We start from the raw sequence: 56,712 nt of genomic DNA, 5'->3' as shown, positions 1-56,712 counted from the left end.
CCGGGCAGGTTGATCACCATGTCGGGGCGACGTGCCCCCGAGTCGGCCTGCATCGAGTGCTGCAGCTCGAAGTCGACACGCTTGAGCAGGCCGGCGGTCTCGACCAGCGTGCGCAGCTGGGTCTCGCCCCAGGTGCCGCGCACTGCGTTGTTCTTGAGCACCGAGGCGAGGGTGTCGGCCGCGCGCCGCGACTCCTCCACCGACGTCTGGGTGTGGCGGATCTGGGCGGCCAGCTCGGTGTGCTGCTCCACGCGCGCCCTCTCGAGGTCGTCGACCTTGCGCTGCATCGCGCGCAGGTGCTCGACCACGGGCGTGAGGGTCTTCAGCACCTGGCTGTGGCCGCCCTCGGACTCCGCGCGCTGACGGGCGGCGTCCTCGCGCTCGCGCTGGGCCTGCCGCTGCGCCTCGACGAGCCCGCGGTACTGCTCGCGGGCCTCACCGAGACTGTGGCGGAGCTCCTCGACCTGGGCGGCCGCCGCGGCGAGCTCTCCGCGCTCCTGGGCGACGAGCAACTCGGTGCGGCTCTCGGCCAGCGCGATGCGGTGCTCGAGGGCCGCCACCTCCTGCTCGTGGCGGTGACGGAGGTCGACGACCTCCTGCTGGTGGCGGGCGAGGACCAACTCACGCGGCTCGAGGTCGGCCTCGGGGTCGATGCGGACCGGCTCGGGCCGGCTGTGCCGCAGCAGCCACCCGAGGACGACGCCGAGCAGGAGCGCGAGCACGGAAGCGACGAGAGCGGCCATGGCACCAGTCAAACAGGGGGGTCCGACGCAAGGGGGTCGCCCACGCCGCAGCCGCCCGCGTCCGTTACCCGACCGTGTCCGGTCGGCGCGGCTGAGTGCTGGTCAGCGCACCGCGAGGCGACGCGCGAGCTCGTCCACCCGATCGGCCAGCGGACGACGCACGGCTCCCGCCAGGTCGGCGGTCAGGAGGTGTCGGGTCGCGCCGAGCGTGGCGGCGTCCACGTGCGTGATCGGGAAGAAAGCCTCGACGGCCGTGGCCTGGACCCAGCCGCGGTGCGCCTCGACGAGATCGGAGAAGCGCTGCACGTAGGCCTCGGCGTAGGGCGCGGTGAGGGCGAGCTGGTCGGGGCGCCACATGCCGGCGCCCGCGGCCGCGAGCTCGTAGTTGGGCACCCGCACCTCGCCGAGCGCACGCGCCCAGGCGAACTCCTTGGCCTCGGTGGTCGGCAGCGAGGCCACCGCACGAGCGTGTGCCACGGTCGCGGTGCCGCTGGGGGCGTCAGCCAGGGCGGCGTCCAGGGCGGCGCGGTCGGTGCCACCGATCTCAGCGAGGCGCCGGCGCGCCTTCCAGCGCAGGTCGACGTCGGCCTCGATGCCGTCGGGGAGACCCCCACCGGCGGCCCAGCGCTCCAACTCCTCGACCTCGGTCGCGGTCAGCACCACGGCGCGGAAGGCCGCCAGGCGGACCTCCGATCCGGCCGGTGCGTGGTCGGCGGCGGCACGCAGTGCGGCATGGAAGCGCTCGGTGGTGCCGTCGGGGCAGAGGGGGAGTGCCACCTCGATCGCCCAAGGCAGCAGCGACCGGACGCCGTCCGCGGTGTCGGCGACGGGCGGTGCGGCCACGAGCAGGTCGGCGACCTGGGCAGGGCGCACGGCGGCGTCGAAGAGGGCGAGGCGCACGCTGTTCCACATCGTCGCGACCAGCTGGGGGTCGTCCATGGCGCCGGCGAGGCGTGGCAGGAGCGCCATCGTCAGCGCGTCGGGCGGCGTGAGCGCCCACGTGGACTCGGTGGCGTCGAGCAGCACGGCGCTGTCGCCGGCGGCGAAGGCCGTGGTGGTGTCGTCCACGACGAGGGGGGAGCGCTCCCACCGGCCGTCGCGGTGCGTGGCGACGACGATCTCGTGGCGGCGCTGCGCGGGATGTGCCGCGGGCGAGCGCCGCCGCACCACGCCGTCCACGCGGTCCAGCTCGAGGACGTCGGGCCCGGGCGTGAGGAGCCAGGCGTCGACGAAGTCGCCGAGGTCGTCGCCGCTGGCGCGCTCCCAGCTCGCGATGAGGTCGTGCATGGTGGCGTTGGCGAAGCGGTGCTGCGCGAAGTGGTCGCGCACGCCGGCGAGGAACGCCTCGTCGCCGAGGCGGGTGGCGAGCTGGCGCAGCACGTTGGAGCCGCGGGCGTACGAGATGCCGTCGAAGTTCTGCAGCGCCGACGCGGCGTCCTCGGCGGCGTTGCCGGCGACCGGGTGCGTGGTGGGGCGGGCATCGGCCGTGAGCCCCCAGGTGCGCCGGGCGTAGGACTGGTGCAGCCAGGCGTCGTCGTAGGCCGTGGCGTCGGCGGCCACTCGGTAGCCCATGTATTCGGCGAAGGACTCGTTGAGCCACAGGTCGTCCCACCACTGCGGCGTGACCAGGTTGCCGAACCACTGGTGGGCCATCTCGTGGGCGATCAGCGCGGCGCGGAAGCTGCGGTCGGCGCGGGTGGCCGTGCCCTCGAAGAGCAGCTGGTCGCGGATGGTGATGCAGCCGGGGTTCTCCATCGCGCCGGCGTTGAACTCGGGCACGAACGCCTGGTGGTAGTCGCCGAAGGCGTAGCGCACGCCGAAGAGACGGTGGAGCTCGTCGAAGCTCTGCGCGGTGAGGGCGATCAGCTCGGGGGCCTCGCGCTCGAGGGCTTCCGCCAGGCTGCGACGGGCCGAGAACCCGAGGGCGATCCCGTCGTGCTCGGCCTCGACGAGGTGGTACGGCCCGGCGACGACGGTGACGAAGTAGGTGGCGAGCGGGGGAGTCGGCCCCCACGACCAGCGCCTCGTCGCGGCGGAGGCGTCCGTCTGAGCCTCGCGCCGCACGCGGCCGTTGCCCCGCACCAGCCACTGGCTCGGCGCGGTGACGGTCACGGAGTACGGCGCCTTCAGGTCGGGCTGGTCGAAGCAGGCGAACACCGTGGGGGCGGCCTCCATGAACGACATGCCGTACACGTAGAGCAGTCCGTCGGCGGGGTCGACGCTGCGGTGCAGACCCTCGCCGTCGGAGCGGTAGGGCATCGCGGCCGCGACCTCGAGCACGTGCTCGCCCGCCGTGAGCTCGAGCGGGAGGCGACCGTCGTCCTCGATGGCGGTGCGCACCTCGTCGGTGATCTCGCGCCCGTCGAGGACGACGCGGTGCAGCGTCTCGGGACGGACATCGGCGAAGGTCGTGCCGGACGCGACAACCGTGAAGCGCAGCGTGGTGTGCGAGTCGAAGGTGGCGTGGTCGGGGTCGTCGCCGCCGGTGAGGTCGAGGGCCACCTCGTAGCTCTCGACGTGGAGGAGGCTCGCTCGGTGCTCTGCTTCGACGCGGGTCAGGCTCACCCGACCAGCCTACGGAGCGCCGATCAGCTGTCGGCGGTGACCTTGGTGATGCTCACCGGGGTGTTCGGTGCGCCGTCCTCGGGGGCCGAGGTGCCACCGGCGGCCACCTTCTCGACCACCTTCACGCCGGCGGCGTCCACCTTGCCGAAGACGGTGTAGCTCGGCGGCAGCTGGCTGTCGGCGTAGACGATGAAGAACTGCGATCCGCCGGAGTCCGGCTGGCCGGTGTTGGCCATGGCCAGCGTGCCGGCCGAGTAGTCGCCGGCGGTGTCGAGCTCGTCCGGGATCGTGTAGCCCGGTCCGCCGGTGCCGGTTCCCGTCGGGTCGCCGCACTGCAGCACCTTGAGGGCGTCGTAGGTGGTGAGGCGATGGCAGGGGGTGTCGTCGAAGTAGCCCTGCTTGGCCAGCGAGAGGAACGAGTTGACGGTGCAGGGCGCGCCCTTGCCGTCGAGGGTCACCGTGAGCTCGCCCGCCGACGTGCTGATCGTGGCTTGGACCGGGCCGTCGTAGGCGGCCGTGGCCGGAGGCATCTTGGCCGTGGATGTCGTGCCATCGGCCTCGTAGTTGCACGCCACGCCGTCACCGGCCGACGAGGTGGAAGCACTCCCGTCGGCGGCCTGGTCGGCGTCGTCACTGCCGCAGGCGGCGAGCGGCAGGGCGGTCAGCACCAGGGCTGCACCGCCGGCGAGCCGACGCCGGGCGGGGGTCGTGAGCGCGGGCCAGAAGCGAAGTGACGACATGGGCCGCATCGTAGGCAGACTCTCCTGAGGGGGACCTGAGGGGGCCGGGGTGCGGGCCCTCCGCTGACCGTCGACCGGCGTCAGTGGCCCTTGGTGATGCGACCGTTGACGGCCCGCAGGACCCACTGCGGCGCAAAGCCGGAGCTGCTGAACAGCACCTTCGCCTGGGTGCCGACCGGGCGGTGCACCGGCCGACGGAACCGGCCGACGCGGCTGGTCACGGGGTTGGGGGAGACCATGTCGAAGACGGTGTCGGCCACGTCGTCGGCGGTGAGACGAACGCCCAGCGAGCGGGTCGAGCCGATGTCGAGGTCCTGCGTCATCTGGGTGGCCACGAAGAGCGGCCACACTGCACGCACGGTGATGTCGTCGGCGGCCCACTCGATGTCGAGCGCCTCGGTAAGGCCGCGGACGGCGAACTTGGTGGCCGAGTAGGTGGCCAGCTCCGACTGTCCGTAGATCGCGCTCGCCGAGGCCAGGTTGATGACGTGGGCGCCGGGCGTGGCCTTCAGGAAGCGGTGGGCGGTGTAGCAGCCGGTGACCACCCCGGTGACGTTGACGTCGATCTGTCGCACCTGGCGCTCGAGCGGGATGTCGGCGAAGCGGCCGCCCTCGAGCAGACCGGCGTTGTTGACGAGGACGTCGAGGCGACCGCCGGAGACCTCGGTGAGCTGGGCCAGCGCTGCCGTCCACGCGTCGGCGTCGCGGACGTCGAGCCGGCCCGTGACCACGCGCTCATCGTCGAACTCCTTGGCGAGCGTCTCGAGCCCGGCCTCGTCGATGTCGAAGGCGCCGACGAGGTAACCCGCCGCGTGGAAGCGTTTCGCGATGGCGCGGCCGATGCCGGCGGCGGCGCCGGTGACGAGGACGGTGCGAGAGGTCATGGCCCCAGTGTGGCAGCGGGCTCACAGTGGATCGAGGGATCTGGAGACGATCCTCATCACATCGGTCCCACTCGGACACGGGCCCTCAGTCCCTGACGATCGCCTCCGCGGCCCGCAGGCCCGAGCGGTAGGCGCCGTGCACCGTCGCGAAGGACCGCAGGTCGGTCGCTTCTCCGGCGAAGTGCAGGCGACCGCCCACGGGGCGGGTGAGCGCCTTGCGGTCGGCGGGGGACGAGCCGACGGCGTAGAACGAGTAGGAGCCGCGGGCGAGAGGATCGTCGGCCCAGCGGGTGCGCTGCACGCCGATGGGCGTCGGCAGGTCGACGCCCAGCGAGGCGCTGAGCGCGGCGAGGGCCTGGGTGAGGGCTTCGCGATCGGAGAGCCGACTCACCGCGCGCGCGTCGTCCGCCGCGCTGAAGGCCATCAGCGCGGGTCGGCCGGTGGCGCGGGCGAGGTTGATCCACTGCGTCCAACGCCCGTAGGAGCTCGCCGGCGGGACCCGCTCGATCCAGTCGGTGTCGGGCCACAGCCTCTCGGTGCCGGCAGGGAAGCGCACGACCAGCTTGTCGAGGAGTCCGACGCCCAGTCGCTCGATGGCTCGGGCAGCGCGACGGGGGAGCGGTGGGTCGAACGTGATCGCATCTGTCTTCAAAACACCGAGCGGCACGGTGACGATCACGTGATCGGCGCGGTAGGTGGCCGTGCCTGCGGTGACGACGACGCTGTCGGGGCTGTGGGTGATCGCCGTGACGGCGGTGCCGGTGGAGATGTCGAGATCGCGCGCCAGGTGGTTCGTCAGCTGGGCGTAGCCGCCGGGGAACAGCACGTCCTCGCCCTTCAGGGGGGCGTCGCTGTCGTACCAGTAGGTCGAGAGCCGCGTTGCGCTGCCGGCGTACTCCTGCTCGATCTCGTTGAGCGCGTAGGAGATCCAGCGGCGTTCCTCCGGCGACCGTTCCGGCCAGGCGAGCTCGCGCTCGACCACCGTGCGCAGCGACGCGTCCTCCTCGCCATCCTCCTGGTAGGTCGACAGCACGCCTGAGACGGCCTCCGTCGCTCGCTCCAGGAGCGCCTCCTGATCCTCGGTCAGCTGGCCGCGATCGGTGAGGGTGATGGTGGAATCGTAGGTCGTGGTCGCGGTCGTCGCCCCGGCCGCCCTGGCGAGTGCCGTGAGGGGGTTGCCCCCGGTGCCGTGGATCCAGGAGGCGCCCAGGTCGACGGGGAAGTCCCAGGCGTCGCTGGTCCAGATGCGCCCGCCGAGCCGGTCGCGCGCCTCGAGCACCTGCACGCGAGCGCCCGCGTCGGCGAGGTGCCGGGCGGCGGCCAGGCCGCTCATCCCCGCGCCGACCACGATCACGCTCGGACGACGGCCCGGTCCGTCGTCCTCGGTGGGGGAGCAGGCGGCGAAGGCCGCCGCACCGGCGGCCGAGGAACCGAGCAGCAGGCGGCGGGAGATCCTCAGGGGAGTCGGTCGCACCCCAGGAGTGTCCCGCGTGTGCCCGTGCGGGCGTCGGGTTACTGCCACACCCGGACATAGTCGATCTGGGTGGTCACCTTGTCGGGCACGACGTTCGGGTCGTACTCGTTGCCGGTGGTGCCCATCGCCTGGTTCAGGTTGAGGTAGAACGGTTTGTCGAAGGGGCCGTACTGGCCCTGGACGCCACCGACGGTGGAGTAGTTGTTCTCAACACACACCTGGTCGTTGACCAGGATCTTGATCTGGCCGGGCCTCCACTCCATGCCGTAGGTGTTCCAGTCACCGAAACTGATGGGGCACACCGCGCCGGGAACGTTCCTGTTGGTCTTCGGGTCGTTCTCGCCGAGCAGGTAGTGCATGTAGGGGAAGACGTTGTCGGGTGCCGAGGAGTACATCTCCGCGAAGTCGATCTCGCCGGATGCGGGCCAAGGGCCGTAGGTGTCGTTGTTCGGCCACAGCCAGAAGGAGGTCTGAGCGCCGGGGGAGCGCAGGCTCGAGACGCGGGCGCGGACCTCGTACTTGCCGTAGGTCTGGTTGAAGGTCTGGTAGTGCATGACCTGACCGTTGACGAACCGGGTGGTCTGGTTGTTCGCGCAGGCCGCCACCGGAGTGGGCAGCTCCACGAGGGAGAGCGACAGGACGCCGCCGCCCACGCTGATCGTGTCCGGGCGATCGGCCGCGCAGGCGTACCTGCTGCTCGTACCGGTCTGGAAGGCGGTCTGCGGGCGCCACCACTTGCGATCGAGGCTCGTGCCGTCGAACTCGTCGTTGTAGGTGCACCTCCACGGGGTGCCGTCGGGCCTGGTGGGGTTCGCCCCACCGCAGGTGGGGCTGACGGGCTTCGGCGGGCTCGCGATCGTCACGGAGAAGCGGGCGCTGTTGCCCTCCTGGTGGGCGCCGGTCGCCGGGACCTGCGCCCAGTACTGGTACGAGCCGAGGAAGTCGCGCCCGGGCAGCGGCAGTCGGGCCTCGAGGTTGGCATCGAGCTTGGTGGTGCCGACGACGCTGTACCCGAGGTTGAGGAATCCGGCCGTGACCAGGTTGACGACCGTGCCGGGTCGAGCAGGTGCGCTCGCGCGCACGATGACCTGGCTCGACTCGCGCGGGGCGAGCTGGCCGGGGTTGCTGATGACGGTGACGGTGGGGCTCGTCAGGAAGTCGAAGAGGCCGGCGTGGGCCGGCGCGACGCTCCCGGCCAGGATCCCGCAGGCTGCGGCGATGGCCGCGACGAGCGTGGCGACCGATCGGGCCAGCGGGCGGGCGGCGTGGCGGTTGCCGAGGCGGGTGACGGGGCCGACGGTCCGGCGGGAGCCGTGCGGGCGCGGGGCAGCGATGCGTGAGTGGGGGTTCACGACCCGAACCATGCTCGTGTCGGACGCCGCCGCGCTGCAGATTCGACCAAGAACGTGCTGAATCGGCGCACTGCGCACGCTCGCTTGTGAGACAGGTCATAGCGGACGCCGGGGGAGTCTCAATCTCCTTGTGAATCCGCAGCGACAGCGAAAGTCCTCGGCAGCGGTCAATCGCCGATCTCGGCCCCGGAGATCCTCGTGCCCGGCGGGAGGTCCTTGATCTGACGGTGGATCTGGCCGTTGAGGGATGACGCGACCACGAAGTCGGCGACCTGGACGTTGTTCGGCGAGAGCTGACCACCGATCGCTGGCGGGATTGTGAAGTCCAGGATCTCGGAAGGACCGGGCCGCAGACCCTTCCTCTGAGCGGCGAGGGCGATCTCGGCCAGGAGGAAGCGGTCCTGTCCGTCGCGGCTGTCCAGCATCGCCTTGAGGGCCACGGTGTCGTGCCACTGCGGCGTCAAGGTGCCTTCGATCGAGTCGAGGAACCAGATCGCGTCGGGCCCCTGGAAGAAGACGTCTCCGAACATCGAGCAGCCGAGCGGCTGCAGAGGTCGACCGCCCAGCAACCAGGACCAGTCGTCGAGGGCTCGCGCGAAGGTCGGCGGGTCGAAGCGGCGGAGCAGGGCCATGGAGCGAACCTAGGCAGTGGTGAGGCGCAGCGGAAGCGCGTTGGTCGTCTGTTCATCGAGTGCCGGTGATGGCTGGCTCCTGCTCTGCCAGGCTTTGGGCATGCAAAGCGCGCCACCGTCCTTCCGGTACCACCTTGATCCGATCCTCACCGGGTCTGTGGTCAATTCCTCGGATGAGTGCGAACGCTGCGGTCAGGCTCGCGGTCTGATCTACTCCGGGCCTATCTACGCTGTGGACGAGGTCGAGTTCATCTGCCCGTGGTGCATCGCTGATGGCAGCGCAGCGCGAGAATTTAGCGCCGAGTTCACGACTGTGGACGGGGCACCGTCGGACATTCCCCGGGCCGTACTCGATGAAGTCCTGCACCGCACTCCAGGATTCGCAGGTTGGCAACAGGAACGCTGGCTCTTCCATTGCTCGGATGCCACCGCGTATCTCGGCCGAGTGGGCTACGGGGATATCGCCGATCTGCCTAGCGTGATCCAGGCACTGGCCGTCGACGGGTGGGATTCCGGGAGCCTCCAGCACTTGAGTGTTGACGGCGATCTGACCGGCTACCTGTTCCGCTGTCGCCACTGCGAAGCCAAGCTCGCCTACGCTGACGCCTCTTGATGCGTGCGTAGTCAGCGGCAGGATGAGGCTCGTGACAGAGAACTTGGACGCTGCGCGCATCGGGAGTCTGCGAGCGGTCGCGATCGACGTCGCGATGCCGAGCGGACCTGGGCTGGACGAGGCGATCAGGCTTGCCGAGGAGCTCGTTGCCGACGGGCTCGGCGGGCCCGCGACTCTCGACGTCGCATCGTTGCCGATCGGAGCAGCACAGAGGGATGCCGAGCCTGTCGTCCGCGCGATGCTCGCAGAGTTCGACATGGAGGTGCCGCAAGCAGAGGGCGAAGCGGGGCGCTATCGCTTGCTGCTCTGGGCATTCGGGCACGCGGATCTGCCTGTCGAGCTCTTTGAAGGCCGGTTCTACGCACGGCTCGCCGCCTGGGATGAGCAAGCCGGCCGACCGAGCGGCCATCGAGCGCGAGATGAGGGCAGCGGTCCGAGCGGTGGTTCTCAGGGGTTAGCGAACCCGCACGTACGCACAACGCCTCGGGACGGATGCATCTCCAGTTGTGCGGGTCGTTCTAGCAACTCCAGCAGGGAAGTGGGCTAGGCATAAGCCGGCGAGCAATTCCGCAACACGCGAAGAAGTGACATAATGTCACTTATCGGCGATCGGTCGTCAGTCGGGAAGTCGGGTCGTCGCGATAGGCGGCGAGCGTCGTTCTACTGTTCCAGCGTGGTTGATTGGTATCCGGACCGGCCATCGGTCCCGCAGGTTGTGTTCGGCTTTTTCGTGCTCTGCGCCTTAGCGGCTCTGTCGCTCTACTGGTCGGCTGATCTAGTCGGTGGCATCCGCGTCTTCCTGTGGTTCATCGCTGCAGCGTGTGCACTGCTCGCAGCATCACGGCTGGTTGTCGCAGTCATCCTTGTTCGAGAGTCTCGGGCAAGGCGTCACTGACAGTTCAGGACCAGACGCGGGTGATCCAGGGTGAGGGCTTGTCGGATGCCTCGGGGCGCGCGGCCAGGGATGCTTTGCTTCGGACTCATCCTGTCACTCATCGGTGTTTGAGCGGCCAGGCTACCGACGGCCGAATCCGCCCTGTGGCGCAGTCAATCGGGGTCCGCGGTCAAGCTGTAGATGAGATCGTCTACAGGGCCTACCATCGACACCATGGCCGACACCACGACGATCCGCATCAGCCGCGAGACACACGCGTCGGTCACCCGCCTGGCGGCGGAGCGTCACGAGACGATCGACCAGACCGTGAGTCGTGCTCTGCGTGCCTTGCGACAGGACTCGATGGCACGCGACCTCGGCGCCGAGCTGACGGCCGATGAGTTGACGTGGCTGGATGCTGACGCCGGGTGACGTCGTTGTCCTGGATCTCGGTGCGCCCAGCGGCAGCGAGGCAGGGTTGCTGAGGCCGGGAGTCGTCGTGACCGCTGCGCGCATCCTTCGTGGCGGGCCCAACGTCGTCCAAGTGGTGCCGCTGACCCGCACGGTCCGGCGCAGCTCCACCGAGGTAGTGGTAGAGCCAGACGAGCTGAACGGACTCGACGAGCGATCGTCCGCGCAGTGTCAGCATCTCCGCTCGGTCGCGACATCGCGTCTGACGGGCCAGCGCGGGAACGTCGGCGTCGTCGTGCTCGCTGAGATTCGCGAGACGCTCGCGCTGCTGCTCGATCTGTGAGCGGTCAGCAGCTGTGCGAGCTCACCGTTCGAGCGTGACCCTGTCGCCGAGGCTGATCTCACCGCCGTGGACGACGTGCAGGCCGAGCCCGAAGCGCGGCGTGCCGTCGATGCGGTGGTGCCGGGCGAGCGATCGCAGCGGTTCGGGGCCGCTCGTGAGGTCGTCGGGGTCGATGGTCGTGAGGAGGCAGCGGCTGATCGGCTTGCGGGCGCTCAGCACGACGTCGTCGCCGATGCGCACCGTCGTCCAGGCATCCTCGGCGAACGGCTCGATGTCGCCGCTCAGCAGCAGGTTGCCGCGGAACCGGCTGGGCGCGAGGTCATCGTCCGCCCAGCTGGAGACCTGCTGGAGCGAGGCGGTCGTGGTGATGCTGACGGCGGCGGCGTCCTGGAGGGCCGCTCGCTCCCCCGGGTGCGCGAGATGACGGACCAGCTGCACTCCGCCGAGCCCGAGCGCCTCCTGCAGCCACCCCGCCGCTTGGTGGACGACGTCCACACGTACCGCTCTGCCGAAGACCTGCGCGCTGCGCTGCTCCCCTGGCGAACCGTCGATCGACAGCGACTCGAGACCGGGGAACCGCAGGCGCAGCGGTGCATCGAGCCCGGGTGCGGTGAGCGGGGTGTCGGCAACGACACGCAGCAACGGAGGGATCTCCCGGGCGGTGAGCATGTCGCCGACGGAGTCGACAACCATCCACCGACGATCATCGGTGATGCCGGTCGGCCCCACGCGGCAGGTCTGGACCGAGCGCGCTGACGCACTCTTGACGGGATGGAGGGCGATCGCTGCCACCGTGAGCCCGGACCTGGCGCTCTTTGCGGTGCTCACCGCGGTCGTGATCGTCCCCCGCGTCCCACGGGACTGGCGTAGATCGTGGTGAAGACGACGGCGGCGATGATCGGTGCGCTCCACGACCGCGACACGACCGCCGTGACGACGAGGACGATGAGGAGCAGGACCAGCCACTCCTGGGTACGCCGGGGCGTCACGTCGCGGTCCGTTCGGTCATGCGGCTGTTCCCGAGAGTCCTGCCTCGCATGCGCCCATCATGCCTTCCGTGACCCGGCAGACGCCGCAGGGCGCTTCGACACGACTCCGGTGGGTAGATCGTCCACGTGGGATCGGCAGGCAGCAGGAGGGCGCGCGCTCGACGACAGGCTCGGGCGAAGGCGCGATCGCGCCCGCTCGCGGGCGGGGCGGATCGTCGTCCACCATCGGACGAGCGGCACAGTCGTTGGCTCGTTCCGATGTCGCTGCTGGCGCTGGTCACCTCGATCCCGACGGCGGTGCTGGCCCGCGATGAGATCTGGGGTCTGCTCGGGATCATGGGCGGCTGGCCGTCCGCGGGGATCTACGCGGCCTTCCTGGCGCTCCCCTGGGGCGCAGGGGTCCTCGCCTTCCTCCTGGTGAAGCGCGGCGGGCTGGCGGGCGACGTCCTCGGGCCGGTGGCAGGGTGGCTGGCGATCGTCTGGCTGGTCGCGTTCTGGCCGTCGAAGAGCGGCGACATCACCTCCCAGCTGCGCGTCTCGCTCGGCACCTCCGGCATCGACCCGGATCTGGCTGGTCTCCTGGTCGTGGCCGCTGTCTCGGCTCCGCTGGTCGTGCTGATCGCCCTCTCCCTTGCCGCCACGCGGCTGCGCTCGGCCCGTGGACGACGCCGCGGCGCCGCGATCGCGACCAGTGCCGGCGTCCTCGTGGTGTGGGCGGTGCTGCTCTGGTTGATCGCGGGGCCCTGACCGGCCCTGCTCAGCTGGTGAAGTGGCCCGGGTGGTCGCCGAGGGCCACCATCCACCGCTCGGGCTGCGGCAGCGGGGTGAACCCGAAGCGCTCATACAGTCCGTGCGCGTCGAGCGTGGTGAGCACCGTGCGCTTGAGCGCCAGCGGCTCCAGGTGGGCCGTGATGCCCTCCATCAGCTGCACGCCGACCCCTCGACCGCGGGCGTCCGGATCGACGTAGACGTCGCACACCCAGGCGAACGTCGTCGAATCGGTGATGACGCGCGCATAGCCGAGCAGGTGGCCCTCGGCGTCGAGCGCCCCGAAGTTCAGCGACCCGTCGGCTGCCGACTGCATGACGGCGCGCGTTCGACCCAGAGCCCAGTACGCATCGGTCGACAACCAGCGGTGGACGACGTCGAGGTCGATGCGTCGCAGGTCGGTCGTGATCTCGAGGCGGGCGGTCTCGTCGGTCGGCACGGGCGCGAGCCTAGGCAGCCTCTGCCGCCACTCGCGAGCGACTTCCGCGCTCCCCCACGGCCGTTCGCGCGTCTCAGCCCATGGTGCGAGCGCCGTCGATCGACTCGCGGATGATGTCGGCGTGGCCGGCGTGCTGGGCCGACTCCGCGAGCACGTGCAGCAGCATCCGCCGCACGGTCCACGACGCGCCGGGCTCGAACCACGGGGCGCTCGGCAGCGGGTGCGCGGCGTTCAGGTCGGCGCCGGCGATGAACTCCTCCGTGACGGCGGCGACCTCGTCGTAGCGGGTCAGCAGCGCGTCCACGGTGTGGTCGTCGGTGAGGACGAAGCGGGTGTCCTCCCCCGACCAGCCCTCGCTGCCCGGCATCGAACCCGTGCGGGCGAAGGTGATCCACTGCTCCTCGGTGTCGGCCACGTGCTTGAGCAGCGAGGCCAGGGACAGCGCGCTCACGGTCGGCGTGCTGCGCGCGGCCTCGTCGTCCAGACCTCGCACGGTCTGGCGCAGGAAGCCGCGGTGGGTGCGCAGGGTGGTGATGAACTCGTCGCGTTCGCTCATGGCTCGCACGCTAGGGGCGAGCGCCGACATCCGTCGTCCACGAGGACGGCGGGCAGACTGTCGCCATGATCCGCAACGTGGTGGTCGGTCAGGTGCGCGACGGCGTGACGCGGGAGCAGGTCGAGGAGGCGCTGCAGGCGCTGCGCGACCTGCGGGTGGACGGCATCGAGTTCGCCCTCCTGGCCGGCCAGGACCTCGGTCTCCGCGAGGGCAACGTGTCGTACGCCCTCACCGCCGACTTCGCGAGCGAGGAGGCCTACCGGGTGTACGACCTCGACGAGGAGCACAACCGGATCCGGCGGGAGCTGTTCGCCCCGATCTCGGCGTCCATCTCACGCATCCAGTTCGCGCTGCCCGGCTGAGGACGCCCTACTACTCGACCGAATCTCGTGCTGGTCGACTGAAACTTCATGCAAGGAGCACGAGATTCGCCGGTGCACCGGCGAATCCCGACCTCCCTCAGCCGCCGACGTAGGCGGCGAGGTGCCGGCCGGTGAGGGTGTGGGCGCGGGCGACGAGGTCGGCGGGGGTGCCCTCGAAGACGACGCGCCCGCCGTCGTGGCCGGCGCCGGGGCCGAGGTCGATGATCCAGTCGGCGTGGGCCATGACGGCCTGGTGGTGCTCGACGACGATCACCGAGCGGCCGTCGTCCACGAGGCGGTCGAGCAGGGCGAGCAGGTGGTCGACGTCGGCGAGGTGGAGGCCGGTGGTGGGCTCGTCGAGCACGAGCACTCCCCCGGGCTCGCCCATGCGCACGGCGAGCTTGAGGCGCTGGCGCTCGCCGCCGGAGAGGGAGGTGAGGGGTTGGCCGAGGCGCAGGTAGCCGAGCCCCACGTCGTCTAGGCGCCGGAGGATGGTCGCGGCGGCGGGCACTGCAGCCTCGCCGGAGGAGAAGAAGGCGAGGGCATCGGCGACCGGGAGGTCGAGGACGTCGGCGATGGAGAGGCCGCCGAGGGTGAGCTGCAGCACCGAGGCCTGGAAGCGCCGCCCGCCGCACTCCTCGCAGAGCGTGGAGACGGTCTCCATGAAGCCGAGCTCCACCTCGACCATGCCGTTGCCGTTGCAGGTGGTGCAGGCGCCCTCGGAGTTGGCGCTGAAGAGCGCCGGCTTCACGCCGTTGGCCTTCGCGAACGCCTTGCGTACGGGCTCGAGCACGCCGGAGTAGGTGGCGGGGTTGCTGCGCCGCGAGCCGCGGATCGGCGACTGGTCGACCACCACCGTGCCCTCCCGCGAGGCGATCGAGCCGTGAACGAGTGAGCTCTTGCCCGATCCCGCGACACCGGTGACGACGCACAGCACGCCGAGCGGCACGTCGACGTCCACCGCCTGCAGGTTGTGGCGCCTGGCGCCCCGCACCTCGATCACCGAGGACGACGCACGCACGGCGTCCGCGCTCTTGAGCCGTGCGCGGTGCCCCAGGTGGCGCCCGGTGAGGGTGTCGGCGCCGCGCAGTTCGTCGACAGAGCCCTCGAAGCGGATCTCGCCGCCGTGCACGCCCGCCCGGGGCCCGAGGTCGACGACGTGGTCGGCGATGAGGATCGTCTCGGGCTTGTGCTCGACCACCAGCACGGTGTTGCCCTTGTCGCGCAGGCGGAGCAGCAGGGTGTTCATGCGGTCGATGTCGTGCGGGTGCAGGCCCACCGTGGGCTCGTCGAAGACGTAGGTGACGTCGGTGAGCGCCGAGCCGAGGTGGCGGATCATGCGCACCCGCTGGGCCTCGCCGCCGGAGAGCGATCCGGAGGGCCGGTCGAGGCTGAGGTAGCCGAGACCGATCTCGACGAAGGAGTCGAGGAGGTCGCGCAGGGCGTCCAGCAGCGGAGCCAGCGCCGGCAGGTCGAGGGCGCGCACCCAGGCGGCGGCATCGCTGATCTGGAGCGCACAGACCTCCGGCAGCGTGCGCCCGTGCACCTGCGCGCTGCGCGCGGCCTCGTTGAGCCGGGTGCCGCCGCACTCGGGGCACTCCCCCACTGTCGCCGCGCGTTCGACGAAGGTCCGCACGTGCGGCTGCAGCGAGTCGGGGTCCTTGGCGAACATCGACTTGCGGATCTTCGGTAGCAGCCCCTCGAAGGTGACGTTGACTTTGTCGACCTTCACCTTGCGCGGCTCCGCGTGCAGCAGCTCGTCGCGCTGGGCCGGTGTGAGGTCGCGGATCGGCACGTCGGGCGGCACGACCGCCTTGAACGCCGCGACCATCCAACCGTCGGCGGTGTAGCCGGGCACGAGGATCGCGCCGTCGGCCAGCGAGCGGGTCTCGTCGAGGATGACCGACAGGTCGAGGTCGGAGACCGTGCCCCTGCCCTCGCACTGCGGGCACATCCCGCCGAGGTAGACGACGTCGCGCACGACGTCCTTGCTCACCCGGCCGTCGGCCTTCTCCGTGGTCATCACGCCGCTCGCGCGCCGGGTGGGCACGTTGAAGGAGAACGCCGTGGGCGGGCCGACGTACGGCTCGCCGGCGCGGCTGAACAGTGTGCGCAGCATCGTGAGCGCATCGGTGACGGTGCCGACGGTCGAGCGCGCGTTCGCCGCCATCTGCTCCTGGCCGACCACGATGGCCGGTGTCAGCCCCTCGAGGACGTCGACGTCGGGCCGGTTCACCGAGGGCATGAAGCCCTGCACGAAAGCGCTGTAGGTCTCGTTGATCATCCGCTGGGACTCCGCGGCGATCGTGCCGAAGACCAGCGAGCTCTTGCCGGAGCCCGAGACGCCGGTGAAGACAGTGAGGCGACGCTTCGGCAGGGTGAGGGCGACGTCGCGCAGGTTGTTCTCCCGCGCGCCCTCCACCCGGATCACGTCGTGGGAATCGGCGGGATGCGCACTCACGGGCCTCACCGTAGTGGTGGTCGCCGACGGTCCTGCGGAATCCGCTCGGGCCCGACCCGCGTCGGCTTGGCGGCGTCGGCCACCATCGTGTGGTGCCAGAAGGACACACCATCCACCGCCTCGCCCGCCGCCACGACCAGCTCTTCGTCGGCCAGCGGGTGGAGGTCTCGAGCCCGCAGGGTCGCTTCGCCGAGGGCGCCGCGCTCATCGACGGACAGGTCCTGGAGCGCACCGACGCCTGGGGCAAGCACCTCTTCCACCGCTACGACGACCTGTGGCTGCACATCCACCTCGGGCTCTACGGGAAGTTCCGCGACGGCGAGCTGCCCGCTCCGGAGCCGCAGGGAGCCCTGCGGCTGAGGCTCCTCTCCCCCACCCACTGGCTCGAGCTGCGCGGCCCCACCGCCTGCGAGATCCTCACCGACCCCGAGCGCGACCACCTGCTCACGCGCCTCGGCCCCGACCCCTTGCGCAAGCGCCCCGACATCGACGCCTTCATCGACCGCGTGCTCCGCAGCCGCGCGCCCATCGGGACGATGCTCATGGACCAGGCCGTCATCGCCGGGGTCGGCAACGTCTACCGCGCCGAGGTGCTGTTCCGCCAGGGGCTCAGCCCCTTCCGCCCCGGCCGCGAGCACCACGAGGCCGTGCTGCGCGCCATGTGGGAGGACCTCGTCGTCCTCCTGCGGTCGGGGGTGCGGGCGGGTCGCATCATCACCACCGCTCCGGAGGACCGGGAGCGTCGCAGCGGCCGTGCGCGCCGGGTCGACGCGCACTACGTGTACGGCCGCGCCGGCCAGCCGTGCCGCCGGTGCGGCACCGAGGTCGAGGACACCCAGGTGGCGGGGCGCCGCCTGTTCTGGTGTCCGACGTGTCAGCCCTAGGGGCCGGGAGCCGATAGGCTGGTCGTGACCTGCACCACACCCGCGGGTCGACCACAACCTGCGCCACCCACCTGTGTGGCCGACACATCGACAAGGACGGGTTCACCCATGACCCTGCAGCACTCCCCCGCCCCCGCGGCACCGGTCTCCCCCGCCGGCGAGGCCCTCGACGTCTTCGAGGCCGCCCACGAGCACGAGCAGGTCGTCTTCGCCAACGACCCTGCCACCGGTCTCCGCGCCGTCGTTGCCGTGCACTCCACGGCGCTCGGTCCCGCGCTCGGCGGCACCCGCTTCTACCCCTACGCCTCGACCGCTGCGGCGGTGCGCGACGTCCTCGACCTCTCGCGCGGCATGTCGTACAAGGCCGCGCTCGCGGGCCTCGACCTCGGTGGCGGCAAGGCCGTGATCATCGGCGATCCTGCGCAGGTGCGAGCATCCGGCGGCGCCGAGGCCCTGTTCCGCGCCTACGGTCGTTTCGTGCAGTCCCTCGGCGGTCGCTACTACACCGCCTGCGACGTCGGCACCTTCTCCCCCGACATGGACGACATCGCTCGCGAGTGCGACTACGTCACCGGTCGCACCGTCGCCCACGGCGGCGCCGGCGACAGCTCGGTGCTCACCGCCTTCGGCGTCTTCCAGGGCATGCGCGCCGCCGCGCGGCACGTGTGGGGCGAGCCCACTCTCGGCGGGCGCACCGTCGGCGTGGCGGGTGTCGGCAAGGTCGGGCACCACCTCGTCCGCCTCCTCCTCGAGGACGACGCCCGCGTCGTCGTCACCGACGTCTCCCCCACCGCGGTGGCGCGGGTGCGTGAGGAGCACCCGCAGGTGTCGGTCGTCGACTCCACGGCCGCCCTCGTGGCCGGCGACCTGGACGTCTATGCGCCGTGCGCCCTCGGTGGAGCCCTCACCGAGGAGGTCGTGGCGGGACTGCGTGCGCGCATCGTGTGCGGTGCGGCGAACAACCAGCTCGCCCACCCCGGGGTGGAGAAGGTGCTGCTCGAGCGCGGCATCACCTACGCCCCCGACTACTGCGTCAACTCCGGCGGTCTCATCCAGGTGGCCGACGAGCTCGACCCCGCCGGCTTCCGCTTCGAGCGCGCCGAGCAGCGTGCCCGCGGCATCTTCGACACCACCGCCGCCGTCCTGGAGAGCGCAGCCGCCGACGGCCTGTCGCCCGCCCTCGCGGCCGACCGTCTCGCCGAGCGCCGCATGCGCGACGTCGGGCGCCTGCGCGGCATCTGGCTGGGCTGAGCCCCCACCGCCCGGGGGATCTCGACCCGCGGGCACCTCGACGGGTGCCAGGTCCGACCTGGCACCCGTCGAGCCTTGTGTGCGCACTCGCGGGTGCCACGTGTCACGCAATACGCCACCGGGCAGGGATGTTGTGCCCCCTGTGCCAGTCGGCGCCCACCCGCGCCGGCGTGGCCGCTCGGTCTCCGTTCGAAAGGAACACTCGTGACGACCTCCACGTCCTCCCCCACCGGGGAGTCCGGAACACCTGCGCCTTCCCAGCAGCCGGCTGCACCTCACCACTGGTGGCAGATCCCGTTCTGGGCGCAGGTCCTGGGCGCGCTCGTCGTCGGTGCCGCCCTCGGCGCGCTCGCCCGCAGCCAGGAGCTCGACGGTCTGACGACCACGCTGCAGACCATCGGCGACACCTTCGTCACGCTGCTGCGCACCGTGGTGGTGCCGCTGGTGTTCTTCGCGATCGTGGTGAGCATCGCCCGCCTGCGTGAGGTCTCCAACGCGGCCCGCCTCGCCGCGCAGACGCTGCTGTGGTTCGCCATCACCGCGGCCGTCGCCGTGGTCATCGGCATCACGATCGGCCTGCTCACCGACCCCGGCGTCAACACCTCCGTGTCGCGCGACGCCGCTGGCGACCCCGGCACCACCGGCTCCTGGACCGACTTCCTCACCGGCCTCGTGCCCTCCAACGTCTTCGGCCTCAGCGGGTCGGTGGACGACGGCGGCTCGGTGTCGATGAACTTCAACGTGCTGCAGATCGTCGTCCTCGGCCTCCTGGTGGGCGCGGCGGTGCTCAAGACCGGCGAGAAGGCCGAAGCGTTCCTGTCGTTCGCCGAGAGCTTCCTCGCCGTCGTCCAGACGGTGCTGTGGTGGATCATCCGCCTCTCGCCGCTTGGCACGCTCGGCCTGATCGGCACCGCGGTGGCCACCTACGGCTGGGACGCCGTGAGCCCGCTGGCGGTCTTCACGATCGACGTCTACGTCGGTTGCGCGATCGTGCTGCTGGTCGTCTACCCGGTGATCCTGCGTCTGCACGGCCTTAACCCGCTGCGCTTCTACTCGGGCGCCTGGCCCGCGCTCCAGCTGGCCTTCGTGTCGCGCTCCTCGGTCGGCACGATGCCGGTCACCGAGTACGTCACTACCCGCAACCTCGGCGTGCCGCGCGAGTACGCATCCTTCGCCGTGCCGCTGGGTGCGACCACCAAGATGGACGGCTGCGCGGCGATCTACCCGGCGCTCGCGGCGATCTTCGTGGCGCAGTTCTTCGGCATCGAGCTCGGTCTCTCCGACTACCTGCTCATCGCCTTCGTCTCCGTCGTCGGTTCCGCGGCCACCGCCGGGCTCACCGGTGCGGTCGTCATGCTGACGCTCACCCTCAGCACCCTGGGCCTGCCGCTGGAGGGCGTCGGCCTCCTGCTCGCCGTCGACCCGATCCTCGACATGATGCGCACGATGACCAACGTCGCCGGCCAGGCACTGGTGCCGACGATCGTGGCGCGGCGCGAGGGCATGCTCGACCAGGCTGCCTACGACGCGCCCCGCGAGGGTGACCCGATCGGCCGGGGCGTGCCAGTGGCCGCCTGAGACCACGGCGGCGCGACGCCTCGACGTCCACCGAGCCTTCACCGACACGACACCTCGCGTGCACGGAGGCGCGAGCCCGGCCCGAGAACCTCGTCCGGCCGGGCCGCATCGGGTGGCCCGTGTCTCGGGAGGTCCACGCATGTCCAGTCCTGTCCCCGTCGCGCCCTCATCGGCCGGTGTCGCCGCCTCCGCCGTGGGGCGCCGCGTCGTCCTCGGTGGAGGGCTCGCGATCGCCGGCGCCGGCGGTCTCACGCTGCTCGGCTCGGTGGCGCCTGCCGTGGCGGCACCGTTGCGCGACCCGTTCACGCTGGGGGTCGCCTCGGGCGACCCGCTGCCCGACCGCGTGGTCATCTGGACCCGCCTGGCACCGCAGCCGCTGGCCGCCGACGGTCGCGGCGGCATGCCGAACCACCCCTACCTCGTGCAGTGGGAGGTGGCCGAGGACGAGCGCTTCCGCCGCGTCGTGCGACGCGGTCGCGCCCTGGCCCGCCCCGACTTCGGCCACAGCGTCCACGTGGACGTCGAGGGCCTGCGCCCGGCGCGCGAGTACTGGTACCGCTTCCGCGTGGGCTCGGAGATCTCACGCACGGGTCGCACCCGCACGGCCCCCGCCCGCCGCGCTCGCGTGGCCGAGCTGATGGTGGGGGCGGTGTCGTGCTCGCAGTACGAGCACGGCTTCTTCACCGCCTATCGCCGCCTGGCCGAGGAGAACCCCGACCTCGTGCTGCACCTCGGCGACTACCAGTACGAGTACAAGGCGAAGGACTACCTCGCCCCGGGCGGCAACGTCCGTGACCACGAGGGTCCGGAGACCGTGGACCTGGCGGGTTACCGCCAGCGCCACGCGCAGTACAAGACCGACGCCGACCTGCAGGAGTTGCACGCCGTCGCGCCGTGGGCCGTGATCTTCGATGACCACGAGGTCGACAACAACTGGGCCGACGAGATCCCGGAGAACGTCAGCGAGACCGCGGGCTTCCGCGCCCGTCGCGCCGCCGCCTTCCGGGCCTACTACGAGAACATGCCGCTGCGACGCTCGTCGATCCCGCGCGGGCCCGACATCCAGATCTACCGTCGCCTCGGCTGGGGCGCGCTGGCCGACATCCACCTGCTCGACACTCGCCAGTACCGCGACGACCAGGCGTGCGGCGATACGGTGGCCGTCGGCTGCACCGAGGCGCTCGACCCGGCCCGCTCCCTGTGCGGTGAGCGCCAGGAGCGGTGGCTGCTCGACGGCCTCAGCAGCTCCCGAGCGGGCTGGCAGCTCATCAGCCAGCAGGTGTTCTTCTCGCGGCGCGACTTCGCGGCCGGCCCGGACGTCGGTCTCTCGATGGACGGGTGGGACGGCTACGCCGCGAACCGCCAGCGACTCGTCGACGGCATCGTCGAGCGCGGCGTCGACAACGCGGTGGTGCTCACCGGCGACGTCCACCGCCACTACGCCTCGCAGGTGCTGCAGGACTTCGACGACCCCGACAGCCGGCCCGTGGCCGCGGAACTGGTGACGACGTCGATCACCAGCGGCGGCGACGGCTCCGACACCAGCGCCGCGACCGATCTGCAGCTGCGCGAGAACCCCTGGATCAAGTTCGCCAACAGCCAGCGCGGCTACGTCACGGCCACGGTGACCCCGAGCGAGCTCACCGCCCGCTTCCACGTGCTGCCCTACGTCAAGCGTCCGGGGGCGCCGTCCAGCGTGCGCGCCGCCTTCGTCGTCGAGTCGGGCGACCCGACGCTCAACCCGGTCGTCGCATGAGCGCCCGCAGCGGTGCCGTCGCACGCCCGCGCCTGGTCGCCCCGTCGCGGGGCCAGGTGCTCTCGGCGGTGGTGTCGGCCCTCGTGGCGCTCGGCGTGCTCATCGCTCCCCCGGCCCACGCGGCGTCCTACAGCGGAACGCTGGCCGGTGCCGTCGCGCAGATCCCGACCCGCGCCGAGGTGACCACGGGCTACGACCGTGCCCTGTTCCCGCACTGGGTCGACGCCGACGGCGACTGCCACGACACCCGCGCCGAGGTGCTGATGGCCGAGGCACGCTCGTCGGTCACCTACGGCTCGACCGGCTGCTCGGTCGTCTCGGGCTCGTGGCTGTCCTACTACGACCGTGCCACCTGGACGGCTGCCTCCGACCTCGACATCGACCACATGGTGCCGCTCGCCGAGGCGTGGGGCTCCGGGGCGAGCTCGTGGACGACGGCCCGCCGCCAGGCCTACGCCAACGACCTCGGCGACGCCCGCAGCCTGGTGGCGGTCACCGACAACGTGAACCAGTCCAAGAGCGACCAGGACCCGGCCGAGTGGCTCCCGACGTACGACAAGTGTCGCTACGTGAGCGAGTGGGTCGCGGTGAAGATCCGCTGGGGGCTCAGCGCCGACAGTGCGGAGAAGGCCGTGCTGCAGCAGTACGCGAGCTCCTGCGGCGGCAACCTCACCGTCACCGGCGCCTGAGGCGGGTGCCTCCTCGCCTAGCCAGCGGGACCCCCGCCCGGTTTGGTGACGTGAGCCGCATCACGACTACGGTGCCGTGGTGGCGCTGAGCGTGTTCGACCTCTACTCGGTGGGCATCGGACCGTCGTCCTCGCACACGGTCGGCCCGATGCGCGCGGCCCACCGGTTCGCGGACGCCGTCGTGCAGGCGGGAGTGCTCGACCGCACCGACCGGGTGCGCGCCGAGCTCTTCGGCTCCCTCGGCGCCACCGGCCACGGCCACGGCTCCGAGCAGGCGGTGCTCCTCGGCCTCGAGGGCGCCGACCCGGCCACCGTCGACATCGCCTCCGCCCCGGCCCGGGTCGCTGCGATCCGGGCCGAGGGCGCCGTCGTCCTCGGTGGACGACGACGGGTGCGCCTCGGTGCCGGCGACCTTGTCCTGCACCGGCGCCGCTCCCTGCCCGGGCATCCGAACGGCCTGCGCTTCCGCGCCCTCGACGACGCCGGCGACGTGCTGATCGAGCGCGTCTACTACTCCGTGGGCGGGGGCTTCGTCGTCGACGAGGATGCCGTCGGCGCCGACCGCGTCGTGCTCGACGCGACGCCGGTGCGCTACCCGTTCAGCACGGGCGCTGAGTTGCTCACGATCTGCCATACGCTCGGGCCGGGCACCCGCATCAGCGACGTGATGCTCGCCAACGAGCTCTCCTGGCGCACCGAGCAGGAGGTGCGCGACGGCCTGCTGGAGATCTGGCGCGTGATGCAGGAGTGCGTGACGAACGGTTGCGCGAGCCACGGCGTGCTGCCCGGTGGGCTGCGCGTCGCGCGCCGCGCGCCGGCCCTCCACGCCCGCCTGAGCGCCGGCGAGGGCGCTGCCGATCCCCTCCACGCGATGGACTGGGTCAACCTGTTCGCCCTCGCGGTCAACGAGGAGAACGCCGCTGGCGGTCGGATGGTCACCGCCCCCACCAACGGCGCCGCGGGCATCCTGCCGGCCGTGCTGCACTACTACGCCCGGTTCATCCCCGGCGCCGACGACGACGGCGTGGTCCGCTTCCTGCTCACCGCGGGCGCGATCGGGTCGCTGTTCAAGCAGAACGCCTCGATCTCGGGGGCGGAGGTCGGCTGTCAGGGAGAGGTCGGCTCGGCCTGCTCGATGGCCGCCGGTGCGCTGTGCGAGCTGATCGGCGGCTCGCCCGCTCAGGTCGAGAACGCCGCCGAGATCGGCATCGAGCACAACCTGGGCCTCACGTGCGACCCCGTAGGCGGACTCGTGCAGATCCCGTGCATCGAGCGCAACGCGATCGCCTCCGTGAAGGCCATCAACGCCGCCCGCCTCGCCCTTGCCGGCGACGGCGCGCACACCGTGTCGCTGGACCGGGCGATCCGCACGATGCGCGACACCGGGCGCGACATGCACACCAAGTACAAGGAGACCTCGCGCGGCGGCCTCGCCGTCAACGTCATCGAGTGCTGAGCCGGAAGGACGCCGGAAGTCCCGGGCCGGAAGACCCTGGAAATGTGACGTGGATCATGTGAAGGTGATCACATGAGCACTGTCCTTCTCGTGGCCCTGGCCGCCGTCGGCCTGTTCGTCGTCCTGCTCGGCGCCCTCTTCGGCGTCGTCTGGCTCGCTGGTGAGCGCAACCGCCGTGACCAGGCCCGCGCCGAGCACCTCCTGCACCCCGCGGCCGGCCAGGCCTTCGAGGGTCAGGTCAAGGGCGCAGCATGACCTTGACCGCGCGACGCTCGTCCATCGCGCGGTAGCCCTCGGGCGACTCCTCCAGGGGCAGCTCGAGGTCGAAGACCCGGCCGGGGTCGATCGCCCGCTCGAGCACGAGGTCCAGCAGCTCGGGCAGGTAGCGCCGCACCGGGGCGATGCCGCCCCGCACGCCGATGTTCTTGGCGAAGAGCTGACGCACCGGCAGCTTCACGCCGTGGGGCACGCCCACGAAGCCCACGCCCCCGCCAGGGCGGGTCACGGCGATCGCGGTCGACATCGACTGGTCGGTGCCGACGCACTCGAGTGCCGCGTCGACCCCCACTCCGTCGGTGATCTCGAGCACCGCGGCATTGCCCTCGGCGCCGCGCTGCTCCACGACGTGCGTGGCGCCGAAGGCGCGGGCGAGGTCCTGGCGGGCGGCGTGGCGCGACATCACGATGATCCGCTCGGCGCCGAGCTGCTTGGCGGCGATGACGCCGCACAGCCCGACCGCGCCGTCGCCGACCACCACCGCCGTGCTGCCGGGGGCGACACCGGCGGAGACGGCCGCGTGCCAGCCCGTGGGCATCACGTCGGTGAGCGTGAGCACCGAGGCCAGCAGGTCGTCGTCCGGGAGGCCGTGGGTGGACACCAGGCTGCCGTCGGCCTGGCCGACGCGGGCGTACTCCGACTGGCCGCTCACGGTCATCGACAGGTTCTCGCAGGCCGACTGGGCGCCCGCGCGGCAGTGGGCGCAGGTGTTGTCACAGTGGCAGAACGGCACGACCACGTGCTCGCCCACGGCGACGTCGCGCACGGCCGAGCCGACCGCCTCCACGACGCCGATGCACTCGTGGCCGATGGTGTTGCCCGGCGTGATCGGGTTCTCGCCGCGGTAGGGCCACAGGTCCGAGCCGCAGATGCAGGCCGCCGTGACGCGGATGATCGCGTCGGTGGGCTGCTCGATGGTCGGGTCCGGGATCTCCTCGACGCGGATGTCGCGGGTACCGTGGATCGTCGTGGCGCGCATGGCCCGATCCTGGCAGATGCCTCCGCGTGACCGCCCCGGCGCGTGCGGGCTTGTGTTATCTCATATATGAGTTAACGTCGACGGCATGACGCACGACGACGCCGCTGAGGACTACAAGGGCCGCATCGGCAACCTGATCCGCGACGCCCGCAAGCACCGCGGGCTCACCCAGGCGCAGCTCGCCGAGCGGCTGGCCACCAGTCAGAGTGCGATCAATCGCATCGAGAAGGGTCATCAGAACCTCTCCCTCGAGATGATGGCGCGCATCGGCGCCGCCCTCGACTCCGAGATCGTCGCGCTCGGCGCCGGACCCACCCACCTGCGCGTCAAGGGGCCCACGACGCTGCACGGCAGCATCGACGTCAAGACGTCCAAGAACGCCGGTGTGGCCCTGCTGTGCGCGAGCCTGCTCAACCGCGGCCGGACGACGCTGCGCAAGGTCGCCCGCATCGAGGAGGTCAACCGCCTCCTCGAGGTGCTGGCCAGCCTCGGCGTGCAGACCCGGTGGATCAACGAGGAGAACGACCTCGAGATCGTGCCGCCGAAGGAGTTCGACCTCGGCAGCATCGACGAGGAGGCGGCGCGCCGCACCCGGTCGGTGATCATGTTCCTCGGCCCGCTGCTCCACCGCGCCGAGACCTTCGAGCTGCCCTACGCCGGCGGTTGCAACCTCGGCACCCGCACCGTCGAGCCGCACATGTCGGCCCTGCGCCCCTTCGGCCTCGAGGTCAAGGCCACCGACGGCTGGTACCACGCCCAGCTCGACCGCTCGGTCAGCCCCGTGCGGCCGATCGTGCTCACCGAGCGCGGCGACACCGTCACCGAGAACGCCCTCATGGCGGCCGCCCTCCACCCCGGCACCACGGTGATCCGCAACGCCTCCTCCAACTACATGGTGCAGGACCTCTGCTTCTACCTGCAGGCGCTCGGCGTGACGGTCGAGGGCATCGGCTCCACGACGCTGACCGTCACGGGGTGCGAGGTGATCGACGTGGACGTCGACTACTCCCCCAGCGAGGACCCGATCGAGGCGATGTCGCTGCTGGCCGCGGCGATCGTCACGCGCTCGGAGATCACCATCCGCCGCGCTCCCATCGAGTTCCTCGAGATCGAGCTCGCGGTGCTGGAGGAGATGGGCTTCCGCTACGACACCTCGCCGGAGTACCTGGCCGCGAACGGACGCACCCGCCTGGTCGACATCACCACGCACGCCTCCGACCTCACGGCCCCGCGCGACAAGATCCACCCCATGCCCTTCCCGGGCCTCAACATCGACAACCTGCCGTTCTTCGCCGTGATCGGAGCCGTCGCCGAGGGCCAGACCTACCTGCACGACTGGGTCTACGACAACCGCGCCATCTACCTCACCGAGCTCAACAAGCTCGGCGGCCGCGTCACCCTCCTCGACCCCCACCGGGTGCAGATCGAGGGGCCCACGTCGTGGACCGGCACGGAGCTCGTGTGCCCGCCGGCGCTGCGCCCGGCGGTCGTCGTCCTGCTCGCGATGCTGGCCAGCAAGGGCACGTCGGTGCTCCGCAGCACCTACGTGATCCACCGCGGCTACGAGGACCTCGCCGAGCGCCTGAGCTCCCTGGGCGCCGACATCGAGACCTTCCGCGATATCTGATTCCTTCGGCGCGAGCGTGTCGCTCGGTCGGCCGCTCGCCCGACCCTCCGGGCCGGACTCTCGGACGACGCGCCTTCGGCGCTGAGCGACACGCTCTCGCGCGCGGGCGACACGCTGCCGCGCACGGTGGCGGCGGGTGACTCTGGGATGCTTCGGGCGTGCCCTACCTCGAGCCCGGCCGCATCATCGCCTTCGCCCACCGGGGCGGCTCCTACCACCCCGAGATCGAGGGGTTGGAGAACACGATGGCGGCCTTCGCTCACGCGTGGGCGCTCGGCTACGACTACCTCGAGACCGACGTCCACCTCACCGCGGACGGCGTGCTGCTGGCCTTCCACGACGACGTGCTCGACCGGGTCAGCGACCGGGTGGGGGCGGTCGGCGACGCGACCCTCGCCGAGGTGCGGGAGGCGCGGATCGGGGGCCGTGAGCAGATACCGACGCTGGTGGAGCTGTTCGACGCCTTCCCTGAGGCACGGTTCAACATCGACCTGAAGGCCGACGCGGCGGTGGGGCCGTTGGCCGCGCTCGTGCTCGAGCGCGGGCTCGAGGGGCGCGTGCTCATCGGCTCCTTCTCGCGCCGGCGCCTGCGCGAGTTCCGACGGCTCACCTCCGGGCAGGTGGCGACATCGGCCGATCCGCTGCAGGTGGCGCTCTACCGCTTCTCCCCCACCGCCGCGATCGCGCGCGTGCTGGCGGGGGGCTCGTTCGCCGCCCTCCAGGTCCCGCACCGCCGGGGCCGAGTCGTCGTGACGACCCCGGGCCTCGTGCGCCGGGCCCACCGCAACGGCGTGGCCGTGCACGTGTGGACCGTCGACGACCCCGACGAGATGGGCGAGCTGCTCGACCGGGGCGTCGACGGCCTCTTCACCGATCGCACCGACGTGCTGAAGGATGTGCTGCAGGCGCGCGGCCAATGGTGGTCGGCGCGGGGAGGACTCACGTGAGCATCGCCGATCTCGCGCCCGTGCGGCGCGCCCGCGAGCAGCGCAGCTGGTACTTCACCGACTGGGCGGCCTCGGCCTTCCAGACCACCGTGGCCGGCGTCCTCTTCGCGCCCTACCTCATCTCGATCGCCGAGAACGACGTCGGCGAGAACGGCCACCTGCACGTGCTCGGCCTCTCGATCGCACCGGGGGCGCTGCCGTCGTACGTGATCACGTTCTCGACCGTGCTCAGCGCCTTGGTCTATCCGCTGCTCGGCGCGCTCGCCGACCGCACCGAGCGCAAGCCCGACCTGCTCGCGGGGCTGGCCTGGGCGGGCGCGGTGGCCACCGGTCTGCTGTTCTTCCTCGAGGGCGACAACTGGGCCTTCGGCAGCATCATGTTCGTCATCGCGAACCTGTGCGCGGGAGCGGCCGTGGTGGTGAGCGACTCGATCCTCCCCCAGATCTCCTCCGAGGCCGAGCGTGACCGGGTCTCGTCGGTCGGTTGGGCCTACGGCTACGCGGGCGGTGGTCTGCTGCTCGCGGTGAACTTCGCCGTCGTCACCTTCCACGACGCGCTGGGCCTGAGCACCGAGACGGCCGTGCGGCTCAGCCTGCTCTCCGCGGCGCTGTGGTGGGCGGCCTTCACGATCATCCCGTGGCGCGGCATCCGGCGTCGTCCGCCGGTCGAGGTCACCCACGTGGACGGCGGCCTGCTGGCGCGCTCGTTCGGCCAGCTGTGGGCGACGCTCAAGGATCTGCGCAACTACCCGGTGGCGCTGTCGTTCCTGGTGGCCTACCTGTTCTTCAACGACGGCATCCAGACCGTCATCGCCTCCGCCTCCACCTTCGGCATCGAGGAGCTCGGCTTCGCCGAGGGCACCGTGCTCGGCACCTACCTGCTCGTGCAGTTCGTCGCGATGTTCGGCGCGATCGGCTTCGGGCGCGCGGCCGACCGCTTCGGTGCCAAGCAGGTCATCCTGGCCGGCCTCGCGGGCTGGATGGCGATTGTCAGCGCCGCCCTCGTCATCCCGGCGGGTTCGCTGGTGCCCTTCCTGCTCCTCGGCACGGCCATCGGCGTCGTGCTCGGTGGCACCCAGGCGCTGGCCCGCTCCTACTTCTCGCTGTTCATCCCTCGCGGGAAGGAGGCCGAGTACTTCAGCCTCTACCACGCCATGGACCGCGGCACGTCCTGGTTCGGCACCCTCACCTTCGGCCTCGTCTACCAGTTCACCGACTCCTACCGGCCGGCGATCTTCGCCCTCATCGTCTTCTTCGTGGTGGGCGGACTCCTGCTGCTGCGCGTCGACACCGAGCGGGGTATCCGTCAGGCCGGCAACGCTCCTGCCGATGTGATCTGAGCGAGGCGGCGTGTGACCACCGGCTCACGCGCGGATGGAACCTTGGAGCCCTGGGTAGCGTTGAGACGTACGACACGGGACACACCCGGGACAGTCCGAGACAGAGAGGTGCTCAATGGCTGAGCGAACACTGCGCGGGGCCCGGCTGGGGGGCCAGTCGTTCGAGGACGAGCGGGGGATCGAGTTCGCCGCACGTCAGCAGGTCGGCTACCGCTGTCCGCAGGGTCACGACTTCGAGATCACGATGTCGATCGAGGCCGACGTGCCGGCGGTGTGGGAGTGCCCGCGCTGCGGCGTCGAGGCCGAGTCGACCGCTGGGATCGAGCGGGAGGTCAAGGTCGAGAAGCCCCAGCGCACGCACTGGGACATGCTGCTCGAGCGTCGCAGCGAGAAGGAGCTCGAGGAGATCCTCTCCGAGCGACTGGAGCTGCTGCGCGGCGGCGAGATCGGCCCGGCCCACCTGCACCGCCCGTCGGCCCGCAAGAAGAAGCCCGCCAAGGCCTGATCCGAGACCCGTGGAGGAGGCGCTGCCTCACTCCTCGTCGATCACCTCGCCCCGGACGACCGTCGGTCCTCCGGGGCGAGTCGCGTCCGGGCCCGGCCCGCTCGGCGGACGCCAGGTCGCGTCCATCCCGGGGCGCTTCATCCGCGATTCGGCGTAGCCCATCGCCACGCGCCGGAACAGGGGTCGGGTGAGCGGCAGCACCAGCAGGATCCCGAGGACGTCGGTGACGAAGCCGGGGCTCAGCAGCAGTGCGCCGCCCAGCACCACCAGCGCGCCGTCGGCGAGCTCTCGCGCGGGCAGGCGGCCCTGCTCGATCCGCGTGCGCAGGGCCTCCAGGGCGCGGCGTCCCTCGCGCTTGATCAGCCAGGCGCCCAGGATGCTGTCGGCGAGCAGCAGCAGGATCGTCCACCACGCCCCGATGACCCGACCCACCTGGATCAGCACCGCGAGCTCGGCGAGGGGCACGACCAGGAAGATCAGCACCAGGAGGGCGGGGATGCGCCTGCTTCGCCTGCTCAACGGCGTGAGTATCCCTGCGCGCCGCTACCGGTGAGCTCGAGCGGACGACGCTCCGCGCCGCGGCGGCGCAGGCGCCCCCAACGCTCGCGCAGACCCCAGGCGGTGATGCGGCGCAGCGACTCCACGGCCACGGCGCCGCTCATCTTCGATTCGCCGCGCACCCGCTCGACGAACTCGATCGGCACCTCGCGCACGCTCAGGCCGGCGTTGAGGGTGCGGGCGACGAGATCGGTCTGGAAGACGTAGCCGGTGGAGCGGACGTCCTCGAGGTGCAGCTTCTCCAAGGTGGTGCGGCGGAAGACGCGGAAGCCCGCGGTGGCGTCGCGCACGGTGACGCCGAGCAGGAGGCGGACGTAGAGGTTGCCGCCGCGCGAGAGCGCCTCGCGCTGCCAGGGCCAGTTGACCACCGAGCCGCCGGGAACCCATCGCGAACCGATCACGAGGTCGGCGTCGAGGAGGGCGCCGAGGAGTCGGTGCAGCTGCTCAGGCTGGTGGGAGCCGTCGGCGTCCATCTCGCCGATCACGTCGTAGCCGTGCTCGAGCGCCCACGCGAAGCCCGCGAGGTAGGCGGCGCCGAGGCCCTCCTTGGTGGTGCGGTGCAGTGCGTGCACCTGCGCGTCGGAGGCGGCGAGGTCGTCGGCGACCGCACCGGTGCCGTCGGGCGATCCGTCGTCCACCACGAGCACGTCGACGGTCGGCTGCGCCGCGCGCAGGCGCCCGACGATCCAGGCGAGGTTGGCGGCCTCGTTGTAGGTCGGGATCACCATGATGACGCGCCCGAGCTCGGTGAGGTCGCGGTGCAGGGAGGCCAGGGGATCGATCCGGCCCGAGATGTCGGATGAGGGGTGGATGTCAGCCACGGGGGGCCTCGCTAGTGGTCGGGGGTGGTGCCGGAGTCTCGGCGGAGCCACCCGTCGTCAGGGGTCCGCGAAACTCTCGCCCTCGACGGTACGCCACGGCGCCGAACACGAGAGCAACCAGGAACGACCCGGTGAACACCCGGGTGGGCCACTCGCCCATCCGCAGCGCCGGCGTGAGCTCATCGCTCAGCCCCATCCGCTCGACGAGCACCCGCGGGGTGCGAGCGGGCGCGTCGGCCACGACCCGGCCGTCGGGGTCGATGATGCCCGTGAGGCCGTTGGTCGACGCCACGGCCAGCCAGCGTCCCGACTCGATCGCGCGCAGCCGCGTGATCGCGAACTGCTGCTCGATCTGGTGGGTGAAGATGAAGCTGGCGTTACTCGTCTGCACCGCGAGGAACTGCGCGCCGTTGCGCACCTGCCGCGGCAGGACGTCGTCGTAGGCGACGTCGAAGCAGATGGCGTCGGCGAAGCGGAGGCCGGCGGCCTCCATGGGCGTGGCGCCGGTGCCCGGCCGCACGTCGCGCCGGATCAGCCCCAAGCGCCCGAACTGGGGGTTCCACAGGTTGCGCCACGGGATGAACTCGCCGTAGGGCACCGGATGGTGCTTGCCGTAGCGTTGCCCCGGCCCGGTCACGGGATCCCAGATGATCCCCTGGTTCAGGATGTGCTTCGGGCCGTCGTCCACGATGGCGCCGACCACGACCGGGACGCCGATGCGGGCCACGGCCTCCTCGATGCCGTCGCGCACGACGCCGGGCTCGAAGGGGTCGCTCGTCGTGGAGTTCTCCGGCCACACGACGAGATCGGGACGGGGCTCGCGACCGGCCGCGACGTCCTCGGCGAGCCCGATCGTGGCCCGCACGTGGTTGGCCGTGACGCCCGGGGGGTCGTAGAGGATGTTGTTGCCGGGGCCGGGGACGTCGCCCTGGACGACGGCCACCGTGGCCTCACCGTCGTACTCGAGGTCGACCGGTGCCAGAGCGGGCAGCAGGATGCTCGCGCCGACGAGCACGGCACCGACGGCGGGCAGCAGGACGACGCGTCGCGGGCCGGTGCCGCCGCGTGCGCGATCGGCGGCCACGATCGCCTCCGCGAGCACGAACGCCAGGAGCGCCAGCGCGAACGAGAGTCCGGTCATGCCGACGTAGGCCAGTGCAGGAGCCGCGGGGGTGTCGATCACGGCGAAGGAGAGACGCCCCCACGGCATGCCCGAGAGCGGCCAGGTGCTGCGCAGGTTCTCCATCGCGGCCCACCCGGCCGCGCACCACAGCGGCGCGGCCGGCAGGGTGCGCAGCAGCGGCAGCGTGGCTGCCAGCGCCCCGTAGAAGAGTGTCTCCACGGTCGAGAGCGTCAGCCAGGCGGGCGCGCCGATCGAGGAGCGCATCCACGCGATGTGGGTGAAGTAGAAGGCGGCGCCGAACAGCAGGCCGACCAGCGCCGAGCGGCGGGGCGTGAGTCCGCGCGTCGTCAGCGCGAACCCCAGCACGCCGAACGGCAGCAGCCACGCGAAGGCGAGGGGCTCGAAGGCGGCAGAGAGGGCCAGACCGGAGACCACGGCGGCGACCGATCGCATGAGCACGCCACGAGCCTAGGGGCCGACCGCAACGCCGGCGGCGCCGGGCGCGTTCCAGGGGTGCGGAGGAGTCCTCGACCGTCTCGGGTCCGTCGCGCCGCGGGGCTGGCTGCCCCGGCGCGCGCCGTTGTCCTCGACGGCACGAGGACTCCTCCGATCCGCTCTCGGGGGGCGAACCGACCTCCGCGAACCGCCATCGGGCGGAGTTGGTGCCACTCCCCCGTCGGACGGCCACTCGGACGCCGGTCCGCTGGCCTCGACCTGCGCGAGCGGACCCGGGTACTTTCGCGAGCCGGCAGGCCTGTGTCAACCGGCTCGTGACCTGCGCCGATGTGCGTTGTCGCAGGTCAGGGTGACCTGCCGACGGCCCGAAAAACCGCCGGAAATCGCTCGGATCATCGGCGTGTCGCCCGCGACGCGCCGAGCGAGGCCGCCTGGAGGTCGATCGGAGGCCGCAGGAGCCGCCGGCTCAGCCGCTGACGGGCCGGTTCTCGTAGTAGGTCGAGAGCACGATGGTGGTGCGGGTGGCGACGTTGGCGGCGGCGCGGATGCGTCCGAGCAGCCGCTCGAGCTCCAGGGGCGAGGTGGAGCGCACCTTGAGCACGTAGGACTCCTCCCCCGCCACCGACCAGCAGGACTCGATCTCGGGCATCGCGATCAGGCGCTCGGGGCAGTCGTCGGGCTGGGAGGGATCGATCGGCCTGATGGCGATGAACGCCGTCAGCGGGAGGCCGATCTCGGCGTAGTTCACGGTGGCGCCGTAGCCCAGGATGAGGCCGCGCTGCTCGAGGCGCTTGACCCGCTGGTGCACCGCGGAAGTCGACAGGCCGGTGGCTCGACCCAGGTCGGTGTAGCTCATGCGGCCGTCGGTGGCCAGCAGCTCGAGGATCTGTCGATCGATCGCCTCGACCGGCGTGGGGCTGCTCTGACTCACGTCCCGCACCCTAGTGGCGGGCGCCGACGCGCCGCGGGCGATCCCGTGGTCCGAGCCGGAGCGACTGAGGCGTCCCGCCAGCTCGTCGGCGCCGTAGGGTGGCCGCGATGAGCGCTTCCGAGACCAGCCCCTCCACCCCCGCCTCCACGGGCGCCTCCACCGGCGCCGGCGCGCCGCGCCTGCTGCTGCTCGACACCGCGAGCCTCTACTTCCGCGCCTTCTTCGGCGCACCGGAGATCGCGGCACCCGACGGCACCAACGTCAACGCGGTCCGCGGCCTGCTCGACTACATCTCCCGGTTGGTGGAGCAGTACCGGCCCACCCACCTGGCGTGCTGCTGGGACGACGACTGGCGCCCGCAGTGGCGCGTCGACCTCCTGCCGACCTACAAGGCGCACCGGGTCGTGGAGGAGGTGGCGGACGCCCCCGACGTGGAGGAGGTGCCCGACCCGCTCGGCCTGCAGGTGCCGATCATCCGCGAGGTGCTGGCGGCGCTCGGCATCGCGGTGGTCGGTGCGCCCGAGCACGAGGCCGACGACGTGATCGGCACCCTCGCCGACCGCGGTGTGGAGGCCGGGCTCGCCGTCGACGTCGTCACCGGCGACCGCGACCTCTTCCAGCTCGTGGACGACGCCGCGGCCGTGCGCGTGCTCTACGTCGCGCGTGGCGTGGGCCGCCACGAGCGCGTGGACGAGGCGTGGGTGCGGGAGAAGTACGGGGTGCGCGCCGACCAGTACGCCGACTTCGCCACGCTGCGCGGCGACACCTCCGACGGCCTGCCCGGCGTCAAGGGCGTCGGGGAGAAGACCGCGGCCTCCCTGCTCGAGCGCTTCGGCGACCTCGCCGGCGTCCGCGCGGCCGCGAGCGACGCGTCGTCCGGGCTCACGCCCGCGGTGCGCACCCGGATCGGCGAGGCCTCCGACTACCTCGACGTCGCGCCGCGGGTGGTGGCCGTCGTCCGCGACCTCGACCTGGGGCTGGATGTCGCCGGCGACCTGGCGCTCCCGAGGTCGGCCGCTGACGGCGCCGCGACCGAGGAGCTGGTGGCCCGGTGGGGCCTCACGAGCCCGGTGGAGCGGCTGCTCGGAGTGCTCGCCGACTCGTAACGCAGTCGGGCTCCACGAAACACGGAATTAATTCCATTCGGTAATAAATGGAAATCCGCCCTCCCTAGGTTCATCGCCACCGGGGCCCGTCGCCGTGCCCCCAGGCCCCCCGACGCCGCCGACCGGCAGCGTCTGATGACCGAGAGGGTTGTCCCACGTGAACCACTTCCGCTCCCGCCTTGCCACGGGCTCCGTCCTGGCTCTCACCGTCGCGCTGGGCCTCAGCGCCTGCGGTGGCTCCAAGTCCGGGGAGGAGAGCGCGGCCTCCAGCTGCGTCGACACCTCCGGCGACTCCGTCAAGCTCGGTTTCCTCAACTCCCTCTCGGGTGCGATGTCGATCAGCGAGACCACGGTGTCGAAGTCGCTCGGCATGGCCGCCGAGGAGATCAACGCCGACGGCGGCATCCTGGGCAAGAAGATCAAGATCGTGCAGGAGGACGGCGCCTCCGAGCCCACCGTCTTCGCCGAGAAGGCCGAGAAGCTCATCCAGCAGGACTGCGTGGCCGCGGTGTTCGGCGGCTGGACCTCCAGTTCGCGGGTCGCCATGCGCCCGGTGTTCAAGAGCCTGAACTCGATCCTGTTCTACCCCGTGCAGTACGAGGGCCTCGAGGCGGACCGCAACATCTTCTACACCGGCGCGACGACGAACCAGCAGATCATCCCGGCGCTCGACTTCCTGCGCGAGGAGAAGAAGATCAAGTCGATCTTCCTCGCCGGCTCCGACTACGTGTTCCCGCGCACCGCCAACAAGATCATCAAGCAGTACGCCGCCGAGTACGGCATCGAGGTCGTGGGCGAGGAGTACCAGCCGCTCGACCAGGGCGCCTGGGGCACCGCAGTCGACAAGATCGTCGCCACCAAGCCCGACGTCGTGTTCAACACCATCAACGGCGACTCGAACGTCGCCTTCCTCCAGGCCTACTCCGAGAAGGGCCTGTCGGCGAAGAACACCCCGATCATCTCGGTCTCCATCGCCGAGGAGGAGGCCGCGGCCATCCCCGTCGACCTCACCGGCCAGATGACGTCGTGGAATTACTACCAGACCGTCGACAGCCCGGCGAACAAGAAGTTCGTGGAGGCCTTCAAGGCCAAGTACGGCGCGGACGCGGTGACCTCGGACCCGATGGAGGCCGCCTACACCTCGCTGTACCTCTACAAGGCGATGGTCGAGAAGGCGAAGTCCTTCGACGTCGACAAGGTCATCGACGCCTCCGGCGGCACGACCTTCGAGGCGCCCGAGGGCACCGTCACCGTGAACGGCGACAACCACCACATCGCCAAGACCGCCCTCATCGGCGAGGTCCAGCCCGACAAGCTCATCACGACCATCTGGTCCTCAGGCGAGCCGATCGAGCCCGACCCGTTCCTCAAGGGCTACTCGTGGTGGGACCCCAGCAAGGACTGACCGCCTGACCCGTCCCGCTCTCCTCGAGCACCTACCGCTCGTCCCCTTCCCCCACGCGGGGAGGGGGACGGGCGGCCCTCCCCCGGAAGGACCTTCGTGGACGTCGTCATCTCCCAGGTCTTCACCGGCGCCTCCTACGGCGCCGCTCTGCTGCTCGTCGCCCTCGGCCTCTCGCTCACCTTCGGGCAGATGGGCGTCATCAACATGGCCCACGGCGAGTTCCTCATGGCCGGCGCGTACACCGCGTTCCTGACCCAGCAGGTCGTGACGAACGCCGACATCTCGCTGCTGGTCGCACTGCCCGTCGCCTTCTGCGTCGCCGGCCTCCTCGGCGTGCTGCTGGAGCTCACTGTCATCCGCTGGATGTACCACCGCCCCCTCGACACCCTCCTGGTGACCTTCGGCGTCAGCCTGGTGCTGCAGCAGGCCGCGAAGGACGTCTTCGGCGCCCAGGCGGTGGCGGTCGAGGGGCCCGGCTGGCTCGAGGGGCAGATCCCGATCCTCGGCTACCGCTATCCGCTCAGCCAGCTCTTCATCCTCGTCCTCACGCTCGTGTGCCTGGGCGCCGTGGCCTGGATGATGCGCACCACCGCCTTCGGACGACGCATGCGCGCCACGGTGCAGAGTCGCGACCTCGCTGAGACCCTCGGCGTCTCGACCCGCAACGTCGACCGCGCCACCTTCTTCCTCGGCTCCGGCCTGGCCGGCATCGCCGGTGTCGCCGTCACCCGGGTGACGGCCACGGAGTCGACGATGGGCTCGGAGTACATCATCGCCGCCTTCCTCGTGGTCGTCGCGGGCGGCATCGGCCAGATCCGAGGCGCGGTCATCGCCGCCTTCGGGCTCGGCATCATCCGCGCGTTCCTCACCTACTTCACCGACGGGAGCATGGCCGTGGTCCTCACCTTCCTGCTCGTCGTGGTCCTGCTCCAGGTCCGTCCCCAGGGCCTCTTCACGGTCCGGACGAGGAGCCTGGTGTGAGCCCCCGCTCGGCGCACCTGCTGCGCTCCTCGCTCCCCCTGCTCGGCATCGCCCTGATCGCGGTGCTCCTGCTCGTGGTGGCGCCCAGCGTGCTCACCCCGTTCCGGCTGAACAACCTCGGCAAGTACTGCTGCTACGCGATCGCGGCCGTCGGCATCGGCATCGCCTGGGGGCGCGGCGGCATGCTCGTGCTCGGCCAGGGACTGTTCTTCGGCATCGGGGCCTACGCGATGGGCATGCACCTCAAGCTCGAGGCCGCCGCAGCGACGGGCGGGGTGCCCGACTTCATGCTGAACTTCGGCGACGGCTCGCTACCCGTGTGGTGGGAGCCCTTCCGCAGTGGGGGCTTCACGATCGCAGCGATCATCGTGCTGCCGGCGGTGGTGGCGACCGCGCTCGGCGCGGCGGTGTTCAAGCGACGGATCAAGGGCGCCTACTTCGCGATCCTGTCGCAGGCGCTGACGGTCGCGTTCGCGGCGCTCCTGGTCTCGCAGATCAAGTACACCGGCGGCCAGACCGGCCTGAACTCACTGAGCTCGTTCTTCGGCTACAACCTCTACGACCCCGTCAACAAGCAGATGATCTACTCGATCACCGCCGGCGTGCTGGTGGCGATGCTGCTGCTGACCTGGCAGCTGTACCGCAGTCGGTTCGGCGAGCTGCTCGTGGCGGTGCGCGACGGCGAGGAGCGGGTGCGCTTCCTCGGGCACGACCCGGCGAACATCAAGCTGCTGGCCTTCGTGATCGCCGCCGTGATGGCGAGCATCGGCGGGGCGCTGTTCGTGCCGCTGGCCGGTCTGATCAACCCCCGTGAGGTCAACGCGCTCGCCTCCATCATGCTCATCGCCGGCGTGGCCCTCGGCGGGCGCGCCGCACTGCTCGGCCCCGCCCTCGGAGCACTGGCCGTCGGCTACGGCCGCACCACGCTGTCGGAGGCGTTCCCCGACCAGTGGACCTACTTCCTGGGCCTGCTGTTCGTGGTGGTGATCCTCTTCCTGCCGGCCGGCCTGGCCTCGGCCCTGTCGCGCTGGGGCAGGGCGATCGCCGACCGGGTCAGGAGCCGACCGCCGTCGTCACGCCACCGGGCATCCTCCGGCGTCACCGAGGAGGTCGCGGCATGAAGCACGTCGTGCCTCCCGACGAGCGCGGGCTCGACTACCTCGAGATCCGCGGCCTCACGGTCGAGTTCGACGGCTTCCGAGCCGTGGACGGCGTCGACCTCACCCTCCTGCAGGGGCGCCTGCACTTCCTCATCGGCCCCAACGGTGCCGGCAAGACGACGCTGGTGGACGCCGTCACGGGGCTCGTGCCCGGCAGCGGGCTGGCGCGCTACCGGGGGCGCGAGCTGCTCGGCCTGCGCTCCCACAAGGTCGTCCAGGCCGGCGTGGGCCGCACGTTCCAGACCGCCACGGTCTTCGAGGAGCTCACGGTGCTGCAGAACCTCGACATCGCCGGAGGCGTCCACCGCTCGGCCTGGGGGATGCTGCGGGCCCGCCGCGGAGTCCCGGAGTACGTCGAGTCGGCGCTGGAGACGATCGGTCTCAGCGACCTGCGCGACCGGCCGGCGGGCGTGCTGGCGCACGGTCAGAAGCAGTGGCTGGAGATCGGCATGCTGCTCGTGCAGGACTCCAAGGTCATGCTGCTCGACGAGCCGGTCGCCGGCATGAGCGCCGAGGAGCGCACCGAGACCGGCGAACTGCTGCGTCGCATCGGCGCCGAGCGCACGATCGTGGTCATCGAGCACGACATGGAGTTCGTGCGCACCTTCGCCGACGTCGTCACCGTGCTGCACGCCGGCAAGGTGCTCACCGAGGGGACGGTCGCCGAGATCCAGGCCGACCCTCGCGTGCAGGAGGTCTATCTGGGTCGCACGGCGGAGGGAGCCGATCATGCTTGAGCTACGAGGAGTCACGGCCGGCTACGGCCGCACCGTGGTGCTCCACGACGTCACCGTCGAGGTTCCCCAGGGCGGTGCGGTGGCGCTGATGGGCCACAACGGGGCGGGCAAGACCACGCTCCTGCGGGTGGCCGTGGGGCTGCTCCCGGTGCGCAGCGGCCAGGTGCTGCTCGACGGTGAGGACGTCACCGCGCTGCGCCCCAGTGCGCGGGTGCGCCGCGGCCTCGGCTACGTGCCCCAGGGGCAGCAGTCGTTCCCGCAGATGACGACGCTGGAGAACCTGCGACTCGTCTCGAACGTGCGCAGCGAGATCGACGGCGTGCTCGACACCTTCCCCGCGCTGCGCGACCTGCTCGGACGACGCGCCGGCCTGCTCTCGGGCGGCCAGCGCCAGCAGTTGGCGATCGCCCGCACGCTGCTCACGAAGCCGCGCATGCTCATCCTCGACGAGCCGACCGAGGGCATCCAGCCTAACGTGGTGGCTGAGATCGAGAGCGTGATCGGCGCCCTGACCGAGCGAGGCGACCTCTCGGTGCTCCTCGTCGAGCAGCACGTGGGCTTCGCGCTCCGCAGCACCGACGCGTACTACGTGATCGAGTCGGGTCGGATCACCTCCAGCGGCGACGGCGGTGCGGGCGCGCTCGAGGCCGTCCGCGCAGCGATGGCCGTCTAGAGCAGGGGGCCGCTCGTGTACCTGACCCCCTCCGACACGGAGAAGCTGCTGCTCAGCGTCGCCGGCATGGTCGCGCGCGACCGGCTCGCCCGGGGCGTGCTCCTCAACCACCCCGAGACGGTGGCCCTGCTCTCCTGCTGGGTGATCGAGGAGGCACGGGCGGGCGCCGGTGTCGTCGACCTCATGGAGCGCGGACGCACCGTGCTCACCCGCGACCAGGTGATGCCCGGGGTCGCGGAGATGCTCACCGACGTCCAGGTCGAGGCGACCTTCCGCGACGGGCGCAAGCTCGTCACGCTGCACCATCCGATCGCCTGAGCGCGCCGGCCCCCTACCTCGGCCCCACCCCTCCCCTGTTCCGACCGTTCGTCCCGACTCCCAGGAGGCCCCCGTGGCGATCCGCACCGACGGCCCCGGCGCCACCCGCACCGCGCCGGGGACCGTCGTCCTCAACGGCGACCGCGGGCCCGAGCAGCGCGCTCGGCTCGTCGTCACCAACACCGGCGACCGGCCCGTGCAGATCGGCTCGCACGTGCACCTTCCCGACGTCAACGCCGCCCTCGACCTCGACCGGGTGAGGGCGCACGGGTTCCGCCTCGACATCGCCTCCGGCACCTCGCGCCGCTTCGAGCCGGGCGCCTCGCAGGAGGTCGACATCGTCGCGATCGCGGGAGCGCGCGTCGTCCCCGGCCTCCAGCTCAAGGACGACGGGGGCGCGCTCGATGGTTGAGATCAGCCGGGCCGCCTACGCCGCGCTCTACGGCCCCACCGTGGGCGACCAGGTGCGCCTGGGCGACACCGACCTGTGGATCGAGGTCGAGCAGGATCTCTGCATCGGCGGTGAGGAGGCCGTCTTCGGGGGCGGCAAGTCGATCCGCGAGTCGATGGCGCAGTCCACGCGCACCAGTGCCGAGGGAGCGCTCGACACCGTCATCACCAACGCGCTCGTGCTCGACCACTGGGGCGTCGTCCGCGCCGACGTGGGCATCCGCGCCGGTCGGATCGTGGCGCTGGGGCGCTCGGGCAACCCCGACGTGGCCGATGGCGTCCACCCCGACCTCGTGATCGGCCCCGGCACGGACGTGATCTCCGGCGAGGGCCGCATCCTCACCGCGGGGGCGATCGACGTCCACGTGCACTTCCTGTCGCGCTCGCAGCTGGTGGAGGCCCTCTCCACCGGCATCCCGACCGTCGGCGGCGGCGGCACCGGGCCCTCGGAGGGCTCCAAGGCGACCACCGTGACGCCCGGGGTCTGGCACCTGCACGCCGTGCACCGCGCCCTCGACACGGTGCCGCTCAACGTGCTGCTGCTGGCCAAGGGCAACACGGTGAGCCGCGGCGGCCTCGCCGAGCAGGCGCTCGCCGGAGCAGCCGGCTACAAGGTGCACGAGGACTGGGGATCGACGCCCGCGGCCATCGACGCCTCGCTGCGCGCGGCCGAGGAGTGGGGGCTGCAGGTCGCGCTGCACTCCGACAGCCTCAACGAGGCCGGCTACGTGGAGTCGACGATCGGCGCGATCGCCGGGCGCGGCATCCACGCCTTCCACGCCGAGGGCGCCGGCGGCGGCCACGCCCCCGACATCCTCACCGTGGCCTCGCTCCCCCACGTGATCCCGGGCTCCACCAATCCCACGTTGCCGCACACCGTCAACACCGTGGCCGAGCACCTCGACATGCTGATGGTCTGCCACCACCTCAACCCGCAGGTGCCGGAGGACCTCGCGTTCGCCGAGTCGCGCATCCGCGCCACCACCATCGCCGCGGAGGACCTGCTGCACGACATCGGCGCGCTCTCGATCACCTCCTCCGACGCGCAGGCCATGGGGCGCATCGGGGAGGTCGTGTGCCGCACCTGGCAGGTCGCCCACGTGATGAAGCGCCGCTACGGCGACCACGGCGACCTCGCCGGCGGTAGCGCCGACAACCTGCGCGCCCGCCGCTACGTGGCCAAGTACACGATCAACCCGGCCATCGCGCACGGCATCGACCACGAGGTCGGCTCGGTCGAGCCCGGCAAGCTGGCCGACCTCGTCCTGTGGGACCCCCGCTTCTTCGGCATCCGCCCCGACGTGGTGGTCAAGGGCGGCGCACTGGTCTGGGCGGCCCTCGGCGACCCCAACGCCTCCATCCCCACGCCGCAGCCGGTGCTGATGCGCCCCACGCTCATCGAGGACGCCAGCCCCTACGCCCTCAGCTTCGTCTCCCCCGCAGCCCTGGACGACGGGCTGGCCGACCGTCTCGGCCTGCGCCGGCGGCTGGTCGCGCTCCGGCCGACGCGGGCGATCACGAAGGCCGACATGGTCAACAACAGCGCCCTGCCGCGCATCGACGTCGACCCGGAGACCTTCGCCATCGACGTCGACGGGGAACGCGTCGAGCCCGCACCCGCCGAGGAGCTCCCCCTTGCCCAGCTCTACTCGATGTTCTGAGGGCACGGTCATGACCTCCCCCGCCACGGAGACCCAGGGCGTCGCGACACCGGAGCTGCTCACGCTGCTCCTCGCCGACGCGCGCCTGCCGGTGGCCGGGCACACCCAGTCCAACACCCTCGAGGGCGCCGTGCTCGCCGGCCTCGGTGCCGCCGACGTGGCCACCTTCGTGCGCGCCCGGCTCCTGGGCGTGACCCGCGTGGAGGCCGGCACGGCGGGGGCGGCGCGGGCGGGCGTCGTCCACGGGTGGGGGGTGCGTCCGGTCGAGCGGGCCTGGGCGGCCCGCACCGCCTCCCCCGCGCTGCGGGAGGCCTCGCGCGTGCAGGCACGCACCCTGCGTCGGCTCGCGGGCTCGCTGTGGCCGGCCTCGGTCGTGCCGCTCGCCCCGGAGGCCGGTGGGGTGGCGCGGCCCGCGCGGGCCGTCGTCCTCGGTGCGGTGGCGGCCCACCTCGGCCTGGACGCCGCCCAGACCGCCCGGATCGTCGCCTACGACGACGTGCAGACCGTGTGCGCTGCCGCCCTGAAGCTGCTGCCGCTCGACCCGCTCGAGGTGACCGGCTGGGTGGCGGACGCGCTCCCCGGGGTGGCCGCGGTGGTCGACGCCGTCGTCGACGTCGAGCTGCCCGGCGACGTCCCCGCGCTCGCAGCGCCGCAGATCGAGGTGTGGGCACAGGCCCACGCCCGTACGACCAGGAGGTTGTTCCGTGCCTGACCCCACCACGTCCCCGACCGGCGACCACACCTCCGCCCCTGGGCGGCCGCTGCGCCTCGGCGTCTGCGGCCCCGTCGGCACGGGCAAGAGCTCGCTCATCGCCCTGCTGTGCCGCGAGCTGTCGGCCGAGCTGCAGCTGGCCGTGGTCACCAACGACATCTACACCGACGAGGACGCCCGCTTCCTCCGCTCGGCCGGCGTGCTGGACGCCGATCGGATCAGGGCCGTGGAGACGGGCGCGTGCCCCCACACCGCGATCCGCGACGACATCAGCGCCAACCTCCTCGAGGTCGAGACCCTCGAGGAGGACTACCCCGACCTCGACGCCGTGCTCCTCGAGTCGGGCGGCGACAACCTCACCGCGACCTTCTCCCCCGCCCTCGTCGACGCCCAGATCTTCGTGCTCGACGTGGCTGGCGGCGGCGACGTGGCCCGCAAGGGCGGCCCGGGGATCGAGCGCGCCGACCTGCTCGTGGTCAACAAGACCGATCTCGCCCCGCACGTGGGGGTGGACGCCGCGCTCATGCGCACCGAGGCCGCCTCAGCCCGCGGTGGGCGCCCGGTGATCGCACTCTCGCGCCACGACCGGACCAGCATCGACCTGCTGCTCGCCTGGGTGCGCGAGGTGCTCGCCACCCACCGCGCCGGCGCGCTGGTGCCGGTCGACCCCGGGCCGATGGCACGCCACTCGCACGCGCACGAGCACGACCACCCGCACGAGCACGAGCACGAGCACGCGTGAGCCCGCAGCCGGAGCGCCTCGGGCGCACGGAGATCCGCCTCGATCCCCCCGACGGCGCGGCCCGCTGCGGCGTGCGCACGACGCTCGTGCGCAGCGATCCCACCGCCACCGTGCTGCGCGCGATGGTGCTCGAGCACACCGCCGACGCCGCGCGACTGGCTCTCCTGCCCGACGGCGCGCTGCTGCTGGCGGGCGACGCGATCGAGGTCGACGTGCACGTCGGCGCGGGGCTGCGCCTCGACCTGATCGAGCCCGCCGGCACGGTGGCCTTCGACATGCGCGGCGCGCGGGCGCGGTGGGACGTGCGCGTCGTCCTCGAGGCAGGAGCGGTGCTCACCTGGGCGGGTGAGCCCTTCGTGGTCGCCGCCGGCGCGGAGGTGGAGCGCGACATCAGCGTGCAGTGCGGCCTCGGAGCGCGCGTGGCGATGCGCGAGACTCTGGTGCTCGGCCGGTTCGGCGAGGGTCCGGGCAGGCTGCGCCAGCACACCCGGGTCGTGGACGACGACGGCCCCGTCCTCGTGGAGGACCTGGTCCTCGACGCCGCCTCGGCCCCGCTCGTGCTCGGCGGCCACCGTGTGCTCACCTCCGTGCTGGCCGGCGCCGTGGCGGTGGCGGTCGACGAGACGGAGACCGGTGGGGCTGGCGACCCCGACCGGCTCGAGCTCGACGTGCAGGGCTGGACCCTGTGGCGGCGTCTGGGCCAGGAGGCGCACGCGGCGGCCCTTCCCGAGCCGTGGCGCCTCGTCGTCGAGGCGGTCGGTGGGGTCGACGGCCGGCTGGAGCCGCATCCGCTCGCCGGGTCGGGAGCGGGGCGACCGTGACCGCGTCAGTGCGCGCGGGCGATCTGCTGCTCGACACGGAACTCCAGGCCGTCGGCGCGCGCGAGGTAGACGTCCTGGTCGAGCAGGTTGCCCGCCAGGCGCACCAGCCCGCGCGGGCTGGAGTAGAAGTGGCCGTCCGGCAACGTGGCGGCGGCGGCGACGCTGATCTCGCCGCACGTCTCACCGAGGCGGGCCAGGAACCAGATCGCCTCGTAGCAGGACTCGCCGACCGCGTTGAGCGCCGGTGCCCAGCGGCCCCAGCGGGCGTAGTAGTCGCGGGCGAGCTGCGAGCTCTCCACCGTGCCGAGGTCGTCGAAGTAGGCGGCGGCGGCGTAGAGCCGGTCGTTGGCGGCTGCACCCGCGGCCAGGAGGGTGTTCTCCTCCACGGCCGGGCTCAGCCGCGGCAGCTGTGCGGTCAGGCCGGCGCGGGCGAACTGCCGGTTGAAGTGCACGGCGTCCTGGCCCATCAGCAGCATGATCACGCCGTCGACCGGGCTGCGCTCGAGCTCGGCGATCACGCCGGCGAAGTCGCTCGTGCCGAGGGGCACGTAGGTCTCGCTCACGACCTGCGAGGCGGTGCCCTGCAGTGCCAGGCGGGCCGTGGCACCGGTGACGCGTGGGAACACGTAGTCGTTGCCCAGGATCGCCCAGCGGCCGACGCCGAGCTCCTCGCGCATCCAGTGCGCGGCCGGCAGCAGTTGGTTGATCGGGCGCTCCCCGATCATGAACAGGCCGGGGGTGTCGTCGCTGCCCTCGTGCATGGCCGAGAAGGCATAGACCACGCGCCCGCCGACCCTACGAGTGATCGCCTTGCGCACGGCGGAGATGTGCCAGCCGGCCACCGCCTCCACTCGGCCCGCCTCGACGAGCCGCGCGACGTCGTGGGCGACCGTCTCGGGGTCGCGGCCGGCGTCCACCACCTCGAGCCGCACCTGCCGTCCGGCGATGCCCCGGCCGGAGTTGAGCTGCTCGACGGCGAGCTCGCCGCACGCCAGGCAGGAGGGACCGTAGAGCCCGGTCGGCCCCTGCAGCGGGACGACGAAGGCCACCGACAGGACGTCGGACTCGGCTCGACTGCTCACCAGGCCTCCGCACGCGCGTCGGCTGGCGTGGGCCGGCGACATTGCGGGCGCTCGATCAACCGTGGGGGTTTCGCGGTGCGCCCTACGATAAGGGCGCCGATGCCAGCGCGTGGCCGTGACGGCCACGATGTGACCTTCTCAACGCCACACGGCCGCCACCGCGACCAGGAGCCCACGTGATCGAGCAGCCCTCCCCAGCCCCGGGCGCCAGCAGCGCCGCGGTGCGCGTGCGGCGCCTCGAGGCCGCCCTGCGCGCGGCGCTCGAGCCGATCCTGGCCGAGCACGACCTGGCCATGGACCACTGGCGCATCATCGCCGTCATCGACGACGAGCCGGGTCTGGGCATGAGCGAGATCGCGATCGCCGCCGTCGTTCCGGCCGCCTCGCTCACCCGCCACATGGACCGGCTCGTCGAGCGCGGCATCGTGGTGCGCCGGATCGACCCGGTCGACCGGCGTCGCTCCGTGCTCGCCCTCGCGCCGCACGGGCGTGCCTACGCGGAGCGGTTGCGGGCGGCCGAGCGTGAGGCGCTCGTCGTCCTCGGAGCGGTGGACGGCGCGCTCGAGGACGCCGAACCCCGCTGAGGCTCAGCTGCCGGCGACGATGCCGCGGCGCAACAGCCCGACGAGCTGGCGGGCGGTGGTACGCACCGGGCTGCCGCCCGCCGCGTCGGCCACCTGCCCCGCGAAGTCGATGAGCTGCTTCATCTGGCGCACGAAGTCGCCCGCGGTCTGGTCGTTGCGGGTGATGATCTCGTCGAGGTCCTGGCCCTCGGCCCAGCGGTAGGCCGTCCAGGCGAACCCCGGGTCGGGGCGCCGCAGGAAGTCGAGACGGTTCTCGCGCTCGAGTCGCTCGAGACTGCCCCAGAGCCTGGTCATGGCGTCGATGGTGACGGCGATGGCGCCCCCCGGCACGTTGGGTGGGGAGTCCTCGGGCCGGCGCGCCTCGTAGACGAGGCAGGACAGCACCGCGCCCAGCTGCGCCGGGGACAGGTCGTCCCACAGCCCTTCGCGCAGCGACTCGGCGGCCACCAAGTCGAGCTCGGAGTAGATGCGCATCAGGCTTCGACCACGCGGGGTGACCTCGTCGCCGTCGACGTACTCCAGGGCCGTGAGCACGTCGCAGACGCGGTCGAAGGTGCGGGCCACGGTGTTGGTGCGCCGCTCGATGCGCTGGGCGAGGGTGTCGGCGTCGCGCTTGAGCTTGGCGTGCCGTTCGGCCCAGCGGGCGTGGTCCTCGCGGTCGGAGCAGCCGTGGCAGGGGTGCTCGCGCATCTGCTGGCGCAGGGTCGCGATCTCCTGCGCCACGCCGGAGTCCATCGGCGCCCGCTCGGCGCGGGGGCGCACGACCGAGGCGGGCAGCTCGCGCACCGCCTCGCGCACCGCCTGGGCGATGTCCTTGCGCTGGTGCGGGTTGCGGGCGTCGACCTTGCGCGGCAGCCGGATGCGGGCCACCGGCTCGACCGGCGTCGGGAAGTCCATCATCGCCAGACGGCGGCCCTGACGCTCGGCGGTGATCACCAGCGGGCGGTGGGCGTGCGGCCCCTGCTCCGACAGCCCCGGTTCGAGGACGACGGCCGGCCCGGCGAACTTGCCCACCGGCACGACGATCACGTCACCCGGCTTCAGCTTCTCCAGCGAGGCGCCGGCCTCGTCGCGGCGGTCCTGCCGACGGGTGCGGCTGGCCTCCTTCTCGAGGTCGCTGATGCGCCGACGGAGGTCGGCGTACTCCATGAAGTCGCCGAGGTGGCACTGCGCGGCGTCGGCGTAGCCGGCCAGGGCGTCCTCGGCCTTGCGCAGCTGGCGGGCCAGGCCGACGACGGCGCGGTCGGCCTGGAACTGGGCGAACGACTGCTCGAGCAGCTCGCGGGCCCGGGCGCGGCCGAAGGCGTCGACCAGGTTGACGGCCATGTTGTACGACGGCCGGAAGGAGGAGCGGAGCGGGTAGGTGCGCGTCGAGGCCAGGCCCGCGAGCTCGCGCGGGTTCATCCCCGGCTGCCACAGCACCACCGCGTGACCCTCGATGTCGAGGCCGCGGCGTCCGGCACGGCCGGTGAGCTGGGTGTACTCCCCCGGCGTGATGTCGGCGTGGGTCTCGCCGTTCCACTTCGTCAGCTTCTCCAGCACCACGGTGCGCGCCGGCATGTTGATGCCGAGCGCGAGGGTCTCGGTGGCGAAGACGATCTTGATGAGCCCGCGGAGGTAGAGCTCCTCGACGCACTCCTTGAATGCCGGCAGCATGCCGGCGTGGTGGGCGGCGATGCCGCGCGAGGCGGCGTCGAGGAAGTCGTGGTAGCCGAGCACGTTGAGGTCGGCCGAGGGCAGGCCGCCCAGCGAGCGTTCGACGAACTCGATCGCCGCATCGCGTTCCTCGGGCGAGGTGAGGCGCAGGTTCGCGTCGAGGCACTGCTTCACGGCAGCGTCGCAACCGGCGCGGCTGAAGATGAAGTCGATCGCCGGCAGCAGGTTGTCGCGCTGCAGGCGCTCGATCACGTCGATGCGACCGGGGATCCAGATGCGACGGCCGCTGCCGACGTTGCGGCTGCCCGGCCCGCCCTGGCGTCCGCGGGCCCCCTTCGGGGTGCGGCGGTCCTTGAGGCGGCTGGCGGCCCAGTCGTCGCGGGCGAGCTTCATCAGCTCGTCGTTCACGGGCGCGCCCTCGCGCACGAAGCCGGCCGAGGCGTCGACGTCGGAGTCGGCGAAGAGGTCGAGGAGGCGTCGTCCTGCCATGACGTGCTGGAACAGCGGCACCGGACGACGCTCCGCCACGATCGTGCGGGTGGAGCCGCGCACGGTCTCGAGCCACTCGCCGAACTCCTCGGCGTTCGACACCGTGGCCGACAGCGAGATCACCGACACCGACTCGGGCAGGTGGATGATGACCTCCTCCCACACCGCGCCGCGTGACCGGTCGGCGAGGTAGTGCACCTCGTCCATCACCACGAAGCCGAGGCCCACGAGGGTGCGCGAGCGCGCGTAGAGCATGTTGCGCAGCACCTCGGTGGTCATCACCACGATCGGCGCCTCGCCGTTGACCGTGGTGTCACCGGTGAGGAGGCCGACCTGATCGGGGCCGTAGCGGGCCACGAGGTCGGCGTACTTCTGGTTCGACAGCGCCTTGATCGGCGTGGTGTAGAAGCACTTGCGATCGGTCTGCAGGGCCAGGTGCACCGCGAACTCGCCGACCACCGTCTTGCCGGCACCGGTGGGCGCCGCGACGAGCACGCCGTCGCCGTTCTCGACGGCCTTGCACGCCTCCACCTGGAAGTCGTCGAGGCCGAACGGGTAGCCGGTGCGGAAGTCGTGGAACACCGGGTGGGAGCGGTTGCGCTTGAAGGCCGCGTAGCGCTGGGCGGGGCTGAGGTCCTCGCCGTCGGCCGGGTCGTGCCCGCGGGTGCTCACGCGATCACCGACACCGCGCGCGGGGCGATCTCGACCGTGAGCGGCAGGCGCCCCCACCGCTCGCCGTCGGCGTAGCCGACGATGCCGGTGCTCGCGATGGTGACGCGGTGCACGCGGTGGCGCTCGTACTGCGGGTGGTCGACGTGGCGGCCGGAGTAGAGCTTCGGGAACGTCCTCACGAGCTCCATCCTGCCGACCGGCCCGATGAGCACCACGTCGAGCAGGCCGTCGTCCATGAGGGCGCCCTCGGCGATGCGCATGCCACCGCCGAAGCAGGGACCGTTGCCGACCGCCACGAGCATCGCCCGCACGTGCTTGGTCGCACCGTCGAGCTCGAGCACGTAGTCGAGGGGCGTGAAGGTGCGCAGCTCGGCCAGCGTGGCCAGTGCGTACCGGCTCTGCCCGCGCGGACGACGCATGGCGTTCGCCCGCTCGTTGACCACGGCGTCGAAGCCCGCGGCCAGCACTCCGCCGAAGTAGCGCTCGCCCACGCGGCCGAGGTCGATGCGGCGGGTGCGTCCGCCGACGATGCGGCCGGCCGCTGCCGCTCCGTCGCGCAGCGGCAGACCGAGCGCGCGGGCGAGGTCGTTGCCGGTGCCGGCCGCGAGGATGCCGAGCGGAACCTCGGTGCCGGCTGCCGCCTGCAGCCCGAGGTTCACCAGCCCGTCGCCTCCGCAGAGGACGACGGCGTCCGGCTCCTCCTCCACCGCCTGCCGCGCGAGGTCGAGGGTCTCGTCGGCGTCGCGTCCGGTCGTGACCCGCGTGCGCCATCCGGCGCCGTGCAGGCGGGGCAACGCCTCCTCGACCACCCGCAGACCGCGGCCCTTGCCCGAGGCGGGGTTGGTGACGACGACCGCACGAGGCACAGGGTGAAGGCTAGCCGTGCTGGCCAGCGCGGCAGCGCACCGGTGCGGCGACGCCGTCAGACGTCGAGCTTGCTGGGCTCGTCGGGCGAGAGGCCGGCGTTGATGCCCCGGCTCGCCCGACGTCGGTCGTTGAGGCGGGCGATGATCTCGGAGACGAAGAACAGCACGACCATCGGCACGGCCATGAAGGTCATGGTGAACGGGTCGGTCGACGGCGTCGCGGCGGCGGCGAAGACGAAGGACCCGATGATGATCCACGGCCGGAAGCGCGCGAGCGTGCGGCCCTTGACCACGCCGGCGGCGTTGAGGAGCACGACGAAGACGGGGATCTCGAAGGCGATGCCGAACATCAGCAGCGTGCGGCTGAAGAAGGTGAGGTACTCGTTGAAGTCGACGAGGTTGGTGAGATCGGCCGGGGTGAAGCCGATGAGGATCTCCAGGCCCTTCGGCAGCGTGACGTAGCCCAGCCAGACGCCGACGAAGAACAGCGGCCCTGCGATGACTGCGAAGACGCGGGTCCACTTCTTCTCGTGGCTGTGGAGCCCGGGGACGATGAACGCCCACAGCTGGTAGATCCAGATGGGGCTCGCGCTGATCACGGCCGCCATGCCGCAGAGCTTCAGGTAGAGGAGGAAGCCGCCGGCCGCGCCGGAGGTCGTGGGAAGGGTCGAGCCCTCCGGGAGGTCGGCCTGAGCCTGCTGGTAGGGGCCGTAGACGAGCTCGTAGATGGGGTCGAAGAAGAACAGCGCGATGATGAAGAGCACGGCGAGCGCGGTCACCGACTTCAGGAGCCGCGCGCGCAACTCACGCAGGTGGTCCGACAGGGCCATCTGCCCGCCCTCCCCCACGGGGTGGAGGGGCTTGACGACGAAGAGTCGGAGCAGGCCGGTCAGCACCGGCTCAGAGGTTGTTGGGGTTGTTCTCGCGACGCTCGTCGACGATCTCGGCCTCGGCCACGTCGGACTCGGTGAGCTCGCGCGTCGGGGTCGGCGCCGGGGTGTCGGAGGCGATCTCCGCCTCGTCCTTCTTCTCGTCCTCGCGCAGGCCCTTGGTCTCGGCCTTGAAGATGCGCAAGGCCTGGCCGGAACCGCGGGCGAGGTCGGGGAGCTTCGAGGCACCGAAGACGAGGATGACGATGGCGAGGATGATGAACCACTCACCGCCGGCGGGCATGCTGATCAGCGGGATCATGGGTTGGGACCAACTCTCGGTGGGGTGCACTGCTTCGTTCCCCCTCATCGTACGCCGGTGGCTTCGTACAACCTGAGGGTGTGCCGTGCCGTGGATGTGAATTCTTGGGTGAGGCGGTCGTCGTCCACGACCGTGGCGTGCGGCGCCAGGCGCAGCAGCAGGCGCTCGAACCAGCGCTGGTCGACCACCACCAGCTCGACCTCGAGCCGACCGTCGTCGTGGCGACGGGCCGAGCGCACCGGGTAGTAGTCGGCCGCCCACGCGGCCGGGGCGTCGAGCACCAGTCGGACGACGCGGGCCCCCGGCTGGTCGGCGTCGTCGAACATCCCGGCTCCCGCGTCGCGCGGTGCGCGTCGCGGCTGCTCGGTGGGGCCGTCGAGGACCTCGACCTCCCGAACGCGGTCGAGTCGGAACAGCCGGTCGCCGCCCGCGCGCCGGCACCAGCCGTCGAGGTAGGCGTGCGCGCCCCGCTCGACGACGCCGTAGGGCTCGACGATCCGCTCGGACTCCTCCTGGCGTGAGGGCACGAAGTAGAGCAGGCGCACGGGGCGCCCGGCGGCGATCGCCTCCTGCAGCACGGCGGTGTGACGCTCGACCTCGGCGCGCACTGCATCGAGGGGCGAGGAGGTGATCTCGACGGGCGCCGGCCCTGCTGCCTCGACCGCCGCGGCCAGCTTCGACAGCACGCCGTCGATCACGGCCGCGGTCTCGGAACGAGCGCCGTCGCGCATCGCGTGCAGGGCGACCTGCAGCGCCGAGGCCTCGGTGGCGGTGAGGCGCAGCGGACGCGCGAGGTACTCGGCGTTGCGCACCCGGATGACGCCGTCGTGGATCGGGCCGCCGTCCTCGGACTCGAGGGCGTCGAGGTCGACGTCGATGAGGTCGTCGGGCAGGCCGCCGGGAAGACCGCAGAGGAAGAGGACCTTGAGGTCGCGCAGCAGTTGTGCGGGCGTGATGCCGAGCAGGTCGGCCGCCTCGCCCAGACGCACGCCGTCGCGGCGGTGGACCAGCGGCACGAGGGTGAGCAGGCGCGCCACCTGTTCCCGCGCGCCGCCGGCGGCGTTCGGTGCGACAGCGGGTCCGGTGCCCCGCGACGACCGCGTGGATGCCGTGCTCACGCCACCACCGCCCGGAGTCGGCTGACGATCTCGTCGCGGATCGAGGCGGGCTCGAGCAGCACCGCATCGGCGCCGAGGGCGAGCACCTCGTCAGCCAGGCCGGAGGCGGGGCGCCGGACCTCGATGCGGTCCCAGGCGGTCGCGTCGTCCGGACCCTGGACGCCGTGCACGACCCGGCTCGCGGCCGCGCGCAGGTGCCCGCCCGCGCCCTCACGCACGAGCAGGGCGGCCTGCTCGGTGGCCGGCGGCGGCGCCAGTCGTCGAGCGGTCTCGCGGATGTCGGTGCCGACCGGGATCGTGAAGGCGTCGGCCGGACCGCTCGGACGAACCGTGCCGACGATGCGCGAGAGGCGGAACACGCGCTCGGCCTTCCGGTCGGTGTCGTGCCCCACGACGTACCAGCGGCCCGACGAGCGCACCACCCCCCACGGCTGGAGGTGGCGCGTGGACGGCGAGTCCTGGGCCGGTCGGCGGTAGTCGAAGACGATGGCGCGGCGCTCGCAGGCCGCTCGCCAGCACACCTCGAAGGCGGGGTCGTCGGCGCCGATCAGAGCCGGAGCGAGGTCGGGGGCGTCGTCGACCGGGCCGGGCTCGCCCGCGTCAGGACCCGCGTCGGGACCGGCGAAGGGATCAGGGTCCGGCTCGGCGTCCACGAGCTTGCGGACGGCGGCCGTGGCTGCCTGCGCCACCGAGGCGTGCTGCCACACGCGCGAGGCCAGGCCCACCACGGCGGCCTCCTCCGCGCTGAGCTCGACGTCGGGCAGGGCGTAGGCCTCGGGGGCGATGCGGTAGCCCACCTCGTCGTCGAAGAAGGCGTCGACGACCTCGACGTCGACGGGGACCCCGAGCGAGCGCAGCTCCTCCTTGTCGCGCTCGAACATCTTCTCGAAGGCCTCGGGCCGCGAGTCGGCGTAGAGCAGGGCGCGGATGCGCTCCTTGGGCAGCGGTCGACGCTGCACCAGCAGGAGGATCAGCAGGTTGAGCAGCCGTTCGCTCTTGGGGGCCGGCATGCGCCTGATTCTTGCTGCTGGCGACCCCTGCGTGCCAGTCGGGGGCGGGAGCGGACGCCGTCGCCGTGCGGCGGGGCCGGCCCCGAGCCGACCGCAGCGGGTCAGGCAGCTCCGAGGACGTCGATGACGAAGTAGAGCGTCGAGTTAGCCGGGATGTCGGCGCCCTGCGCCTGGTCGCCGTAGCCGAGCGCAGGCGGGATCTTGAGCAGCACGCGGCTGCCGACCTTGACGCCGATGAGGCCCTGCGACCAGCCCTTCACGACGGTGCCGAACTCCTCGCTCAGGATCGCCGACAGCGGCTCCCCGCGGCTGTAGCTCTCGTCGAAGGGTTTCTTTCCCTTGTAGACCGCGCCCAGGTAGTTGGCGGCGATGACGTCGCCCGACTTCACCTCGGGGCCGGCGCCCTGGATGAGGGTGCTGACCTCGAGCTTGGCGTCGGGCTTGGCCACGCCGGCGAAGTTCAGGCCGCTCGGAGTGGTGCCCTTGAGGGTCACCTCGGGCGCCCAGGCGGGCTTGGCGGTGGTGACGGGCGTGCCGGCGGGCTCCTTGGCGGCGACCGCGACGAGGTCGGCGACGATCACCAGCCCGTCCTCGTTGCCGATGTCCTTGCCCGCCATGTACGACGACACCTGCTGGTCGCCGAGGTACTGCCCGATCAGCTTCTCGCTGCTGACCGTGACCGCGAGGCGCGTGCCGACCTTGAGGCCCGCCTTGATCTGCTTGCGCACGGGGTCGACGAGGAGGTCGGTGATCTGCTGGGGCTCGACCTTCGCGCCGACCTTCTGCACGAAGCCGCCGGCCTCGTCGCCGAAGGTGTCGATGACGGTCTTCTTGGTGAAGCCGTTGGCCACGGCGTAGTTGACCAGCACCTGGTCGCCGTCGGCCAGCGTGGCGCCCGTGCCCTCGGTGATCACCTTGTCCTGCGCGGCTCCGGGAGCGAGCGTGCCCTTGAAGTCGAACTTCGGAGCCGAGCCCACGTCGCCGGACACCGACACGGCGTCGAAGCCCTTCAGGTCCTCCTGCTCGCTGCCGCAGGCCGACAGAGCCAGCGTGGCCGGCAGGGCCAGGGCGAGGAGTGCGGTCAGGGAGCGGTGACGGAGCGCGCGCGGTCGAGACACGCGGGTCACCCTAGCGAGTGGACCTGAGAGGAACCTCAGCGGCTCGCCCGCGCGGCGGCGGTGCGGAGCGTCGTCCTCACATGCCGTCGATGAGGCGCTGCACCCGCTCGTCGTAGGCCTTGAACGGGTCCTTGCAGAGCACGGTGCGCTGCGCCTGGTCGTTCAGCTTGAGGTGCACCCAGTCGACGGTGAAGTCGCGACGGCGCTCCTGGGCGCGACGGATGAACTCGCCACGCAGCCGGGCGCGGGTGTTCTGCGGGGGCACCGACTTGGCCTCGAAGATGCGGAGGTCCTCGGTGACCCGGGCCACCGCTCCCCGCTTCTCCAGGAGGTAGTAGAGGCCGCGGCCCCGGTGGATGTCGTGGTAGGCGAGGTCGAGCTGGGCGATGCGCGGGTGGCTCAGCGGGAGGCCGTGCTTGGCGCGGTAGCGGTCGATCAGCTTCCACTTGATCACCCAGTCGATCTCGCGGTCGACCAGACCGAGGTCGTCGGAGTCGACGGCCTTGATCGTGCGCTCCCACAGGTCGAGGGTGCGCTCGATGATCGGCGTGCTGATGCCCCGGCGGTCGACGAAGTCGCGCGCCTTCGACAGGTACTCGGTCTGGATCTCCAGCGCGCTGGCTTCGCGGCCGTTGGCCAGGCGGACCTTGCGACGGCCGGTGACGTCGTGGGAGATCTCACGGATGGCCCGGATCGGGTTCTCCAGCGTGAGGTCGCGCATCACCACGCCCTCCTCGATCATGCGCAGCACCAGGTCGCAGGAGGAGACCTTGAGCATCGTGGTGGTCTCGCTCATGTTGGAGTCGCCGACGATCACGTGCAGGCGGCGGTACTTCTCGGCGTCCGCGTGGGGTTCGTCGCGGGTGTTGATGATCGGTCGGCTGCGGGTGGTGGCGCTCGAGACGCCCTCCCAGATGTGCTCGGCGCGCTGGCTGACCGCATAAGACGTGCCGCGCGGCGTCTGCGTGACCTTGCCCGCGCCCACGATGATCTGGCGCGTCACCAGGAACGGGATCAGCACGTCGGCCAACCGGGTGAACTCCCCCGCCCTGCTGACGAGGTAGTTCTCGTGGCAGCCGTAGGAGTTGCCCGCCGAGTCGGTGTTGTTCTTGAACAGGTAGATGTCGCCGGCGATGCCCTCGTCGTGCAGGCGTTGCTCGGCGTCGAGGAGCAGCCCCTCCAGCACCCGCTCCCCCGCCTTGTCGTGGGTGACCAGGTCGACGATGTCGTCGCACTCCGGCGTCGCATACTCGGGGTGGCTGCCGACGTCGAGGTAGAGCCGGGCGCCGTTGCGCAGGAAGACGTTGCTCGAGCGCCCCCAGCTCACCACCTTGCGGAACAGGTAGCGCGCCACCTCGTCGGGGCTCAACCGACGCTGGCCCTTGAACGTGCAGGTCACGCCGTACTCGTTCTCGATACCGAAGATGCGCCGGTCCATGACGCGACACTACCGGCTCGGCGGTGGGCCGGTGCTCCGACGCGGCGGCCCGTCGCTGCTGCTCCGGCGGCCGGCGGCGAGGGTTGCGGTTTGGCGCCAATCCGCAACATTCGTGCCGATTCGGTTGCGGTTTCCCACCAATCGATGGTGCTGTCAGTGAGGCCCCGGCATGCGGAACCACCGGTTCATCACCCGCTCGCGGCAGATCGGCGAGAAGAGAGACTCCTCGAGCAAGCGTGTCCAGCGGTGGACCCGTCGAGCGTCGTGGCGGCGTCCCAGGGCTCGGTCCAGCTCCTGCGCGGTGACGGCGGGGTAGGTGATCAGGTCACCCATGGTGAACCCCCTGCGGATGAAGCCGGCAGCGAACCATCCGCGGTCCCGCCTGAGGTCGGCGGTGTGCGCGCGTGTCCCACGATGGACGGCGCCGTCGTACTCGTGCACGTGATGAGAGCCCGTCACGAGGAGGTCGGCACGCCCAAGGAAGCGCCCGTCATCATCGTGCAGCGAGACCTGCGGCGTGGTCGGGATCTCCAGTACATCGTGGAAGCGCCGCAGAAGGGTCTCCCCAGGTGACTCCGCCCGGCCATCGGCGTGCATCAGCGCTCGACGAAGCACCCGGGTGCCCGGCCGGCTACTCCCGACCAGGTCGTCGAGCGCCGACGCCTGGATGTGCCCGGCCCTCAGGGCGGAGTCAGCCATGATCGTGAGATCGAGCTCGCCGAGATCTCGCGCCGATCGCAGCAGGACCTCGACCGGACTGTCGACGCGGAGGCCCAGGGCGACCTCGACCGACGGACTGTCGTGCGTGAGTCGTGAGCAGATGATCCCGGGGCGCCGCGGCGCGAGCGCCCCGCGCACGGCCGCGAAGATCGGAACCTGCTCAGGCAGAACGGGGAGGTGCCATCCCAGGAGACGTGAGGCGGTCACGTGGGTGAACACCGCATCGGGGGGGGAGCAGTAGCCGCGTGGCACGGATGTGAGCCAGGTGGGACTCCACCGTGAACGCCTCGGCGGCGCTGGGCCGCGGCACGTAGAGGCCGTGCGCGACCCGGCGATAGTTCCGCGACCGCACCTCGCCGCGGATGGCTCCATCCTCGTCCGACTTCACGCCGCTGATCGTCCCCGTCCGAGCGAACGCGATCCAGTGCCTCTTCCTGACCTGTGGATGACGACCTCGCGGGCCGCCCGGAGGGGTACCGAAGCGGCCGCCGATTGGTGGGAAACCGCAACCGATCACCGCGAAATGTTGCGGTTTGGCGCCAAACCGCAACCACCGCCGCCCGCGCGCCGGTACGCGCGTGGGGCGACGGTGGGGGAGGTGGAGGGGCAGAGCGGCGGT

At 71.5% G+C, this 56,712-nt stretch carries 57 protein-coding genes (1 of these 57 only partly in view); 30 read left to right on the top strand and 27 right to left on the bottom strand.

The features are described 5' to 3' along the window. The 7 genes from rmuC to ACERUN_RS07200 all read right to left on the bottom strand — a co-directional run. Positions 1–743, bottom strand: the 5' portion of a protein-coding gene (gene rmuC / locus ACERUN_RS07230; RefSeq protein ID WP_370289180.1) for a DNA recombination protein RmuC. 694 nt of this gene lie to the left of the window's left edge; only the first 743 of its 1,437 coding nucleotides appear in the window; its start codon is at positions 741–743; its stop codon lies off the left edge, out of view. Positions 744–845: 102 nt separating this feature from the next. Continuing rightward, the gene (gene pepN, locus ACERUN_RS07225; protein WP_370289179.1) at positions 846–3,308 is read right to left on the bottom strand and encodes an aminopeptidase N; all 2,463 of its coding nucleotides are present in this window, start codon (positions 3,306–3,308) and stop codon (positions 846–848) included. Positions 3,309–3,331: 23 nt separating this feature from the next. Beyond that, positions 3,332–4,048: a peptidylprolyl isomerase gene (locus tag ACERUN_RS07220; RefSeq protein ID WP_370289178.1), complete on the bottom strand. Its 717-nt coding sequence runs from the start codon at positions 4,046–4,048 to the stop codon at positions 3,332–3,334. An 80-nt stretch (positions 4,049–4,128) separates the two neighbouring features. Continuing rightward, positions 4,129–4,932, bottom strand: coding sequence for an SDR family oxidoreductase (locus tag ACERUN_RS07215; protein ID WP_370289177.1), 804 nt, complete (start codon positions 4,930–4,932; stop codon positions 4,129–4,131). A gap of 85 nt (positions 4,933–5,017) precedes the next feature. Beyond that, the gene (locus ACERUN_RS07210; protein WP_370289176.1) at positions 5,018–6,406 is read right to left on the bottom strand and encodes a flavin monoamine oxidase family protein; all 1,389 of its coding nucleotides are present in this window, start codon (positions 6,404–6,406) and stop codon (positions 5,018–5,020) included. Positions 6,407–6,444: 38 nt separating this feature from the next. Continuing rightward, on the bottom strand, positions 6,445–7,758 hold the full coding sequence (locus ACERUN_RS07205) for a family 16 glycosylhydrolase (protein ID WP_370289175.1): 1,314 nt from the start codon (positions 7,756–7,758) through the stop codon (positions 6,445–6,447). 167 nt (positions 7,759–7,925) lie between these two features. Beyond that, on the bottom strand, positions 7,926–8,390 hold the full coding sequence (locus ACERUN_RS07200; RefSeq protein ID WP_370289174.1) for a hypothetical protein: 465 nt from the start codon (positions 8,388–8,390) through the stop codon (positions 7,926–7,928). 100 nt (positions 8,391–8,490) lie between these two features. On the opposite strand from ACERUN_RS07200, the gene ACERUN_RS07195 reads away from it, so the two are divergent. The 4 genes from ACERUN_RS07195 (at position 8,491) to ACERUN_RS07180 (ending at position 10,631) form a co-directional block, all read left to right on the top strand. Beyond that, positions 8,491–9,003 (top strand): CbrC family protein, encoded by a 513-nt coding sequence (locus ACERUN_RS07195; RefSeq protein ID WP_370289173.1) that lies wholly within the window; start codon positions 8,491–8,493, stop codon positions 9,001–9,003. Positions 9,004–9,034: 31 nt separating this feature from the next. After that, on the top strand, positions 9,035–9,550 hold the full coding sequence (locus ACERUN_RS07190) for a hypothetical protein (protein WP_370289172.1): 516 nt from the start codon (positions 9,035–9,037) through the stop codon (positions 9,548–9,550). 561 nt (positions 9,551–10,111) lie between these two features. Next, positions 10,112–10,309 (top strand): hypothetical protein, encoded by a 198-nt coding sequence (locus ACERUN_RS07185; protein WP_370289171.1) that lies wholly within the window; start codon positions 10,112–10,114, stop codon positions 10,307–10,309. Next, the gene (locus tag ACERUN_RS07180; protein WP_370289170.1) at positions 10,293–10,631 is read left to right on the top strand and encodes a type II toxin-antitoxin system PemK/MazF family toxin; all 339 of its coding nucleotides are present in this window, start codon (positions 10,293–10,295) and stop codon (positions 10,629–10,631) included. Before ACERUN_RS07185 ends, ACERUN_RS07180 begins: the two co-directional genes overlap by 17 nt. 21 nt (positions 10,632–10,652) lie before the next feature. On the opposite strand, the gene ACERUN_RS07175 is transcribed toward ACERUN_RS07180, so the two are convergent. Both ACERUN_RS07175 and ACERUN_RS07170 read right to left on the bottom strand, forming a co-directional pair. Then, entirely contained in the window at positions 10,653–11,423 is a 771-nt protein-coding gene (locus ACERUN_RS07175) for an MOSC domain-containing protein (RefSeq protein ID WP_370289213.1), read from the bottom strand. A 32-nt stretch (positions 11,424–11,455) separates the two neighbouring features. Then, positions 11,456–11,620, bottom strand: coding sequence for a hypothetical protein (locus ACERUN_RS07170; protein WP_370289169.1), 165 nt, complete (start codon positions 11,618–11,620; stop codon positions 11,456–11,458). 258 nt (positions 11,621–11,878) lie between these two features. On the opposite strand from ACERUN_RS07170, the gene ACERUN_RS07165 reads away from it, so the two are divergent. Beyond that, entirely contained in the window at positions 11,879–12,367 is a 489-nt protein-coding gene (locus ACERUN_RS07165) for a hypothetical protein (RefSeq protein WP_370289168.1), read from the top strand. A gap of 10 nt (positions 12,368–12,377) precedes the next feature. On the opposite strand, the gene ACERUN_RS07160 is transcribed toward ACERUN_RS07165, so the two are convergent. Together ACERUN_RS07160 and ACERUN_RS07155 are read right to left on the bottom strand one after the other, a co-directional pair. After that, positions 12,378–12,827: a GNAT family N-acetyltransferase gene (locus tag ACERUN_RS07160; RefSeq protein ID WP_370289167.1), complete on the bottom strand. Its 450-nt coding sequence runs from the start codon at positions 12,825–12,827 to the stop codon at positions 12,378–12,380. Between the two features lie 73 nt (positions 12,828–12,900). After that, on the bottom strand, positions 12,901–13,383 hold the full coding sequence (locus ACERUN_RS07155) for a DinB family protein (protein ID WP_370289166.1): 483 nt from the start codon (positions 13,381–13,383) through the stop codon (positions 12,901–12,903). A 65-nt stretch (positions 13,384–13,448) separates the two neighbouring features. Here ACERUN_RS07155 and ACERUN_RS07150 point away from each other — a divergent pair, with 65 nt between their 5' ends. Continuing rightward, positions 13,449–13,745: a Dabb family protein gene (locus ACERUN_RS07150; protein ID WP_370289164.1), complete on the top strand. Its 297-nt coding sequence runs from the start codon at positions 13,449–13,451 to the stop codon at positions 13,743–13,745. Between the two features lie 97 nt (positions 13,746–13,842). On the opposite strand, the gene ACERUN_RS07145 is transcribed toward ACERUN_RS07150, so the two are convergent. Further along, the gene (locus tag ACERUN_RS07145; protein WP_370289163.1) at positions 13,843–16,206 is read right to left on the bottom strand and encodes an ATP-binding cassette domain-containing protein; all 2,364 of its coding nucleotides are present in this window, start codon (positions 16,204–16,206) and stop codon (positions 13,843–13,845) included. Positions 16,207–16,298: 92 nt separating this feature from the next. On the opposite strand from ACERUN_RS07145, the gene ACERUN_RS07140 reads away from it, so the two are divergent. From ACERUN_RS07140 to ACERUN_RS07110, 7 genes are all read left to right on the top strand, one after another. Beyond that, positions 16,299–17,090, top strand: a complete 792-nt coding sequence (locus tag ACERUN_RS07140) for an Fpg/Nei family DNA glycosylase (RefSeq protein WP_370289162.1) — start codon at positions 16,299–16,301, stop codon at positions 17,088–17,090. 108 nt (positions 17,091–17,198) lie between these two features. Beyond that, complete coding sequence (locus tag ACERUN_RS07135; RefSeq protein ID WP_370289161.1) at positions 17,199–18,341, top strand: Glu/Leu/Phe/Val dehydrogenase; 1,143 nt, start codon at positions 17,199–17,201, stop codon at positions 18,339–18,341. A 204-nt stretch (positions 18,342–18,545) separates the two neighbouring features. Next, positions 18,546–19,919 carry a dicarboxylate/amino acid:cation symporter gene (locus tag ACERUN_RS07130; protein WP_370289160.1) on the top strand — a complete coding sequence of 458 codons (1,374 nt, stop codon included), beginning with the start codon at positions 18,546–18,548 and terminating at the stop codon, positions 19,917–19,919. 139 nt (positions 19,920–20,058) lie between these two features. After that, positions 20,059–21,675 carry an alkaline phosphatase gene (locus tag ACERUN_RS07125; RefSeq protein ID WP_370289159.1) on the top strand — a complete coding sequence of 539 codons (1,617 nt, stop codon included), beginning with the start codon at positions 20,059–20,061 and terminating at the stop codon, positions 21,673–21,675. Beyond that, positions 21,672–22,364 (top strand): HNH endonuclease family protein, encoded by a 693-nt coding sequence (locus ACERUN_RS07120; protein ID WP_370289158.1) that lies wholly within the window; start codon positions 21,672–21,674, stop codon positions 22,362–22,364. The genes ACERUN_RS07125 and ACERUN_RS07120 overlap by 4 nt, the downstream gene beginning before the upstream one ends. Before the next feature lie 79 nt (positions 22,365–22,443). Beyond that, positions 22,444–23,820, top strand: coding sequence for an L-serine ammonia-lyase (locus tag ACERUN_RS07115; RefSeq protein ID WP_370289157.1), 1,377 nt, complete (start codon positions 22,444–22,446; stop codon positions 23,818–23,820). A gap of 72 nt (positions 23,821–23,892) precedes the next feature. After that, on the top strand, positions 23,893–24,075 hold the full coding sequence (locus ACERUN_RS07110) for a hypothetical protein (RefSeq protein WP_370289156.1): 183 nt from the start codon (positions 23,893–23,895) through the stop codon (positions 24,073–24,075). Here ACERUN_RS07110 and ACERUN_RS07105 read toward each other — a convergent pair. Beyond that, positions 24,059–25,075 carry a zinc-dependent alcohol dehydrogenase family protein gene (locus ACERUN_RS07105; protein ID WP_370289155.1) on the bottom strand — a complete coding sequence of 339 codons (1,017 nt, stop codon included), beginning with the start codon at positions 25,073–25,075 and terminating at the stop codon, positions 24,059–24,061. The two genes, ACERUN_RS07110 and ACERUN_RS07105, sit on opposite strands and share 17 nt — an antisense overlap. An 85-nt stretch (positions 25,076–25,160) precedes the next feature. On the opposite strand from ACERUN_RS07105, the gene ACERUN_RS07100 reads away from it, so the two are divergent. The 4 genes from ACERUN_RS07100 to ACERUN_RS07085 all read left to right on the top strand — a co-directional run bounded on the left by ACERUN_RS07100 (position 25,161) and on the right by ACERUN_RS07085 (position 29,494). Further along, the gene (locus ACERUN_RS07100; protein ID WP_370289154.1) at positions 25,161–26,702 is read left to right on the top strand and encodes a UDP-N-acetylglucosamine 1-carboxyvinyltransferase; all 1,542 of its coding nucleotides are present in this window, start codon (positions 25,161–25,163) and stop codon (positions 26,700–26,702) included. 158 nt (positions 26,703–26,860) lie between these two features. Further along, entirely contained in the window at positions 26,861–27,649 is a 789-nt protein-coding gene (locus ACERUN_RS07095; RefSeq protein ID WP_370289153.1) for a glycerophosphodiester phosphodiesterase family protein, read from the top strand. Continuing rightward, positions 27,646–28,989 carry an MFS transporter gene (locus tag ACERUN_RS07090; protein ID WP_370289152.1) on the top strand — a complete coding sequence of 448 codons (1,344 nt, stop codon included), beginning with the start codon at positions 27,646–27,648 and terminating at the stop codon, positions 28,987–28,989. The genes ACERUN_RS07095 and ACERUN_RS07090 overlap by 4 nt, the downstream gene beginning before the upstream one ends. 115 nt (positions 28,990–29,104) lie before the next feature. Continuing rightward, positions 29,105–29,494, top strand: a complete 390-nt coding sequence (locus tag ACERUN_RS07085; protein ID WP_370289150.1) for an RNA polymerase-binding protein RbpA — start codon at positions 29,105–29,107, stop codon at positions 29,492–29,494. 27 nt (positions 29,495–29,521) lie between these two features. On the opposite strand, the gene ACERUN_RS07080 is transcribed toward ACERUN_RS07085, so the two are convergent. The 4 genes from ACERUN_RS07080 to ACERUN_RS07065 all read right to left on the bottom strand — a co-directional run bounded on the left by ACERUN_RS07080 (position 29,522) and on the right by ACERUN_RS07065 (position 33,383). Beyond that, positions 29,522–30,013 (bottom strand): FxsA family protein, encoded by a 492-nt coding sequence (locus ACERUN_RS07080; RefSeq protein ID WP_370289149.1) that lies wholly within the window; start codon positions 30,011–30,013, stop codon positions 29,522–29,524. After that, positions 30,010–30,780 carry a polyprenol monophosphomannose synthase gene (locus tag ACERUN_RS07075; protein WP_370289212.1) on the bottom strand — a complete coding sequence of 257 codons (771 nt, stop codon included), beginning with the start codon at positions 30,778–30,780 and terminating at the stop codon, positions 30,010–30,012. Before ACERUN_RS07075 ends, ACERUN_RS07080 begins: the two co-directional genes overlap by 4 nt. Positions 30,781–30,865: 85 nt before the next feature. Further along, complete coding sequence (gene lnt, locus ACERUN_RS07070) at positions 30,866–32,449, bottom strand: apolipoprotein N-acyltransferase (RefSeq protein WP_370289211.1); 1,584 nt, start codon at positions 32,447–32,449, stop codon at positions 30,866–30,868. 469 nt (positions 32,450–32,918) lie between these two features. Next, positions 32,919–33,383, bottom strand: a complete 465-nt coding sequence (locus ACERUN_RS07065) for an Lrp/AsnC family transcriptional regulator (RefSeq protein WP_370289148.1) — start codon at positions 33,381–33,383, stop codon at positions 32,919–32,921. A 182-nt stretch (positions 33,384–33,565) separates the two neighbouring features. Between ACERUN_RS07065 and ACERUN_RS07060 the strand changes: the two genes are divergently transcribed. The 12 genes from ACERUN_RS07060 (at position 33,566) to ACERUN_RS07005 (ending at position 44,149) form a co-directional block, all read left to right on the top strand. Beyond that, entirely contained in the window at positions 33,566–34,489 is a 924-nt protein-coding gene (locus ACERUN_RS07060) for a 5'-3' exonuclease H3TH domain-containing protein (RefSeq protein WP_370289210.1), read from the top strand. A gap of 157 nt (positions 34,490–34,646) precedes the next feature. After that, entirely contained in the window at positions 34,647–35,894 is a 1,248-nt protein-coding gene (gene urtA, locus ACERUN_RS07055; RefSeq protein WP_370289147.1) for an urea ABC transporter substrate-binding protein, read from the top strand. A 96-nt stretch (positions 35,895–35,990) separates the two neighbouring features. Then, the gene (gene urtB, locus ACERUN_RS07050) at positions 35,991–36,875 is read left to right on the top strand and encodes an urea ABC transporter permease subunit UrtB (RefSeq protein ID WP_370289146.1); all 885 of its coding nucleotides are present in this window, start codon (positions 35,991–35,993) and stop codon (positions 36,873–36,875) included. Beyond that, positions 36,872–37,996: an urea ABC transporter permease subunit UrtC gene (gene urtC / locus ACERUN_RS07045; protein WP_370289145.1), complete on the top strand. Its 1,125-nt coding sequence runs from the start codon at positions 36,872–36,874 to the stop codon at positions 37,994–37,996. The genes urtB and urtC overlap by 4 nt, the downstream gene beginning before the upstream one ends. Then, positions 37,993–38,772, top strand: coding sequence for an urea ABC transporter ATP-binding protein UrtD (gene urtD, locus ACERUN_RS07040; RefSeq protein WP_370289144.1), 780 nt, complete (start codon positions 37,993–37,995; stop codon positions 38,770–38,772). The genes urtC and urtD overlap by 4 nt, the downstream gene beginning before the upstream one ends. Beyond that, on the top strand, positions 38,765–39,445 hold the full coding sequence (locus ACERUN_RS07035; protein WP_370289143.1) for an ATP-binding cassette domain-containing protein: 681 nt from the start codon (positions 38,765–38,767) through the stop codon (positions 39,443–39,445). The genes urtD and ACERUN_RS07035 overlap by 8 nt, the downstream gene beginning before the upstream one ends. A 66-nt stretch (positions 39,446–39,511) precedes the next feature. Then, a complete protein-coding gene (gene ureA / locus ACERUN_RS07030) occupies positions 39,512–39,763 on the top strand; it encodes an urease subunit gamma (protein ID WP_370289209.1) in 252 nt (83 codons plus the stop codon). 73 nt (positions 39,764–39,836) lie between these two features. Beyond that, a complete protein-coding gene (ureB, locus tag ACERUN_RS07025; protein ID WP_370289141.1) occupies positions 39,837–40,175 on the top strand; it encodes an urease subunit beta in 339 nt (112 codons plus the stop codon). Further along, the gene (locus tag ACERUN_RS07020; RefSeq protein ID WP_370289140.1) at positions 40,168–41,874 is read left to right on the top strand and encodes an urease subunit alpha; all 1,707 of its coding nucleotides are present in this window, start codon (positions 40,168–40,170) and stop codon (positions 41,872–41,874) included. Before ureB ends, ACERUN_RS07020 begins: the two co-directional genes overlap by 8 nt. A 10-nt stretch (positions 41,875–41,884) precedes the next feature. Next, positions 41,885–42,586, top strand: coding sequence for an urease accessory protein UreF (locus ACERUN_RS07015; protein ID WP_370289139.1), 702 nt, complete (start codon positions 41,885–41,887; stop codon positions 42,584–42,586). Then, positions 42,579–43,328 (top strand): urease accessory protein UreG, encoded by a 750-nt coding sequence (gene ureG, locus ACERUN_RS07010; RefSeq protein WP_370289138.1) that lies wholly within the window; start codon positions 42,579–42,581, stop codon positions 43,326–43,328. The genes ACERUN_RS07015 and ureG overlap by 8 nt, the downstream gene beginning before the upstream one ends. Continuing rightward, positions 43,325–44,149: an urease accessory protein UreD gene (locus ACERUN_RS07005; protein ID WP_370289137.1), complete on the top strand. Its 825-nt coding sequence runs from the start codon at positions 43,325–43,327 to the stop codon at positions 44,147–44,149. Before ureG ends, ACERUN_RS07005 begins: the two co-directional genes overlap by 4 nt. 5 nt (positions 44,150–44,154) lie before the next feature. Here the strand turns inward: ACERUN_RS07005 and ACERUN_RS07000 are convergent, their stop codons facing one another. Continuing rightward, complete coding sequence (locus ACERUN_RS07000) at positions 44,155–45,231, bottom strand: substrate-binding domain-containing protein (protein ID WP_370289136.1); 1,077 nt, start codon at positions 45,229–45,231, stop codon at positions 44,155–44,157. Positions 45,232–45,407: 176 nt separating this feature from the next. Between ACERUN_RS07000 and ACERUN_RS06995 the strand changes: the two genes are divergently transcribed. Beyond that, complete coding sequence (locus ACERUN_RS06995; protein WP_370289135.1) at positions 45,408–45,815, top strand: MarR family winged helix-turn-helix transcriptional regulator; 408 nt, start codon at positions 45,408–45,410, stop codon at positions 45,813–45,815. A 3-nt stretch (positions 45,816–45,818) separates the two neighbouring features. Here ACERUN_RS06995 and ACERUN_RS06990 read toward each other — a convergent pair whose 3' ends face one another. From ACERUN_RS06990 to ACERUN_RS06950, 9 genes are all read right to left on the bottom strand, one after another. After that, positions 45,819–48,632, bottom strand: coding sequence for a DEAD/DEAH box helicase (locus tag ACERUN_RS06990; RefSeq protein WP_370289134.1), 2,814 nt, complete (start codon positions 48,630–48,632; stop codon positions 45,819–45,821). Continuing rightward, positions 48,629–49,498, bottom strand: coding sequence for a diacylglycerol kinase family protein (locus ACERUN_RS06985; RefSeq protein ID WP_370289132.1), 870 nt, complete (start codon positions 49,496–49,498; stop codon positions 48,629–48,631). The genes ACERUN_RS06990 and ACERUN_RS06985 overlap by 4 nt, the downstream gene beginning before the upstream one ends. Before the next feature lie 56 nt (positions 49,499–49,554). Beyond that, positions 49,555–50,394 (bottom strand): twin-arginine translocase subunit TatC, encoded by an 840-nt coding sequence (gene tatC, locus ACERUN_RS06980; protein WP_370289130.1) that lies wholly within the window; start codon positions 50,392–50,394, stop codon positions 49,555–49,557. Positions 50,395–50,398: 4 nt separating this feature from the next. Next, positions 50,399–50,689, bottom strand: a complete 291-nt coding sequence (tatA, locus tag ACERUN_RS06975) for a twin-arginine translocase TatA/TatE family subunit (RefSeq protein ID WP_370289129.1) — start codon at positions 50,687–50,689, stop codon at positions 50,399–50,401. 44 nt (positions 50,690–50,733) lie between these two features. Continuing rightward, positions 50,734–51,807, bottom strand: a complete 1,074-nt coding sequence (locus ACERUN_RS06970) for a helix-turn-helix transcriptional regulator (protein WP_370289128.1) — start codon at positions 51,805–51,807, stop codon at positions 50,734–50,736. Then, positions 51,804–52,817 carry a helix-turn-helix transcriptional regulator gene (locus tag ACERUN_RS06965; protein ID WP_370289127.1) on the bottom strand — a complete coding sequence of 338 codons (1,014 nt, stop codon included), beginning with the start codon at positions 52,815–52,817 and terminating at the stop codon, positions 51,804–51,806. The genes ACERUN_RS06970 and ACERUN_RS06965 overlap by 4 nt, the downstream gene beginning before the upstream one ends. A gap of 101 nt (positions 52,818–52,918) precedes the next feature. Further along, entirely contained in the window at positions 52,919–53,935 is a 1,017-nt protein-coding gene (locus tag ACERUN_RS06960) for an FKBP-type peptidyl-prolyl cis-trans isomerase (protein WP_370289125.1), read from the bottom strand. Between the two features lie 76 nt (positions 53,936–54,011). Continuing rightward, a complete protein-coding gene (pafA, locus tag ACERUN_RS06955; protein WP_370289123.1) occupies positions 54,012–55,373 on the bottom strand; it encodes a Pup--protein ligase in 1,362 nt (453 codons plus the stop codon). Between the two features lie 153 nt (positions 55,374–55,526). Further along, on the bottom strand, positions 55,527–56,312 hold the full coding sequence (locus ACERUN_RS06950; RefSeq protein ID WP_370289121.1) for a hypothetical protein: 786 nt from the start codon (positions 56,310–56,312) through the stop codon (positions 55,527–55,529). Between the last annotated feature and the right edge of the window lie 400 nt (positions 56,313–56,712).

It is taken from the genome of Nocardioides sp. (assembly GCF_964229035.1).
Taxonomy (GTDB): domain Bacteria; phylum Actinomycetota; class Actinomycetes; order Propionibacteriales; family Nocardioidaceae; genus Nocardioides.
The sequence above is the reverse complement of the archived record's forward strand: the minus strand, read 5'-3'. Positions and strand labels throughout refer to the sequence as shown.

Coding starts and splice junctions, on each gene's coding strand:
- ACERUN_RS07220 (WP_370289178.1), bottom strand. CDS start 4,048: ATGTCGTCACTTCGCTTCTGGCCCGCGCTCACGACCCCCGCCCGGCGT.
- ACERUN_RS07215 (WP_370289177.1), bottom strand. CDS start 4,932: ATGACCTCTCGCACCGTCCTCGTCACCGGCGCCGCCGCCGGCATCGGC.
- ACERUN_RS07200 (WP_370289174.1), bottom strand. CDS start 8,390: ATGGCCCTGCTCCGCCGCTTCGACCCGCCGACCTTCGCGCGAGCCCTC.
- ACERUN_RS07195 (WP_370289173.1), top strand. CDS start 8,491: ATGCAAAGCGCGCCACCGTCCTTCCGGTACCACCTTGATCCGATCCTC.
- ACERUN_RS07185 (WP_370289171.1), top strand. CDS start 10,112: ATGGCCGACACCACGACGATCCGCATCAGCCGCGAGACACACGCGTCG.
- ACERUN_RS07180 (WP_370289170.1), top strand. CDS start 10,293: ATGCTGACGCCGGGTGACGTCGTTGTCCTGGATCTCGGTGCGCCCAGC.
- ACERUN_RS07165 (WP_370289168.1), top strand. CDS start 11,879: ATGTCGCTGCTGGCGCTGGTCACCTCGATCCCGACGGCGGTGCTGGCC.
- ACERUN_RS07155 (WP_370289166.1), bottom strand. CDS start 13,383: ATGAGCGAACGCGACGAGTTCATCACCACCCTGCGCACCCACCGCGGC.
- ACERUN_RS07150 (WP_370289164.1), top strand. CDS start 13,449: ATGATCCGCAACGTGGTGGTCGGTCAGGTGCGCGACGGCGTGACGCGG.
- ACERUN_RS07135 (WP_370289161.1), top strand. CDS start 17,199: ATGACCCTGCAGCACTCCCCCGCCCCCGCGGCACCGGTCTCCCCCGCC.
- ACERUN_RS07125 (WP_370289159.1), top strand. CDS start 20,059: ATGTCCAGTCCTGTCCCCGTCGCGCCCTCATCGGCCGGTGTCGCCGCC.
- ACERUN_RS07120 (WP_370289158.1), top strand. CDS start 21,672: ATGAGCGCCCGCAGCGGTGCCGTCGCACGCCCGCGCCTGGTCGCCCCG.
- ACERUN_RS07110 (WP_370289156.1), top strand. CDS start 23,893: ATGAGCACTGTCCTTCTCGTGGCCCTGGCCGCCGTCGGCCTGTTCGTC.
- ACERUN_RS07105 (WP_370289155.1), bottom strand. CDS start 25,075: ATGCGCGCCACGACGATCCACGGTACCCGCGACATCCGCGTCGAGGAG.
- ACERUN_RS07100 (WP_370289154.1), top strand. CDS start 25,161: ATGACGCACGACGACGCCGCTGAGGACTACAAGGGCCGCATCGGCAAC.
- ACERUN_RS07085 (WP_370289150.1), top strand. CDS start 29,105: ATGGCTGAGCGAACACTGCGCGGGGCCCGGCTGGGGGGCCAGTCGTTC.
- ACERUN_RS07075 (WP_370289212.1), bottom strand. CDS start 30,780: ATGGTGATCCCGACCTACAACGAGGCCGCCAACCTCGCCTGGATCGTC.
- lnt (WP_370289211.1), bottom strand. CDS start 32,449: ATGCGATCGGTCGCCGCCGTGGTCTCCGGTCTGGCCCTCTCTGCCGCC.
- urtD (WP_370289144.1), top strand. CDS start 37,993: ATGAAGCACGTCGTGCCTCCCGACGAGCGCGGGCTCGACTACCTCGAG.
- ACERUN_RS07035 (WP_370289143.1), top strand. CDS start 38,765: ATGCTTGAGCTACGAGGAGTCACGGCCGGCTACGGCCGCACCGTGGTG.
- ureA (WP_370289209.1), top strand. CDS start 39,512: ATGGTCGCGCGCGACCGGCTCGCCCGGGGCGTGCTCCTCAACCACCCC.
- ACERUN_RS07020 (WP_370289140.1), top strand. CDS start 40,168: ATGGTTGAGATCAGCCGGGCCGCCTACGCCGCGCTCTACGGCCCCACC.
- ACERUN_RS07015 (WP_370289139.1), top strand. CDS start 41,885: ATGACCTCCCCCGCCACGGAGACCCAGGGCGTCGCGACACCGGAGCTG.
- tatA (WP_370289129.1), bottom strand. CDS start 50,689: ATGATCCCGCTGATCAGCATGCCCGCCGGCGGTGAGTGGTTCATCATC.
- ACERUN_RS06965 (WP_370289127.1), bottom strand. CDS start 52,817: ATGCCGGCCCCCAAGAGCGAACGGCTGCTCAACCTGCTGATCCTCCTG.
- pafA (WP_370289123.1), bottom strand. CDS start 55,373: ATGGACCGGCGCATCTTCGGTATCGAGAACGAGTACGGCGTGACCTGC.